Source organism: Microcoleus sp. PH2017_05_CCC_O_A, assembly GCF_020738785.1.
Classification (GTDB): Bacteria; Cyanobacteriota; Cyanobacteriia; order Cyanobacteriales; family Microcoleaceae; genus Microcoleus.
The window spans coordinates 1-57,671 of sequence record NZ_JAEQCB010000072.1; the positions used below are offsets into that span (position 1 = coordinate 1).

General features: G+C 44.5%; 52 protein-coding genes (1 of these 52 running past the window's edge). 27 read left to right on the top strand and 25 right to left on the bottom strand.

Annotation, left to right across the window (positions count from 1 at the left end; genetic code table 11):
• Window positions 1-310 precede the first annotated feature (310 nt).
• The 3 genes from JGK20_RS17455 (at window position 311) to JGK20_RS17465 (ending at window position 3,546) form a co-directional block, all read left to right on the top strand.
• Window positions 311-1,684 carry an O-antigen ligase domain-containing protein gene (locus JGK20_RS17455; RefSeq protein ID WP_293184418.1) on the top strand — a complete coding sequence of 458 codons (1,374 nt, stop codon included), beginning with the start codon at window positions 311-313 and terminating at the stop codon, window positions 1,682-1,684.
• Between the two features lie 432 nt (window positions 1,685-2,116).
• Window positions 2,117-2,878, top strand: a complete 762-nt coding sequence (locus JGK20_RS17460) for a WecB/TagA/CpsF family glycosyltransferase (protein ID WP_293218894.1) — start codon at window positions 2,117-2,119, stop codon at window positions 2,876-2,878.
• Window positions 2,879-3,102: 224 nt separating this feature from the next.
• Window positions 3,103-3,546, top strand: a complete 444-nt coding sequence (locus JGK20_RS17465; protein ID WP_293196150.1) for a DUF4079 domain-containing protein — start codon at window positions 3,103-3,105, stop codon at window positions 3,544-3,546.
• 87 nt (window positions 3,547-3,633) lie between these two features.
• Here the strand turns inward: JGK20_RS17465 and JGK20_RS17470 are convergent, their stop codons facing one another.
• Window positions 3,634-4,533, bottom strand: a complete 900-nt coding sequence (locus tag JGK20_RS17470; RefSeq protein ID WP_293184412.1) for an alpha/beta hydrolase — start codon at window positions 4,531-4,533, stop codon at window positions 3,634-3,636.
• A gap of 503 nt (window positions 4,534-5,036) precedes the next feature.
• On the opposite strand from JGK20_RS17470, the gene JGK20_RS17475 reads away from it, so the two are divergent.
• From JGK20_RS17475 to JGK20_RS17495, 5 genes are all read left to right on the top strand, one after another.
• Window positions 5,037-5,405 carry a FeoA family protein gene (locus tag JGK20_RS17475; protein ID WP_293184410.1) on the top strand — a complete coding sequence of 123 codons (369 nt, stop codon included), beginning with the start codon at window positions 5,037-5,039 and terminating at the stop codon, window positions 5,403-5,405.
• A 400-nt stretch (window positions 5,406-5,805) separates the two neighbouring features.
• On the top strand, window positions 5,806-6,051 hold the full coding sequence (locus JGK20_RS17480) for a FeoA family protein (RefSeq protein ID WP_293184408.1): 246 nt from the start codon (window positions 5,806-5,808) through the stop codon (window positions 6,049-6,051).
• Window positions 6,048-8,387: a Fe(2+) transporter permease subunit FeoB gene (gene feoB, locus JGK20_RS17485; RefSeq protein ID WP_293231539.1), complete on the top strand. Its 2,340-nt coding sequence runs from the start codon at window positions 6,048-6,050 to the stop codon at window positions 8,385-8,387. The genes JGK20_RS17480 and feoB overlap by 4 nt, the downstream gene beginning before the upstream one ends.
• A gap of 166 nt (window positions 8,388-8,553) precedes the next feature.
• Window positions 8,554-8,820, top strand: a complete 267-nt coding sequence (locus JGK20_RS17490) for a FeoC-like transcriptional regulator (protein WP_293231541.1) — start codon at window positions 8,554-8,556, stop codon at window positions 8,818-8,820.
• Window positions 8,821-9,105: 285 nt separating this feature from the next.
• Window positions 9,106-11,319: a cation-translocating P-type ATPase gene (locus JGK20_RS17495; protein WP_293231544.1), complete on the top strand. Its 2,214-nt coding sequence runs from the start codon at window positions 9,106-9,108 to the stop codon at window positions 11,317-11,319.
• Between the two features lie 97 nt (window positions 11,320-11,416).
• Here the strand turns inward: JGK20_RS17495 and JGK20_RS17500 are convergent, their stop codons facing one another.
• The 5 genes from JGK20_RS17500 to ubiG form a co-directional block, all read right to left on the bottom strand.
• Window positions 11,417-13,411 (bottom strand): ATP-binding protein, encoded by a 1,995-nt coding sequence (locus tag JGK20_RS17500; protein WP_293231546.1) that lies wholly within the window; start codon window positions 13,409-13,411, stop codon window positions 11,417-11,419.
• A 339-nt stretch (window positions 13,412-13,750) separates the two neighbouring features.
• Complete coding sequence (locus JGK20_RS17505; RefSeq protein ID WP_293184395.1) at window positions 13,751-14,488, bottom strand: alpha/beta hydrolase; 738 nt, start codon at window positions 14,486-14,488, stop codon at window positions 13,751-13,753.
• A 271-nt stretch (window positions 14,489-14,759) separates the two neighbouring features.
• Window positions 14,760-15,272 carry a flavodoxin FldA gene (gene fldA / locus JGK20_RS17510; RefSeq protein WP_293184392.1) on the bottom strand — a complete coding sequence of 171 codons (513 nt, stop codon included), beginning with the start codon at window positions 15,270-15,272 and terminating at the stop codon, window positions 14,760-14,762.
• 162 nt (window positions 15,273-15,434) lie between these two features.
• The gene (locus JGK20_RS17515; protein WP_293184390.1) at window positions 15,435-15,761 is read right to left on the bottom strand and encodes a cupin domain-containing protein; all 327 of its coding nucleotides are present in this window, start codon (window positions 15,759-15,761) and stop codon (window positions 15,435-15,437) included.
• 349 nt (window positions 15,762-16,110) lie between these two features.
• Complete coding sequence (ubiG, locus tag JGK20_RS17520; RefSeq protein ID WP_293184388.1) at window positions 16,111-16,956, bottom strand: bifunctional 2-polyprenyl-6-hydroxyphenol methylase/3-demethylubiquinol 3-O-methyltransferase UbiG; 846 nt, start codon at window positions 16,954-16,956, stop codon at window positions 16,111-16,113.
• A 93-nt stretch (window positions 16,957-17,049) separates the two neighbouring features.
• Here ubiG and JGK20_RS17525 point away from each other — a divergent pair, with 93 nt between their 5' ends.
• The gene (locus JGK20_RS17525; protein ID WP_293212974.1) at window positions 17,050-17,781 is read left to right on the top strand and encodes a TIGR04283 family arsenosugar biosynthesis glycosyltransferase; all 732 of its coding nucleotides are present in this window, start codon (window positions 17,050-17,052) and stop codon (window positions 17,779-17,781) included.
• A gap of 14 nt (window positions 17,782-17,795) precedes the next feature.
• Here the strand turns inward: JGK20_RS17525 and JGK20_RS17530 are convergent, their stop codons facing one another.
• The 4 genes from JGK20_RS17530 to JGK20_RS17545 form a co-directional block, all read right to left on the bottom strand.
• Window positions 17,796-18,848 carry an acyltransferase gene (locus JGK20_RS17530; protein ID WP_293184384.1) on the bottom strand — a complete coding sequence of 351 codons (1,053 nt, stop codon included), beginning with the start codon at window positions 18,846-18,848 and terminating at the stop codon, window positions 17,796-17,798.
• 343 nt (window positions 18,849-19,191) lie between these two features.
• Window positions 19,192-19,878, bottom strand: a complete 687-nt coding sequence (locus JGK20_RS17535; RefSeq protein ID WP_293206875.1) for a DivIVA domain-containing protein — start codon at window positions 19,876-19,878, stop codon at window positions 19,192-19,194.
• Window positions 19,761-20,339: a pantetheine-phosphate adenylyltransferase gene (gene coaD / locus JGK20_RS17540; protein WP_293184379.1), complete on the bottom strand. Its 579-nt coding sequence runs from the start codon at window positions 20,337-20,339 to the stop codon at window positions 19,761-19,763. Before coaD ends, JGK20_RS17535 begins: the two co-directional genes overlap by 118 nt.
• A 145-nt stretch (window positions 20,340-20,484) precedes the next feature.
• The gene (locus JGK20_RS17545) at window positions 20,485-21,309 is read right to left on the bottom strand and encodes a M15 family metallopeptidase (RefSeq protein WP_293231548.1); all 825 of its coding nucleotides are present in this window, start codon (window positions 21,307-21,309) and stop codon (window positions 20,485-20,487) included.
• Between the two features lie 300 nt (window positions 21,310-21,609).
• Here JGK20_RS17545 and JGK20_RS17550 point away from each other — a divergent pair, with 300 nt between their 5' ends.
• Entirely contained in the window at window positions 21,610-21,750 is a 141-nt protein-coding gene (locus tag JGK20_RS17550; protein ID WP_293190757.1) for a hypothetical protein, read from the top strand.
• A 246-nt stretch (window positions 21,751-21,996) separates the two neighbouring features.
• Here JGK20_RS17550 and JGK20_RS17555 read toward each other — a convergent pair whose 3' ends face one another.
• A complete protein-coding gene (locus tag JGK20_RS17555) occupies window positions 21,997-22,335 on the bottom strand; it encodes a type II toxin-antitoxin system RelE/ParE family toxin (protein WP_293190761.1) in 339 nt (112 codons plus the stop codon).
• 161 nt (window positions 22,336-22,496) lie between these two features.
• Between JGK20_RS17555 and typA the strand changes: the two genes are divergently transcribed.
• Both typA and JGK20_RS17565 read left to right on the top strand, forming a co-directional pair.
• Entirely contained in the window at window positions 22,497-24,275 is a 1,779-nt protein-coding gene (typA, locus tag JGK20_RS17560) for a translational GTPase TypA (protein ID WP_293231581.1), read from the top strand.
• A gap of 106 nt (window positions 24,276-24,381) precedes the next feature.
• A complete protein-coding gene (locus tag JGK20_RS17565) occupies window positions 24,382-24,684 on the top strand; it encodes a hypothetical protein (protein ID WP_293184368.1) in 303 nt (100 codons plus the stop codon).
• Window positions 24,685-24,704: 20 nt separating this feature from the next.
• Here the strand turns inward: JGK20_RS17565 and JGK20_RS17570 are convergent, their stop codons facing one another.
• From JGK20_RS17570 to JGK20_RS17580, 3 genes are all read right to left on the bottom strand, one after another.
• On the bottom strand, window positions 24,705-25,028 hold the full coding sequence (locus tag JGK20_RS17570; RefSeq protein WP_293184365.1) for a hypothetical protein: 324 nt from the start codon (window positions 25,026-25,028) through the stop codon (window positions 24,705-24,707).
• A 149-nt stretch (window positions 25,029-25,177) separates the two neighbouring features.
• Window positions 25,178-26,350, bottom strand: a complete 1,173-nt coding sequence (locus JGK20_RS17575; protein ID WP_293231551.1) for a HEAT repeat domain-containing protein — start codon at window positions 26,348-26,350, stop codon at window positions 25,178-25,180.
• The gene (locus tag JGK20_RS17580) at window positions 26,310-29,339 is read right to left on the bottom strand and encodes a HEAT repeat domain-containing protein (protein WP_293231554.1); all 3,030 of its coding nucleotides are present in this window, start codon (window positions 29,337-29,339) and stop codon (window positions 26,310-26,312) included. The genes JGK20_RS17575 and JGK20_RS17580 overlap by 41 nt, the downstream gene beginning before the upstream one ends.
• A 106-nt stretch (window positions 29,340-29,445) precedes the next feature.
• Here JGK20_RS17580 and JGK20_RS17585 point away from each other — a divergent pair, with 106 nt between their 5' ends.
• From JGK20_RS17585 to JGK20_RS17605, 5 genes are all read left to right on the top strand, one after another.
• The gene (locus tag JGK20_RS17585; RefSeq protein WP_293231556.1) at window positions 29,446-29,661 is read left to right on the top strand and encodes a hypothetical protein; all 216 of its coding nucleotides are present in this window, start codon (window positions 29,446-29,448) and stop codon (window positions 29,659-29,661) included.
• 374 nt (window positions 29,662-30,035) lie between these two features.
• Window positions 30,036-30,911: a ParA family protein gene (locus JGK20_RS17590; RefSeq protein WP_293231559.1), complete on the top strand. Its 876-nt coding sequence runs from the start codon at window positions 30,036-30,038 to the stop codon at window positions 30,909-30,911.
• Window positions 30,908-31,387, top strand: coding sequence for a hypothetical protein (locus JGK20_RS17595; RefSeq protein ID WP_293231562.1), 480 nt, complete (start codon window positions 30,908-30,910; stop codon window positions 31,385-31,387). The genes JGK20_RS17590 and JGK20_RS17595 overlap by 4 nt, the downstream gene beginning before the upstream one ends.
• 4 nt (window positions 31,388-31,391) lie before the next feature.
• Complete coding sequence (locus tag JGK20_RS17600; RefSeq protein WP_293231565.1) at window positions 31,392-32,399, top strand: DPP IV N-terminal domain-containing protein; 1,008 nt, start codon at window positions 31,392-31,394, stop codon at window positions 32,397-32,399.
• A gap of 23 nt (window positions 32,400-32,422) precedes the next feature.
• Complete coding sequence (locus tag JGK20_RS17605) at window positions 32,423-32,602, top strand: hypothetical protein (protein ID WP_293231568.1); 180 nt, start codon at window positions 32,423-32,425, stop codon at window positions 32,600-32,602.
• A gap of 258 nt (window positions 32,603-32,860) precedes the next feature.
• Here JGK20_RS17605 and hpsL read toward each other — a convergent pair whose 3' ends face one another.
• On the bottom strand, window positions 32,861-34,525 hold the full coding sequence (hpsL, locus tag JGK20_RS17610) for a hormogonium polysaccharide biosynthesis protein HpsL (protein ID WP_293184340.1): 1,665 nt from the start codon (window positions 34,523-34,525) through the stop codon (window positions 32,861-32,863).
• A gap of 261 nt (window positions 34,526-34,786) precedes the next feature.
• On the opposite strand from hpsL, the gene JGK20_RS17615 reads away from it, so the two are divergent.
• Window positions 34,787-35,362 (top strand): alpha/beta hydrolase, encoded by a 576-nt coding sequence (locus JGK20_RS17615; protein ID WP_293218884.1) that lies wholly within the window; start codon window positions 34,787-34,789, stop codon window positions 35,360-35,362.
• 562 nt (window positions 35,363-35,924) lie between these two features.
• On the opposite strand, the gene JGK20_RS17620 is transcribed toward JGK20_RS17615, so the two are convergent.
• The 3 genes from JGK20_RS17620 to JGK20_RS17630 form a co-directional block, all read right to left on the bottom strand.
• Window positions 35,925-36,821 carry a CoA-binding protein gene (locus JGK20_RS17620; RefSeq protein WP_293231571.1) on the bottom strand — a complete coding sequence of 299 codons (897 nt, stop codon included), beginning with the start codon at window positions 36,819-36,821 and terminating at the stop codon, window positions 35,925-35,927.
• A gap of 84 nt (window positions 36,822-36,905) precedes the next feature.
• On the bottom strand, window positions 36,906-38,135 hold the full coding sequence (locus JGK20_RS17625) for a succinate--CoA ligase subunit beta (RefSeq protein WP_293208027.1): 1,230 nt from the start codon (window positions 38,133-38,135) through the stop codon (window positions 36,906-36,908).
• Between the two features lie 617 nt (window positions 38,136-38,752).
• Window positions 38,753-40,276 carry a glycosyltransferase family 2 protein gene (locus tag JGK20_RS17630; protein WP_293223578.1) on the bottom strand — a complete coding sequence of 508 codons (1,524 nt, stop codon included), beginning with the start codon at window positions 40,274-40,276 and terminating at the stop codon, window positions 38,753-38,755.
• A 223-nt stretch (window positions 40,277-40,499) separates the two neighbouring features.
• Between JGK20_RS17630 and JGK20_RS17635 the strand changes: the two genes are divergently transcribed.
• From JGK20_RS17635 to JGK20_RS17670, 8 genes are all read left to right on the top strand, one after another.
• The gene (locus tag JGK20_RS17635) at window positions 40,500-40,703 is read left to right on the top strand and encodes a hypothetical protein (RefSeq protein WP_293184326.1); all 204 of its coding nucleotides are present in this window, start codon (window positions 40,500-40,502) and stop codon (window positions 40,701-40,703) included.
• Between the two features lie 100 nt (window positions 40,704-40,803).
• Window positions 40,804-41,178 carry a type IV pilus biogenesis protein EbsA gene (ebsA, locus tag JGK20_RS17640; RefSeq protein ID WP_293184323.1) on the top strand — a complete coding sequence of 125 codons (375 nt, stop codon included), beginning with the start codon at window positions 40,804-40,806 and terminating at the stop codon, window positions 41,176-41,178.
• Window positions 41,179-42,394: 1,216 nt separating this feature from the next.
• Complete coding sequence (locus JGK20_RS17645) at window positions 42,395-43,492, top strand: phosphotransacetylase family protein (RefSeq protein ID WP_293184320.1); 1,098 nt, start codon at window positions 42,395-42,397, stop codon at window positions 43,490-43,492.
• Window positions 43,493-43,806: 314 nt separating this feature from the next.
• Window positions 43,807-44,310: a DNA recombination-mediator protein A gene (locus tag JGK20_RS17650; protein WP_293131869.1), complete on the top strand. Its 504-nt coding sequence runs from the start codon at window positions 43,807-43,809 to the stop codon at window positions 44,308-44,310.
• A 15-nt stretch (window positions 44,311-44,325) separates the two neighbouring features.
• The gene (locus tag JGK20_RS17655; protein WP_293184317.1) at window positions 44,326-44,742 is read left to right on the top strand and encodes an MAPEG family protein; all 417 of its coding nucleotides are present in this window, start codon (window positions 44,326-44,328) and stop codon (window positions 44,740-44,742) included.
• Window positions 44,743-44,964: 222 nt separating this feature from the next.
• Window positions 44,965-45,456 carry a YajQ family cyclic di-GMP-binding protein gene (locus JGK20_RS17660; RefSeq protein ID WP_293184314.1) on the top strand — a complete coding sequence of 164 codons (492 nt, stop codon included), beginning with the start codon at window positions 44,965-44,967 and terminating at the stop codon, window positions 45,454-45,456.
• 4 nt (window positions 45,457-45,460) lie between these two features.
• A complete protein-coding gene (locus tag JGK20_RS17665; RefSeq protein ID WP_293231573.1) occupies window positions 45,461-46,441 on the top strand; it encodes an SGNH/GDSL hydrolase family protein in 981 nt (326 codons plus the stop codon).
• Window positions 46,442-46,458: 17 nt separating this feature from the next.
• A complete protein-coding gene (locus JGK20_RS17670) occupies window positions 46,459-46,623 on the top strand; it encodes a hypothetical protein (protein WP_293223584.1) in 165 nt (54 codons plus the stop codon).
• Window positions 46,624-46,693: 70 nt separating this feature from the next.
• Here the strand turns inward: JGK20_RS17670 and JGK20_RS17675 are convergent, their stop codons facing one another.
• Both JGK20_RS17675 and JGK20_RS17680 read right to left on the bottom strand, forming a co-directional pair.
• Window positions 46,694-48,361 (bottom strand): mucoidy inhibitor MuiA family protein, encoded by a 1,668-nt coding sequence (locus JGK20_RS17675; protein WP_293223587.1) that lies wholly within the window; start codon window positions 48,359-48,361, stop codon window positions 46,694-46,696.
• Between the two features lie 425 nt (window positions 48,362-48,786).
• Window positions 48,787-50,223: an alpha/beta hydrolase gene (locus JGK20_RS17680; protein WP_293184306.1), complete on the bottom strand. Its 1,437-nt coding sequence runs from the start codon at window positions 50,221-50,223 to the stop codon at window positions 48,787-48,789.
• 294 nt (window positions 50,224-50,517) lie between these two features.
• Here JGK20_RS17680 and JGK20_RS17685 point away from each other — a divergent pair, with 294 nt between their 5' ends.
• Window positions 50,518-50,700 (top strand): hypothetical protein, encoded by a 183-nt coding sequence (locus JGK20_RS17685; protein ID WP_293196139.1) that lies wholly within the window; start codon window positions 50,518-50,520, stop codon window positions 50,698-50,700.
• Between the two features lie 204 nt (window positions 50,701-50,904).
• Here JGK20_RS17685 and JGK20_RS17690 read toward each other — a convergent pair whose 3' ends face one another.
• The 5 genes from JGK20_RS17690 to JGK20_RS17710 all read right to left on the bottom strand — a co-directional run.
• Entirely contained in the window at window positions 50,905-51,795 is an 891-nt protein-coding gene (locus JGK20_RS17690; RefSeq protein WP_293184303.1) for a methylenetetrahydrofolate reductase, read from the bottom strand.
• A 186-nt stretch (window positions 51,796-51,981) separates the two neighbouring features.
• Window positions 51,982-52,992: a tryptophan--tRNA ligase gene (trpS, locus tag JGK20_RS17695; protein ID WP_293213251.1), complete on the bottom strand. Its 1,011-nt coding sequence runs from the start codon at window positions 52,990-52,992 to the stop codon at window positions 51,982-51,984.
• A gap of 248 nt (window positions 52,993-53,240) precedes the next feature.
• Window positions 53,241-54,641 (bottom strand): hypothetical protein, encoded by a 1,401-nt coding sequence (locus JGK20_RS17700; protein WP_293231575.1) that lies wholly within the window; start codon window positions 54,639-54,641, stop codon window positions 53,241-53,243.
• Between the two features lie 16 nt (window positions 54,642-54,657).
• Window positions 54,658-54,975: a hypothetical protein gene (locus JGK20_RS17705; protein WP_293231577.1), complete on the bottom strand. Its 318-nt coding sequence runs from the start codon at window positions 54,973-54,975 to the stop codon at window positions 54,658-54,660.
• 227 nt (window positions 54,976-55,202) lie between these two features.
• The coding region annotated (locus JGK20_RS17710) for a CHAT domain-containing protein (protein WP_293231579.1) crosses the window boundary (this coding region is incomplete at its 5' end): on the bottom strand, window positions 55,203-57,671 show 2,469 of its 2,531 nt. Its footprint extends 62 nt past the window's final position.

The window sequence follows — 57,671 nt, forward strand, 5'->3', positions numbered from 1 at the left end:
TCGGATTCGACCTGTTCTGTCAGCCATGACGGAATTGCGATCGTTACATCTCCAGCATTGCACAGCTATGTTGAGAAATGTTCAGCGTAAAAGAATCAGATCTATTTATAGCCTTTCGAGCTTTCATATGAGGTACTCATGGGCATAGGGCATAGGGCATTGGCCTCCGTCATAGGTCTCCGTGGGCATACCTCACCACGCTTGAGAACCGCTTTATCAAGATCGGGTAAAGAGGCGATCGTAGGAGCGAGAATTCAGATCCGGGAAATAAAGTAGTCTTTCTACCACCATTTTACTGCCAAAAAAACCTATGGCTGCATTAATCCCATTGACGATGTTCGGTTTGATCCCGATCGTTCTTTACTTGTTTGTGAGGTTTCCGACTCAGCGGGCGGTAATTATCACTTTTGTGGCAGCGTGGCTATTTTTACCACAAGTTTCTTATCCCATCCCCATATTGCCCGCCTATACCAAAGTTTCCGCATCTTGCTACGCCATTTTGCTGGGTGTTATTATCTACGACACTGAGCGCCTCACCAAATTTAAGCCTGGCTGGCTGGACGTGCCAATCGTAATTTGCTGTTTGTCTCCAATTGTTTCACAACTTACTAATGGCGGTAGCCCAATTTCTCCGACTTTCAACCAAATCGTTACTTGGGGTCTGCCTTATTTTTTTGGACGGTTGTATCTGGGTAGTTTAGACGGGCTGCGACAATTGGCGATCGGGATTTTTGCAGGTGGTTTAGCCTACGTTCCTTTTACTTTATTGGAAGGGGTTAAGGGCCCACTTCTGCACCAAATGGTTTACGGCGTCAACGCCTTTGAGGACTGGGGTCAAGCAAGGCGCATGGGGGGGTGGAGACCTGTAGTATTTATGCAGCACGGTTTGATGGTGGGCGTGTGGATGATGACAGCAGCCTTAATCGGAATTTGGCTCTGGCAAACTGGGACGCTCAAAAAGTTTCAGGGCAAAAACATTAAGACTCTAGCAATTGTATTAACTATCGCTTTTTTCCTCTGCCGTTCTACAGGTGCCTATACTTTATTTTTTATCGCGTTACTCATATTATTTTGTGCCAAGTGGTTTCGCACTTCTTTGCCACTACTATTCGTAATTGGATATATAGCGTTTTATCTGTACGTAGCTGCATCTGGTCAATTCTCGAGCCACGACGTGATGAGCGTAATCAATCCCATATTTGGCGAAGAACGGGCCGCCTCTCTGAAGTTTAGATTTGACATGGAAGAGATATTAGGAGATAAAGCGCGACAAAGATTTATTTTTGGCTGGGGGGATTCGGGCGGAAACCGCGTATACGACGGGTACGGTAAAGATATCTCGGTCACCGATAGCTTGTGGATTATTGCATTTGGCATCAACGGTGCAGTCGGTTTAGTTAGTTTATTTGCTTCATTTTTACTTCCTGTTGTCGTCTTTGCGTTCAAGTATCCCGCCAGAACCTGGTCTCATCCGAAAGTAGCGCCCGCTGCGGCCCTGGGAGTAGCCGTAACTATGTATATGTTTGACTGTGTTTTGAACGCTATGGCTAACCCGATTTTTGCGGTCATTGCTGGAGGAATATCGGGTCTGGCTTTAAAAGCTCCAGAAAGTCTGAAGGCCAAGAAAACCATTTCGCCTTCGCCACCAAGAAGACAGTCGCTGGTTCACCAAAAATCAGGATGATTTTCAAGCTTTGAGCGCGCTCAAAGCTTGAAAATATATTGCATTCTCTAGATACAAAAATTCAAGAATCTACTATGTTTGTATTAAATCTAGTTGGGAAGTTGCAATCTCTTTCTCAGTTGGCTGAAAATTAATGTAATAAAATAAAATATCGACATTAATTGGCAAGGTTTCAAACATTAGCACCGGATTGTGTTTTGATTAAAACTGTGTTGCGAGTTGTAAACCAAATTAGCTTTATACACTTTTTCCTAAAAGCAGCAGATTCTTTACACAATCTTTAAACATTCTGACTGGACAGGTAGGGTGTAGGGCGATATACTAAAAAAAGTATATTCACACCCACGCCCAAGTAGTGAAAACACTCTTGCTGTATTGTGGGTTTATGGTTTGAGTTGTAGTTGAATATCAAGGCTAGATGGGAATAAAAAAATGAAAACAGTTAATTTATTGAATGTAGCGATAGATAACTTTACAATTACAGAGTTGTTTGAAAAACTAGATGACGAAGGTGGTGTCGTATTTACACCCAATGTAGACCACTTAATTAAGTTGCAATATGACCGCGACTTTTATGAAGCTTACAATACATCTAGTTATAGAGTCTGCGACAGTCAAATCTTGATGTATGCCTCAAAATTTTTGGGTACTCCTATCAAGGAAAAGATTTCGGGTTCTGACTTGTTTCCGGCATTTTATATGTATCACAAGGATAACGAGGACGTTAAAATATTTTTGCTAGGAGCGGCTGAAGGAATTGCCAGGAAAGCTCAGGAAAAAATCAATCAAAAAATTGGTAGAGAAATAGTTGTTGAAGCACTTTCTCCTTCTTTTGGATTTGAAAAAAATGAGGAGGAGTGTGAAGCAATAATTGACACTATCAATAAATCAGGAGCTACAGTTCTGGCGATAGGAGTGGGAGCGCCGAAGCAAGAGAAGTGGCTGGTTAAATACAGGAGTAAATTCACACACGTGAAAGTTTTCTTGGCCGTAGGTGCAACCATTGATTTTGAAGCTGGTTGCAAAGCAAGATCTCCGAAATGGATGAGCGAAGTCGGCATCGAATGGGTGTACCGACTGCTAAGCGAACCGAGAAGGTTGTGGAGAAGATATTTGATAGAAGGTCTGCCGTTTTTCCGCTTGATCGTAGAACAAAAATTAGGGTTTTATAAAATGCCTTTTGTTGACAGTTAAACCACGAAGCTAGAAGGGAAGGCGCTTGGGAAACACTCTTATTTACAAATCAATAACGTCAATGAATCTGAGTGTGATATCCGGCGTTTGAATTGAGTCCTGATAGATGGAATCTGTGGAAAGTGCGATCGCACTTTCTGCCAATAATATTCATTTTTGGTTTCAGGTGCAGGTAAAATCGGAAAGAAACCTTTGTTGCAAATCCCTAACTCGGGATTTAAATCATGAATCTGCCTTCTTTCTTGTGGTTGTGGAAAATAGCGGCGTGGTCAATGGGTGTGGCGCTTTTGGCTTACCTGTTGTTGGCCGTTACTGGAACGTGGATGTTTGCCGCCCGCAGCACGAAACAGCCACGCCCAAAATGGCTGCGTCCCTTTCATTTGGGGACTGGTGCGGGGATGGCGACTCTGGTAATTTTACTGCTCTTAATTGGCGTAGTCGGTACGCTCGGATACTATGGCAATTTGGGTCACTCAGCTCATTTACCGGCGGGGTTGGCTGTGGTGGCGTTGGTGTTGGTTTCTGTAGGAAGCGGGCTGCAAATTGGCCCTAAACATCCTTGGGCGCGTCCGCTACACATTGGCACTAATTTGGCTTTGTGTGGGGGATTTGTTATTGTGTTGCTCACAGGATGGACGATTGTACAAAAGTATTTACCGAAAGTTTAACGTTTGATTGTTCGGACTTCAGTCCTCTGATAAGAGATGCGGACTGAAGTCCTCACTACGAACCTGAGATGCGGACTGAAGTCCTCACTACGAACCTGCTACTTTAGCTATGAAATCTAAGATATGTTGAGCGGTAATCTGTGGTTTTTCTAAGTGGGGAACGTGTCCGCAATCCGGTATCCAAATTAGTTGGGAATTTGCGATCGCACTTTTAAATTTTTCTGCATCCGCAGTCCCTAATATTCTATCTTGTTTTCCCCACAAAATCAGCGTCTGCTGCTGAATTTGCGATAGTTTTTGCCCAAAACCGCCGTAACCTCCACTTTTGGTAAATGCAATTAAAGCTTGATTCCAGTTGGGCATTTCTAAGTGCAAAGCCGCGCAGGTTTGTGCGTCAACAGAAGCCAAAGTTTTGTCGAAATAAGCATTGACGCTAATTTTTTGGCGAATTATTGGGTTGCGTAAAAATGAAGTTGCTAGATATCCTAAAGGAGGGATTAAAAATTTTCCTTTATTAGATGTTACCGCAAAACCAGCACTGTCTATTAACACTAATTTTTTGACGGCTTCGGGATGATTGAGAGTGAAATCTATTGCTGCGGCACCTCCCATCGACGCGCCAACTAAGATTACAGGCTGCGAAATAAGGGTTTTCCAGAAATAGTAGAGGTGACTTCCAATCGCTTTTTGACTGAATGGCAAATCCGCGGCTCTTTCTGTAAAGCCAAAACCCAACAAATCAACCGCCCAAGTCTCATTTTTTTCGGCAAGCAGCGGCAACAGGCGGCGGTATTCAAATACGGAACTGTCGAAGCCGTGAATTAACAAAATGGGGGTGTTTCCGCTGCCTTGGCGCGCGTAGGTTGTGGCAATTGGCTGCTGGTTGAGACTCGTTGTAATTGCCTCTACTTGAATGCTTTTAGCTAAGGCAATTGAGGTAGATTCTGTGAGTTGTGCGATCGACTTTGGGAGAAAACTTGCTGGCATAATTCTTGATAAAGTGTGAATCGGTAGGGCCGATGCCTCCGCGATCGCCCCTTCCCCTCAAATATTTAAGTATATATGCTCGATCGCCTCCTACTTGAGGATTTAGGGCGATCGACCTCTGAAACCAGGATCTATATTTAGTCTCGTGGTGTCTCGGCTAAGGCTGAGTTGGTTAACTATATGTTAAAATATTTGAGAATAGTTGCTAATAATTCCTTTTTAATCTACTATGCTTAAGAGCAGTAGATATTGCTTCGTGGGGGTTAAAGCGCACATTGGCATCTAACGCAAGAGAGATTAAAACTACGAACTCGCCAAAAAATCGTCTTTCTGGGCTGGTTGGATGGCTGCGTCCGAAATATTAACAGGGAAAGAGTTCGCTGAAACTGGAAATTTAGCGATGTATACCATTGTGCGCTGCCAGTATTGAGAATTAATCTCAAGTCTGGTGCACAAGCAAGCCAAAGCAAAAAGTTACTAAAATCGATCGACAACCAGAAAAGATGAAAGAAAACACCCAAGAATACAGCCAACAAAACGAACAGCTAAACCCCAGACAGTTTGGGGCTTTTACCTTTTACGGCGAGACACCAGAAGTCTCTCAAACCGCAGAGGATAGCACAGAAATTCAGCCAGACTCAGCTCAAGGTAAATCATTCCCGCTAGCAATGGCAAGCGTTGGCGACAAGCTGCGGATAGTCAAACTCAAAGGTTCAGAAGGCACTGTGCGACGCCTCATCGGCATGGGATTAGTCCCCGGCATAGAAGTTCAAATAGTCAGCAATTCTGGGGGCTCGGTGATTGTGGGAATTGGCGACAACCGCATTGGTTTGGGGGCGGGTATGGCACAAAAAATTATGTGTACGAATTAACGGAATTAGCGGAATTGGAAATTGGGAATTGGGAATTGGGAATTGGGCATTGGGCATTGGACATGAAAAAAAGTTATTAAGCTGTTGCTTATTTAAACTGCAATATTCGGGGCGGTACTGCGAATCCACCCCGCAAGAGTTTGATTATTTCTTGACATACAGTTTAAATGCCACAACAGCTTACCAATGAACAATGACCAATGCACTTAATTACCAATTACCAATTACCAAGAAGAATGGGTTTAAAACCTCCTCGTTTTAGGGGGAAATAAAACAAAATTATTTACTGTTTCAATCCTCTTCCTTTTATGGAGAGGTAGCCCTCAAGCGGTCAACTGTCAACTGTCAACTGTCAACTGTCAACTGTCAACTGAATAACTAGCCATTACAATAGAAAAAAATGAACGATAAAAAACAACTGCGAGATTTAGCTGTTGGCAGCATCGGCCGAGTAGTTGGCTATGAGAAAACAGCCCGCGGTTACAAAAGTAAATTGTTAGCAATGGGATTGACGCCGGGAACAGAATTTACTGTTACCCGCCACGCACCCCTAGGAGATCCCGTAGAAATCCTAGTGCGGGGTTTCAAACTCAGTTTGCGGAAAGATGAAGCCAATATCTTATTTGTACAGGAAGTAGAAGAATGACTAAGCAAATCATTGGATTGGTGGGCAACCCCAACTGTGGAAAAACTACTTTATTTAATGCGTTGACAGGTGCTAACCAGCGAGTCGGTAATTGGCCGGGAGTAACAGTTGAACGCAAAGAGGGAAAATACCCTCACGACGGTTTTGTAATTACTATTGTTGACTTGCCGGGAGTTTATTCTATCGATGCCGAAGATGGAGATACCGGACTCGATGAATTGGTAGCGCGAGATTATTTGCTATCTGGCGAAGCTGATGTGATTGTGAATATTGTTGATGCTTCCAACTTAGAACGAAATTTGTATCTCACAACGCAAATTTTAGAGATGCGCGTGCCGATGATAGTCGCGCTAAACATGATGGATGTTGCCAAGGAACGAGACATCCGAATTAATGTTAGCAAACTCGCAGAACGCCTCGGCTGTATGGTAGTGCCGATGAGTGCTACGTCAAATGACGGGGTGCCTTTGTTGCGCGATGCTGTGAATAAGGCGCTGGTTAAGCCGATCGTACCATCTGCCTGTGTAGCTTATCCGGCTGTCATCGAAGATGCGATCGCCCAACTAATCCCGCATATCCAACAGCATAGCCCCAACCGCAGTATAGATGCCCGCTGGACAGCCCTGAAACTCCTAGAATACCAGGATGAAGTCGCCCCGGAACTCGCCAATACAGAGTTAGAAAAAATAGTCGTCCCGCACCGCCGCCGAGTCCACGAAACCCTCGATGACGACTTAGATATTATCATCGCCGACAGCCGCTACACCTTCATTCGCACCCTCACTCAAGGCGTCGCCGAATCTTCCAGAGAAGTCAAAGCCAATCTTTCCGATAAAATCGACCAAATTGTGCTCAACCGCTGGTTAGGCATTCCCGTATTCTTGATGGTGATGTACTTAATGTTCACCATTTCGATTAACGTTGGGGGAGTGTTTATCGACTTCTTTGACCAATTCTTCGGGACAATTTTTGTAGATGGTTTCGGCGCCCTTTTAGAAACTATCAAAGCCCCTGGATGGTCGATCGGACTGCTGGCAAAAGGTGCTGGTGGCGGGATTCAAACCACATCTACTTTTATCCCCCAAATTGGGATGATGTTTTTGTGTTTATCGGTACTGGAAGACTGCGGCTACATGGCACGGGCAGCTTTTGTGATGGACAGATTAATGCGATTTGTCGGACTTCCCGGCAAATCCTTTGTACCGATGATGATCGGTTTTGGGTGCAATATTCCCGGAATCATGGCGACGCGGACATTAGAAAATAAGCGCGATCGCACGATGACGATTATGATGAATCCATTCATGTCTTGTAGTGCCAGATTAGCAGTTTACGCCCTGTTTTGCGGCGCATTCTTCCAAGTGGGCGGACAGAATATGGTGCTAGGGCTTTACCTGTTAGGGATTTTAGCAGCAGTGCTCACCGGGCTAATCTTAAAAAACACCATCCTGCAAGGAGAAGCTGCACCCTTTGTGATGGAACTGCCGCCCTACCACATTCCTAAGCTCAAAGGCGTGCTGCTGCGGACTTGGGACAGATTGCAAGCTTTTATCAAAAAGGCGGGAATTGCGATCGTCATCATGGTAATTGTACTCGGATTCATGAACTCCGTCGGCACCGATGGTTCCTTCGGCAAAGAAAACAGCAAAGATTCAATTCTGAGTGCAGTTGGCCGCACAGTAACACCCGTCTTTGCTCCGATGGGAGTCACCCAAGAAAACTGGCCCGCTAGCGTCGGTTTACTAACAGGAGTATTTGCCAAAGAAGTAATGGTTGGCACCTTAGATTCCCTCTATACCGAACTAGCCAACGAAGAAAAAGTAGCCAGTGCAGAACCCGACAAACCAGAAGAACCGTTCAGTTTTTGGGGCGGTATCAGCAAAGCATTTCTCACTATTCCAGAGAATCTAACAAAACTTCCAGGCCAACTTTTTGACCCCCTCGGTTTAAGTTCGGCCAATATTACAGACCAAAAAGCAGCAGAAGAGGCTCAAGGTATTTCTGACAGCACCTACGGACAAATGTCTAAACGGTTTGGTTCCAATCAAGCCGCCTTTGCTTATTTACTGTTTGTATTGCTGTATTTTCCTTGCGTCTCCGCAACAGCAGCACTTTACCGCGAAACTAATTTAGGCTGGACAATATTCGCCGGTGCTTGGACTACTGGTTTAGCTTACTGGGCGGCAGTGCTCTATTATCAAGTTGCGACATACGCAGAGCATCCAGAATCTTCACTTATTTGGGTAGTGAGATTGGTAATAGCTATGGCCCTGACACTTGTGGGATTGAAAATGGCTGGTGCAATACGCCCCAAGCGGCGCGAAGCAATCAATTAAATTTATCCGCGTTCATCAGCGTTCATCAGCGGCAGGACTTCAGCATCAAGACCAAAGAAACCGGGTTTTTTACTTAATCTCTGGACTACAGCCAAGGATCATCCTAAAAAACCCGGTTTCTGACCTCGCTTGCGTCAGTCCTATTAACAAAGAAAGGAGAAAAACCATGATTTTAAGCGAAATCCAACAGTTTATTTCCCAAAATAAAAGAGCTTCTCTCGCCGACTTGAAACTTCATTTTCGGATGGACGGCGATGCTTTGCGCGGAATGCTGAACCGCCTCATCCGCAAAGGCCGGATCAGTAAAATGGCAGAAGCAAAAAAGTGTGGTGGATGTCATAGTTGCAGCGACGATGCTACGGAGATTTATGTGTGGGTAAATGCCGATAAATCCGCACCAGTAGAAGAACCAGTTTCTGCAAATTGTCATTAATCTCATGTTCGCTCAATTACCCGGAATCAACAAGGTTCGTAGTGAGGACTTTAGTCCTAAGATGAGGACTAAAGTCCTCACTACAAACAGCAATCACCCTCAGTCGCTCTCCCTCCCTCTTCCTCTTTCTTATCCTCTCTTTCTCTGCGCCATCTGCGGCCTCTGCGGTTAACTAAAAAAAATATTGTTCGCAAATCCAAGAAAATTAGGATACCATTTATTCAGACATCTGAATATATGTTCAATAATGATAATCATTCTAAAATCTTAAAGGAATACTGAATAATGACTCAAATTCCTTCCCTCAAAACGCTACAAACTAAGATTGGCGGAATGGACTGTGGCAACTGCGCCAAAACAGTAGCAGCAGGCTTACAAAAATTGCCCGGACTTACTGACATAAATGTAGTTTTTGCAACAGAAAGTTTGCGGTTAAATTACGATCCTCAACAAGTAACAGAAAAAGCTATTTTCGATCGCATTCAAACTTTAGGCTACACTATCGAACAGCCCTCCGCAGCAGTATCATCGAAGGAGGACTGTTGTTCGGGCGAACACCATCACGAACACCCTCACCAGCATTCTACAGTCCAGAAAACTCAAAAAACCAACCCAACTAACTGGGAATTCTGGCTTCGCAATCGCCGGGGACAAAGTGTCATCTTAGCTGGAATAGGATTAATTCTGGGATTGCTAACTCAGCATTTAGCCCTGACAATTTGGATATCGCGGGCTTTTTACGGTATCGGTATTATTGTAGCTGGATTTCCGATCGCCCGCGCGGGCCTCATGGAGTTGCGATTGCGCCGCGCCGACATGAATTTGTTGATGACAATTTCGGTAATTGGGGCGGTGGCTTTAGGCGATTGGTTTGAAGCGGCGTTAGTTGTATTCCTGTTTAGTCTGGGAACAACTTTGCAAACTTTCACTTTCAGCCGCACTCGCCATGCTATTGCTAGTTTGATGGACATAACACCACCGACTGCAACTGTCAAGCGCGACAATAACGATGAAGTGACGGTGCGGGTTGAGGAAATTCAAATCGGAGAAATTCTGACAATTCGTCCCGGGCAAAGGGTAGCATTAGATGGAGTTGTTGTAGCGGGGAATTCGGTGATCGACCAATCGCCAATTACGGGTGAATCTATCCCCGAAGATAAGGAAACGGGCGATCGCGTTTTTGCCGGAACCTTAAATCAAACGGGCTTTTTGGAAGTCAAAGTTACTCACACTGCGAATGATACCGCGGTTGCGAAAATTGTGCACTTAGTCGAGTCAGCGCAATCGAGCCGCGCCCCAACTCAGCAGTGGGTGGACAAATTTGCAGAGATTTATACTCCTATTGTGATTGCAAGTGCGATCGCGCTTACACTAATTCCGCCCTTAATTTTTGGTCAACCGTTCAGCGTCTGGTGCTACCGCGCCCTGGTAATGTTAGTCATAGCCTGTCCCTGCGCCTTAGTAATTTCCACTCCGGTTTCCATTGTCAGCGCCATCGGTGCAGCCACCAGCCAAGGCGTGTTATTTAAGGGCGGAAACGGCTTAGAAAATGCTGGAAAAATCAAGAGTCTGGCTTTTGATAAAACCGGAACTTTGACTGAAGGTAAACCTGTTGTGCAAAAGGTTTACGACTTGGGAGAATTGAGCGCCAGCACGGTATTGTTAATTGCAGCTTCTTTGGAACAAAAATCGGAACATCCTTTAGCTAAGGCAATTATTACCAAAGCGAAGGAAGCAGGAATCGAGTTAGAAACTCCCGAAAATTTTACGGCTTATCCGGGTAAAGGAATTGCTGCTAATTTTGCAAACAACCTCTATCTTGTCGGAAATCGTCGCTTATTTGCCGACCAAAATATCGAACTGGCAACATCAGCAGTCTCTCTGCTAGATGATATCGAGAAATTAGGGCAAACTCCCGTTTTAGTCGGCAGCAGCCGCGGTTTGTTGGGAGTGATTGCTTTGGCTGACGGCTTGCGACTGGAAGCTGCCGAAGCCCTACATTTGCTCAAACAGATGGGTTTGAACAATCTGGTGATGCTGACGGGCGATCGCACTTTTGTAGCTCAGCAAATAGCCCAACAACTCAACCTATCTGAGTATAAAGCAGAATTGCTACCAGAAAACAAATTGCAACAGATTCAAGAATTGCGAAAATTTGGGGCTGTAGGAATGGTGGGCGACGGCATTAATGATGCCCCCGCTTTAGCAGCCGCCGATATCAGCTTTGCAGTTGGCGGCATTGATATTGCACTAGAAACCGCTGATGTAGTGCTAGTTGGTAGCGACTTAAGAAAACTCGCCTATGCAGTTGATTTGAGCCGCCGTACCGTAAGTGTTATTCAGCAGAATGTAATTTTTTCGTTAGTCACAAAAGCGCTATTTTTGTTATTGGGAACTTTTGGATTTGTCGGGTTAGCAATTGCAGTGCTGGCAGATACTGGAACATCTTTAATTGTCACAGCAAATGGAATGCGACTGTTTCGCTCCAAGTTGAATTAGATAGGTAGGGTGCGCCAGTCGAGATATTTGCGATGAATCAAAAGCTAGTTTCTGACGCACCCTACAGATTAACTAATCTTAAATTCAGAAATCCGTATTAACTACCACACAAACAAGTGGCTTCTCTGATTCGGGATTTAATCGGCAAACAAATCACAAACTCTGCTCCCTCACCTATTTCCGAATTCACTTCTATTTTACCGTGATGCTTCTCGATAATCTGGTAAGAAATCGACAACCCTAAACCAGTCCCTTTACCCACAGGTTTAGTCGTAAAAAATGGGTCAAATAACCGATTAATCGTATCAGGGTCAATTCCATTACCGTTATCTCTAATTCTTATCACCACTTCATTTACTCCTGCCATTTCTGTGATAATTTCAATCTCCTTGTTTCGCAGATTTGGATTGCTCAACAGTGCATCAGCAGCATTGGATGCGATATTCATAAATACCTGGTTTAATTGCGATGGATAGCATTCTACTAAGGGCAATTTTCCGTATTTTTTAATGACTTTAATGGCTGTTTTAATCTTGCTGTTTAAAATTAACAGAGTGCTCTCAATTCCTTCATGAATATCGACTGGTTTCACTTCAGCTTCATCCAACCTAGAGAAGTTCCGTAGCGACAAAACAATTTGCTGAATGCGCTCGGTTCCCATTTTCATAGAAGATAGCAACTTAGATAAATCTTCTGATAAAAAGTCGAGTTCAATTTCTTCTATGCAGTCTTGAATCGGCGCTGTTGCATTCGGATATTCCTGCTGATAAAGTGTGAGAAGTTTGAGCAAATCTGTGGTGTATTGATTGGCGTGACAGAGGTTGCCATAAATAAAGTTAACTGGGTTGTTTATTTCGTGCGCGATACCAGCCATCATCAATCCCAAACTGGACATTTTTTCGGCTTGAATTAGTTGAGATTGGGCATTTTTTAAATCGTGAAGCGTTTGTCTCAGTTGGTGCAATTGTAGATTGAGTTTACCATCCCGCTTTTCTACTTGTTCTATCATACAGTTGAAAGCTTCTGCAAGTTGACCTAATTCATAGCCGGAAGGAATGGGTACTTTATCAGAAAAATATTCATTGCTTGCCATCCAATTCACATTTTGAGTTAAATCAAGGATTGGTTTTCCGATGATTCGGCTAACTACACCACCAACAATCGCGGCTAGAATTACTCCTGCCCAAAAGAAACTATCAAGCCTGTTAGATAAGGTTAATTGCGTCTGCTGCATTGTTGCCATTGGGCTAAACACTGCTAGATTTATGCTGTCGCCTATGTCTGACATTTCTACCGTTTTCATGATGTAAGATTGGCGCTCAATATCGATTTTCGTGGTCGATGTGTGTAGTGCAGGTACTTGCCAAGATTTTGAGCGAATTTCGGGAAAATTAGTAGCAATTAATTCACCGGATTTGAAGATGGCAAAGTAATTTATATTGTTAGTATCAATGTTGATTTGCTGCAATTGTTCGTCTGTCACTAAGTAACCGACGAGTACAGCACCAATTATCGTATTATTGTTTCTAATTGGTGCAAATCCTACTAGCAATGCTTGCGGTTTGCCATCAATACTGACGAAATTTGACTTTTCTAAGCCTTTAAGTGCTGAATTTATCGCTGCGCTATTGATCAAGTTCTTGCCTGTGAGCCACTCTTCTCGCAACTCTGCTACCATTTCGCCGCGCGCGTCTACTACCTTGACTAAATCCAATTTAAAAGTGGTTTGTAGAGATAATATATCTTGACGCAAGATGTCTGTGTCTTTTTGTTCTACTGCACGAATAACTTCTGGTTCTTCTGATAATAATTTGGCTTGTTTTGTCAATTGAGTCGATCGACCTTTGAAGTCTCGCACGGCTAAAGCTGCTTGATTTTCAACTTGATCGCGCACTCCTTTTTCGAGAGTGTTGGCAAATCCAATTTTGACTGTGTGTATCACTAACAACAATAGAGTGACGGATACACCTAGAAATGGCACAATAATTTTGAGGCTTAGCGGTACTCGAAAACGGCGGGCTTTTGGTTGAGCTGTTGTCGGGTTCGTAGGCGCAAGCCGGGGCGTAGCCATCGCACTTTTTGAATTTTTCACAAGTAGTTATTGAAAATAAGACTCATTAATATATGATAATACATTAACCAATACTCCGGACAGTTCTTGGAACGATACTACAAGCTTTACAGGCTAAGGATCATGAAAAAGTCGAATTAAATGCAAGTCAGGGGTGGACATGACTGTATTGATTAACCATAAATTGTAATTTATATCAAATCCGGTAGCATAGGAATTATTAACCGAAATTAGGAGACGGCACTGCCGTCTCCCTACAATTAATCGGGGTAGGGACACGGCACTGCCGTCTCCTCTATATCATTCCGGTGTAAGCGGAATTGATATTATTTATTTATATCAATAGTGGCGATCGATCATCTAGAACTTCAAGTCTAAAATCGGTTGGCGACTATGTATAGATAGCCAAAAATTCAGTATTTTTTCCCCGACTTCTTCCGGATAGAAGTGATGAAAAAAATGCCGCCCGTCTGGACATTCCCAAAAGCGATCGCCTTTTTTGAGAAATTTTGACCAGCGGCGCATGACAATAGGAGATACCACAAAATCCGTTTTGCTACTACATATCAACAAAGGTACTTCTACACCTTTATCGCTAGAATTAATCACCCTAAATAAAGAGTGAGGACAGGGAGAACAGGCTAAGTCATCCTCAAAATATGGTATAAATTTTTGATTGATACTTTGATTTTGGAATCCCAGCATATCGCCAACCATTTGACTTAAAACTTGTTTGCCACTCCAGGGAAAAGCTGAAAGATGCGTGTAGTAATGTGCTTGCCAATTAATCGCAGATGGCACACCCACACCTAAAAGTCCCAAAGAACTTACTTTGTGAGGATAGCGACGGGCATACATTAAACCAACTAATCCACTGGTACTGTGGCCTAGGAGGTGAATTGGGCGATCGCGCATTGTTAAAAAGTCGTGCAAAAGCTCAACAGCCATATCCAAAGAACAACCTTCGTCTTCAGTTTGTTCATATTCCCATATTTGCACGGGGACAGAATGATTTAAATAGGCAAGTAGAGAGCGATCGAACCAATGTAAACTCGGACTTACACTTAACCAAAGTACGTCATCTGAACTGAATTTCATCAATTTTAAGTTAGATATAAAGTTATTGAGAACTTAGTAGACATAACGTTGAAATGTAGCGTGGGCATTGCCCACTTACCCTGAATAAATATGTAGATGGAGATAGCAAGTCTGGATGTTTTGGCACAAACAAAACTTATTTCTTTGAACCGCAGAGGACGCAGAGGACGCAAGAGATGCTCATAGGTTAGCTGGTTGTGGGGCGGGTTCAGAGTATCCGCCCCAAAAATACAGGTATTTTGCAGTTTACCAAACTGCCCTACCGTTAATCCTATATCCCAAATTCTTTTTTGAGTTGAGATACCCAAGCTTTGACGCGCGCTTCCGTCATTTCAGATTGGTTGTCTTCATCAATAGCAAGACCCAAAAACTTGCCATCAACCACGGCCTTAGATTCATTAAAATCATAGCCATCTGTCGGCCAATAGCCAACAGTTTCACCGCCCTGTTCCGATATTTTTTCAGCCAAAATCCCCATTGCATCCATGAAATTATCCGGGTAACCTTCTTGGTCGCCAGTTCCCAAATAAGCTACTTTTTTGCCGCTAAAATCAATATTTTCAATTTCAGGTAAAAAACCTTCCCAGTCGCTTTGTAGTTCGCCGATATTCCAAGTCGGACAAGCGATAATCAGACATTCGTATTCGGCGAAATCATCATTTTCAGCGCGACCGATGTCATGCAAAGTTACGATATCGCCGCCAAATTCATCTCGAATAATTTCAGCTACAGACTCGGTTTTGCCAGTTGTAGTTCCGTAGAAAAGACCAATTGCTTTTGACATTTTTACTCCGAATGTGAAATTTGATAGTGCTTGAGATTTCTGATTTTTGAGTCAGAACTTGGCATTTCTTGCCTGCAATTCAGACAAAACCAGTAAACGCGATTGTGGTTAATCTGAGAAATTAGGGAGTCAAGGCAGCAAGGACACTGTTTTTTCATCTACTTAAAGTTGAAAATTCATCAACCAAGCTGAATCACTCATATCGGGGTCTGGTTCGCAGTCAATTAGTAACAAATTCAGTGTCGTTGTTACTTTTAGACTGCGCGGGATGCCGGCGGGTACAAACACAAATACTCCCGGTGTTAAAGTGACTGTTCGATCGCACACCGTGAGAGTTCCTACTCCTTCTAAGATGGCTATGGTGACATCTTTGGAGCGATCGAGGTCGGGTATTTCGGAATTTTGACCCAAACTCATCAGTTTTTGGCTGTCGGCAGGTTGCCCCTCGCTGATTCGCGAGGCTGACGCGGAAACTATTGCTGCTGTCACGGTGATTGACCTCCAGGTACTGTTAACTTCCGGTACTTATTGCAATTTATATTCAATAAGCTACCATGCAATTCCTGTAAAATATCAATAATTTAATATTAAGATTTGTAACAGAAAGCTGGCTATATGGGCTATAGTGGAAGAGAATACAGCCTTAAATTTAGACAGAGCGGTGGTTTTGGGCGATGTAGCGGGAATGGGCGATCGGTAAAATTACAAAATAATTGCAAATAATATGCAATTGTGCCTAAAAAAAATGGGGCGGGTTGTAGAGGGATTTGGTCGATCGCACAAATCTCTCTACAACCCGCCCCCTAATCACAACAGTCAACTATCAACAATTAACCGACTAATTCTTCGCCCCTACCCCAACATACATAATCGATCTATCCTCATTAATTTTGATTTTAAACAACCCAGACTTTTTGTAATCCACATAGTTAGCGATATTAGAGATTAGCACTTGAGAAACTTGTTGGAAACTTGCCGGAGAAGGAAATAGTTGCTTTCCACTTGTAAGATTTTCCCAAAAACCGTGCATCTCGCCTAAAACAGCCCCCATTTCTCCAAACATATCAAAACCTTTAATTTCAATCTTGTCGAAACCCGTATCCCGCATTACCGCAGACAGTTCCTCCGGGGTAATAAACTTTTCCCAATCGTGAACGCCTCGTTTAATTTCCTGCAAGGTATTTTCCATCAGTCCAATCATCACAATTTGCGAGGAAAAAGTTCGGTTGATTGTATCGAAAAAGAACACTCCCCCGGGCTTAAGAATTCTGTGAACCTCTGACACAACTTGTTTGTAATCGGCAACGTGTTCTAAAACATCCACGCAGATTACTACATCGAAGGTATTGTCCGTGTAGGGCATATTTTCGGCAAAGCCTTGTCTGTAGTCTATCTCGAAACCGCTAGTAACTGCGTGATTCTGGGCTGCTACAATACATTTGTGCGATCGATCTATTCCCGAAACCACAGCGCCCCTCTCGGCCATAAACTCGCAGGAAAAACCGCCGCCGCACCCAACATCTAAGGTTTTCAGCCCTCGCCAATTGGTCGCGTGTCTGTCGAAAAACTCAAATCTGGGTTTGTTTAGATGGTAGAGAGCATAGATTTTAGCATTTTCGTCCCACCAATTATCAGCATTTTCATCGTAAAATTCTAAATCGTTTTTTACTTCTGTTTTCTGCACGATTTTTTTAGTCCTGATTAGTGGAAGCTCTAGCAGCAGTTGTCAATCGCCACAGTTTTTTATTATAATAGTTTTGGCATAAAATTCAATCTGATGGATCGCGTTTCTATTATCATCCCAACCCTGAATGAAGCGACTTGTCTAGAACGTACCCTCCGCCAACTCAGCATTCTCAATCCTCCGGCTTGGGAGGTTTTGGTGGTAGACGGCGGCAGTCAAGATGAAACAGTGGCGATCGCCCTTACTTCCACAACCCGTGTTATTTTTAGCAGTATGCCGGGCCGTTCCGTGCAAATGAATTTAGGTGCCAAAACCGCCACAGGCGAAATTTTGTGCTTCCTCCACGCCGATACTCTAGTTCCCGACGACATCGTAACAGTCATCCAAAACACATTATCCGATGCCGAAATTGTCGGGGGCGGGTTTATCTCCCTGATGGCTGGTTCGCAGCACACAAGATGGGGTGTTTCGCTGCACAATTACCTTAAAACTTACTACGCGCCGCTGTTATTTCGACCTCATTTGTTTGTTAAAGGATTGCGCCTGCTGTTTGGGGATCAAGTTATTTTTTGCCGGCGTACAGATTTTTGGGAATGTGATGGTTTCGATGCCACGCTGCCAATTATGGAGGAGGCGGATTTGTGTTTAAAGTTAGTGCGACGTGGTAAAATTAAGTTGGTTAATCGAATAGTGCAAAGTAGCGATCGCCGAGTGGCGCATTGGGGCGAATTGAAAGCAACTGCCATCTATCTTGCGATCGGTTTTTTGTGGGGGTTTGGCGTTTCAGCGAAGTATCTCAAGCAGTTTTATGAAGACATTCGCTGAAACACAAAATCTGATTAAATTCCCAGAATGTACTGGCTGTATTTTTTGGGCAAAACTTTCTGCAACAGGTAAATAATCGCCAAACAACCGCACAAAGTGCCTGTCACTAAAAAGCTGAGCTTCAGTAGCGGATGTACGGGATCGATAAATTTATAAAACACTAACAATACATATTGCACGACAGTTGAATCCAGCAGATATATCGGGAATGAATACGCAGCCAAGAGTTTGACTAACCCCGAAACTCTACTGGGAAGTGCGATATTTTTAGAAAATGCGAGGATCGACAAGACGAACAAAATTGCGTATCCTTGGGCAGATAGTTTAAAAAACGAGCGGAAAAACCATCCCTCCGCCGTAACTCCGCTGAGCAGGTAATATTCCCAAATGCTTGCTAGATAAAAGAGGACTGTTGCTCCTAAAACTAGCATTTTTCTGCGTTCGAGAACTGGTTGAATTTTGTCATAGGCTGCGCCCAAAAATAGACCTGTTGAAAATGGTAAAATCCAACTGAAAATCCAGCGCTCCATCAAAGGTAGAGGTATTGATATGTATTTGAGAGCGCTCAAGTAAAAGAATATGGTAAAAATTGTTTGAATTGTTAAACCCAATCCCAAAACTTTGATGGGTTCTAAAAATCGTGATTTCACTAGCAGCCACCACCAACCGTAGCATTGAATAATTACAACGATGAAATAATAGGGAGGCATCACGGAGCCTGTCAGAATATTTCTGAGCAATGACAGTAAATCTATTTTTTGGAGTGAGTTCCAATTATTTAAGATGTACAAAGTTACTGACCAAAACAGGTAGGGTGGTATAATTCTTGACAGTCTTTTTTTGACTACCTGTCCGGGATTATTTTGATTGTCGAGTTTGTTAGTGAGGAAAAAACCGCTGAGGAGTAAAAAAGCTGGTACGCAGAACAGTTGAAATGTATCGATGGAGACAAACAAAATTCGGCGATCGCGAAATGCCGCAAACCCAGCATGAGTAATCACAACACTGACTATGGCTAAAGCTCGGATCGAGTCAAATTCCGCAAACCGATTAGAAGCTTTTTGCATGATAAAAAGTAGATTGCAAAAATTATGGTCAAATCAGAATTTTTCTGCCTGATGGATTTTCACCATAGCAAAAAATGGTATATTTGCTCCTATCTTCACAAAAATTATCAATATTCAAACAAGTCTTGCTATAGCAGTGGACAGTTGACAGTGGACAGTTGACAGTTGCACAGTACGGGAATCAAAGCATTTATGCTTAACGGGTATCGGCTCTATTCATGAGGTTATTTATCTGCTCCCCGCCCAGTAAGGATGCTGGGCCATTTCCCTGCCACTCGATCGCGCGATCGCCCGTAAATTCACAAAATTATCGGTAAGTCACACTTTGATTAAAGCAAGTTAACTAACCCTTGTTGTGATGGATGTGCGACGCAGAAACACTATCCAACTGATCTCGCCCATTGCGGATCACGCGCAGCATATCGCTCAGCTTGTGCTCAATATTATCGAGCACTTGGTCAGCATAATCGTCGGCGCCATTTTGAATTTCCTCGCATTCAGCGATCGCCCTGGTTCTCATTTCTTCCAGTTCCTCTTGAGCCTGGTAGCGAATTTGTTCCACTTCCGCCAGCGTCGCCTGCTGAATTGCTTCGCAGTCGAGCAAAACTTGCTGTCGCAACTGATCTGCTTCTATCTTCGCCTGCTGGAGCAGGCCCATATCGTTTAAAAGTTCTGCTGCTCGCTGTTCTGCTGCTTCTATCACTTCTTGAGCGTAGAGTTGGGCTTCTTGGAGCAGTTCGTCTTTGTGTCGGATGACCGTTTCGGCTTCCCCAAAGGCGATCGGCAAATTTAGCCTCACCAAGTCTAATTGATCGAGCAACTGTTCTTCATCCACCAGAGTGCGTCTGGTCATGGGAATGCGCGGGCTGTCGAGAACAATTTCCTCAAGCCGGTTCAATTCCCGCTGGATGTCTACTCCTGCGGTTCTGGTCTCGTCTCCGAAGGCGGCGGTGTTCTGAGGTGATTCGTTCTCAGTGCTGCGTCCGGTAGTGTCGGGTTCGATGCGATTTGGTTCCTGTTGGCGTAACATTTGTAAATATCTAGAGCGACGTGTTTCGGAACAAGATGATCTACGGAGCCACCAAACTTGGCGATTTCTTTAACTACACTACTACTTAAAAAGCTGTACTCGTTAGAAGTTGCCAAAAAAACTGTTTCAATTTCGCCCAGAAGGGTTTTATTGGTGTGGGCCATCTGGAGTTCCATTTCAAAATCCGTTAATACCCGGAGTCCCCGCAGCAGCACTTTGGCTTGTCGAATCTTAGCATAGTTTACTGTCAAACCCTCAAAACTGTCTACTTCTACGTTTGGCAGGTGTTTGGTAGAGCGCAGGATCTGCTCAATCCGTTCTTCTACGGTGAACAGAGGGGTTTTGCTGGGATTTTTGACTACGGTAACAATTATGCGATCGAACAGTTTAGATCCCCGCTCGATAATATCTGCGTGACCGAAGGTAATGGGGTCAAAGCTGCCTGGATAGATTGCAATCACTTGTTTGGCGGGGGAGGGGGAGAGGGGGGGAGGGGGAGAGGGGGAGATGTGGAAAACCTTCCTTTTTCCTTCTGACTGTCAACTGTCAACTGTCAACTGTCAACTGTCAACTGCCAACTGTCAACTGTCAACTGTCAACTGTCTTCTACTTTTTGAGGGAATGAGCTTTGTAGAAAGTTTCGAGGCTTTGCCTGTCGCCCACAAACCGCCAGTGCCAAGGCTCGTAACTGACGCCTTGGCGATTGTTTTTGGGGAAGGACATTTCAAAGCTGAAAGCGGTGGCATTGGCTTCTAGCCATTTGAATGCTTGGGTATTTTCAAAGCTGGGACTGAGGTTGGTATCCGGGGCGGAACCGTCACCAAGGTCGATCGCATAACCGGTATGATGTTCGCTATAACCTGGAGGAGCGCTGACTTCGGCTCGCTTGCTGGCATTTTGCCTGCGTTCAGCTTTTACATCAAAAAATACGTGTTGTTGGTCGTCTACGGATCGAAAGCCTGATATGGGAGCAAAATAGATTCCTGATGCGGCGGCAGCGTTGGCCATTTCCTGATATTTTGCTGCTGCTGAAGTGCGGAGTTTGATGCTACCGTCGGAGGTGACATTTACCAAGTCGGCGGCTGGTGCTTCTGGGTAAGGCAAGTGTCCCAGCAGGTTGTCTGGGGTGGCGGCTTTTGAGTTGGTAGCTGGACTCGGGGCAGTTCCAGGGGCCAAAGTCGCTGCTGCTGGGTTTTTTTGAGTTGGCTGTGCCCGACTGGTGGCTGGGAAAAAGTTAAAGTTGAGGTGCAGCCAGATGCTGACGCCAAAGGCGACTGCGGCCAATCCTACCAGTTTCCAAATCAGTCCTTTTTTCTTGGACTGACTCCCTCCTGCTTCTAGATATGGGTGGTCTCGTACTGCTTCTGGAATTTCGTCAGCGGCAAGCTCGGAGGCTTGCGGGGGTTTTCTCGACAGACTAGCGTTATCCAAGCCAGCTCCACTCCTGCACTTCAATAAGGCTCAACGTTACAAATTGTATATCTATCTGGGCGATCGAGCAGCTACAGTTGCCGTTGAGAATATACATACATACGATCTCTTCCTGACTCCGCCCTGTCCCATCCGCCAACTCTCGAATCTTTTACTTGCGATCGCGGGTGCGATGTCGCACTTGTTGACGCTGGTGGTGTTGGTTTATTTTAAGTGTAATTTGTTACTGTTTCACAAAATCTCACAATATTATCTGCGATCGACACATCAAACATCCGCGCCAATTCTAGCAGAGCGCCGATGTCAGCCATTGATCTGCTGGGCGATCTGCCCGATCGATCTGACGTAACGCTGAATTTTTATCTGGTTTGTACTTCCATAAAGTCGATCGCACTTGCTCGTAAATTATCCTACGGGCGATCGCCCAAAATCAAACCTTAGCAACCTCCACCAACACAACATCACTAACAGAACCTTTCTCTTCCCGTTCATCCTCGGCAACCGCAACAGATAACTTCAATCCCAGAGTATTCAGCCAATTAGCCAAANACCTCTTTCAAAGCTGATGGGAAAATCCCAACATCCAAATCTCCCTCTTCTTGCTCATTCAAAAACAGCGCGAGGTAGCCCGCTGCATATACTGGATCTTTGAGCTGTTCAATCAGAAACGGATGGTAAGGTACACTTTTAACCATTGTCTTGACTCCTGTATTTAATCCAATATTTCTTTGCTTTACGAATATCTTCGTCCTGAGTGCTTTTATCCCCTCCACACAGGAGAAGCACTATAGTTGTTTCTACTTGTCCAAAATAGACCCGGTAGCCTGGACCAAAATTAATTTTCAATTCCAAGACTCCTTCTCCCACTGGGCGGTAGTCTCCAAAATTACCTGTACTGACTCGCTTCAATCTCACATTAATCTTGAGTTTAGCTTGAGAATCCCGCAGAGCATAAAACCACTCATCGAAAGGAATCTGACCGTCTGACTTGACGTAACGCTGAATGTCTCTGGGTTGTACTTCCATAAGTGCGATCGCAACTACTCGCTGATCATCATAAAGGCGATCGCCCAAAATCAAACCTTAGCAACCTCCACCAACTCAACAGCACTAACAGAACCTTAACCCTGATTCTAGCGACGATCGCACCCCAATCTTGCAGCCGCCCGATCGCCCCTTGACTTCACATTCGCAACGTCGCCATCATTGCTCACGTCGATCACGGCAAAACCACCCTTGTGGACGCTCTTCTCAGACAGTCCGGGGTCTTCCGCGAAGGGGAAGAAATCCCAGATTGCGTCATGGACTCCAATGATATCGAGCGCGAGCGTGGCATCACCATCCTTTCCAAAAATACCGCCGTCCGATACAAAGAAACCCTGATCAACATCGTCGATACCCCCGGACACGCCGACTTCGGTGGCGAAGTCGAACGAGTTCTCGGCATGGTAGACGGTTGTTTGCTGATCGTAGACGCCAATGAAGGCCCGATGCCGCAAACCCGGTTCGTGCTCAAAAAAGCCCTGGAAAAAGGACTGCGCCCGATCGTATTTGTCAACAAGATCGATCGCGATCGAGCCGACCCCCACAAAGCCGTCGATAAAGTTTTGGATCTGTTCCTCGAACTAGGCGCTGACGACGATCAGTGCGAATTTCCCTACCTCTTCGGTTCCGGCTTAAGCGGTTACGCCAAAAAACACCTCGAAGACGAAGGGCTAGATATGAAGCCCCTGTTTGAAGAAATCCTCGACCACGTACCACCCCCAGTAGGCGACCCCAACAAGCCGCTGCAACTGCAAGTAACCACCTTAGATTACTCCGAATACGTCGGTCGCATCGTCATCGGCCGCATCCACAACGGCACGATTAGAATCGGTCAACAAGCAGTCTTAATCACCGAAAGCGGCGCGCTTGTCAAATCAAAAATCAGCAAATTGATGGGCTTTGAAGGCCTGAAGCGGATTGATATCGCAGAATCTTCTGCTGGTAATCTTGTCGCCGTTGCTGGTTTTGCTGATGCCTATATTGGCGAGACAATTACCTGTCCCAACGACCCGCAAGCGCTGCCTTTAATCAAGGTAGACGAACCAACTTTGCAGATGACTTTCTCCGTGAACGATTCGCCGTTCTGCGGTCAAGAAGGTAGTTTGGTAACATCGCGTCAAATTCGCGATCGGCTAATGCGAGAACTCCAAACCAACGTCGCCTTGCGCGTCGAAGAAACCGAATCTCCCGACAAATTCCTTGTATCCGGCCGTGGCGAACTCCACCTCGGAATCCTGATCGAAAATATGCGTCGCGAAGGATACGAATTCCAAGTATCTCAACCACAAGTAATCTTCCGTGAAGTCGGCGGTCGTCCCTGCGAACCCTTTGAATGTTTGGTATTAGACGTACCCGAAGAAGCAGTCGGCGGCTGCATCGAACGCCTCGGTCAGCGCAAAGCAGAAATGCAAGATATGCACGTCAGCAGCACCGGCCGCACCCAAATCGAATTTTCAGTCCCCGCACGCGGTTTGATTGGATTCCGAGGCGAGTTTATGCGCTTGACTCGCGGCGCCGGAATTATGAACCACAGCTTCCTCGACTATCGCCCCCTCGGTGGAGAAATTATCTCCCGTCGCAACGGAGTATTGATTTCCTTTGAAGAAGGAACTGCAACTACTTATTCACTGAAAAATGCTGAAGACCGTGGCGTATTTTTCATTACCCCTGGAACCAAGGTTTACAGAGGGATGATTATCGGAGAAAACAACCGAGATGACGACATGGAGCTGAATATTTGCAAGTCAAAGCAGTTGACAAACCACCGCGCCTCTGGCGGTGAAGAATTGGCGCAATTGCAAGCGCCAGTCGATATGAGTTTGGAACGCGCTTTGGAGTATATCGGCCAAGAAGAATTGGTGGAAGTAACACCAAAATCAATTCGCTTGCGGAAGGTGTCTAAGAAGTTGGTCAAACGCTAAAAAAATTAAGGGCTGGCAATTTTGCCAGCCCTTAGTGTCAACTTCAAACTACTGTATTTAAAGGCAATATTAAGCATTTTAACGCAATCAAAAATAGGTAAAAACGATGTCAACGGTTTATCGTTTAAAAGCCAGCGAACTCGATCTTAATTTTTTAGAACAAATCAAAGCGACTTTTGGAAATAAAGAGATTGAAATAATTGTCTCAGAATGCGATGAAACCGAATATCTTTTGAAATCGGAAGTCAATAAAAACAAACTGTTAAAAGCTATTGAAAATATTAAAGACAGGCAAAATTTAGTTGAAGTCGATAAAACTTTAATGCAAGTTATGGCAGAAATTTCCGATCGGGCCCAGCAGCGAGGCTTAACACCAGAAATTTTACAAGAGGTTTTAGCAGATAATTAAGATTAGTGTCTATAATTAGTTTAATTGTTTGTTTTTCTGGCATGAATTTCGCTTCTAACTGCTTCTACTTCTTGGGCGATCGTTTCCAAAGAAAGTTCATCGGTTCTAAAGGACTCCAAAAGAACTGCTAATTTACTGTGTTGTCTCTTCAAAATTTTAAAGATTCGATCACGACTGACTGTTTCAGTATTTTCGCCTTCTTTGATAGCATTTTCCATGCCTATATCTTCTAGGGCTTCTGTTAAAATTTCCGAAAATACTTTTTTGTGTTCTTTTACTAACTCAAAAATAGCTGCTTTGAGCAATTCTTTAAGCTTAGTTTCGTCTTGAGTAATTTCAGACATAGCTTTTTTTGTGCTATTTTTTTTAAGGTTTTAATTATATCACAAAACGGGGCAAATTTAGCCAACTTTAGTTCGCGGGTGGCCAGAAACCGGGTTTTTTCAAGAATTATTCGCTGCGCTTCGTAGAAGTGGCCAAAAACCCGGTTTCTTTAAGACTCTAAATCAACTCTTTTGAGCCAATTTACGACACTTTGAAGTAAATCGGAGTCATGGGGCGAGAAGGTTTGCAGGGGTGGATGTGGCGAGTCGGTGACGAGACAGATAGTACCGTCGAAGCGGGTAAGCGCATCGAGGAAAGTAGGGCTCAAACCTTGGGCGGCGGGGGATGTGGGGTCTTGGTAGAAGATGAGGATGGGGTGTTTGTCGCTGTGGCGGCGGAGTTGATTCCAGTAGGATTTGAGTTGGGGGAGGGTTTCGGGTTCGCCGTTGGGGCGTTGGGGACAGTTTTGGTCGAGGAATTGTTCGTAGATTTCGAGGGCGGGGTTATGGGTGTCGATGAATTTGCTGGTGTCGATGCAAATTAGCTGTAGGGAATCGATTAATTGTGTTTCTACAAGTCTGGCTTCAAGGATGTTGGGTAAATCTGCTAAATTGAGGCTTTGGGTGAAGGGGGTAGAACCGACTCCTGTTGTTTCTGGGACTTCTGGATGGGGTGTGGTGAGTTGATGGTGCCATGCTTGATAGAAAGTTGGGTAAGGCAGATTTTGGGCGCAGTTCCAGATGATTTTAAAGCTGTTTTCGTAGAGGTCAAAATTGGTTTCACGGGTTTTATCACACAGAAAGTGTTGCAAAGCAGAGACAACTGAAGGCATCTGGTCATTTTCCACAATTTTATTCAAAATGTCAGCGACTATTCCACGGGTATCCTCACCATTAGTTGTGGAGATAATTTTGATTAAATCAGCAATCGCCTCTGGGTTTCCTGGGTCAAGTTTATCCAAACTTTCTGCGACTATCAAACGGGTATCCTCATCATTAGTTGTTGACATAATTCTGACTAAAGCAGCGATAGCCTCTGGGTTGCCAGGGTCAATTTTACCCAAAATTTCAGCGACTCTCCAACGGGTAGACGCATCATTAGCCGCCGAGAGAATTCCGATTAAAGCAGCGATCGCCTCTGGGTTTCCTGGGTCACTTTTACCCAAAATTTCAGCAATTTTCCAACGGGTATCCTCATCATTAGTTGTTGACATAATTTCGATTAAAGCAGCGATCGCCTCTGGGTTTCCTGGGTCACTTTTACCCAAAATTTCAGCAATTTTCCAACGGATATCCTCAGCATTAGTAGTTGATAGAAGTTTGATTAAAGAAGCGAGTGGCAATTTTACCCAAACTTTCAGCGACGATCCAACGAGTATAATTATCATTGGTTGTTGAGATCATCCCAATTAAAGCAGCGATAGCTTTCGAGTTTCCTGTCGCAATTTCACCCAAAATCTCTGGGACTATATGACGGATATGCCAATCATTAGCCGCTGAAACAATTTTAATTAAAGCAGCGATAGCTTCTGGGTTTCCTGTCGCAATTCTACCCAAAACGTCAACGATTCTACGACGGATATCTTCATCATTAGTCGCTGATAGAATTTTGATTAAAGCAGCGATAGCTTCCGGGTTTCCTATCGCAATTTCACCCAAACTTCCTGCGACTATCCGACGGGTATGCCAATCATTAGTCGCTGAGAAAAGTGCGATTAAAGCATCGATAGCCTCTGGGTTCCCTTTGGCAATTTCACCCAAACTCCTAGCGACACTCTGACGGATATCCTCATTAGTAGTTGCTGACAGAATTGGGATTAAAGCAGCGATCGCGTCTGGGTTGCCTGAGTCGATTCGACCCAAACTGTCAGCCACACCCCAACGGGTAGACTCATTAGTCGTTGAGAGAAGTTGGATTAAAGCAGCGATCGCCTCTGGATTGCCTGGGTTAATTTTACCCAAACTAGAAGCGACTGTCTTACGAATATCATCATCAGTAGTCGCTGAGATAATTCTGATTAAAGCAGAGATCGCCTCTGGGTTGCCTACCGCAATTTTACCCAAAATCTCAGCGACTATCCGAAGGGTATTGTTATGTTCAGTATTTTTCAGTAAATGAATGAGTTGGTTGACAGCTATACTATGGTTAGTCTGTAACAGTGCTGCTCTTGCTCCCTCTGCAATTGGCTCTAAAAATGTCTGCCATTCTTGTTTTTCAATGTTGAAATAACCACATCCCCACTTAATGATTGTTGGTACTATTTCATCAGCCCGCGAACAATCTTTAAACTCACCTATCCCCGCAGCAGCTAGAAAAAAGGCTTGATATCCATAAAAATCATTGCACTTATCCTTAAACTCTACCAGTGCCTCAATAAACTCTTCCTTCTGCTTCCGATTCACACCCTCCAGCCCCAACCACAGCAAAATCACCTGCTTCCACTGCGCTTCAAAAATCCGATATTCCTTCCCCACCACCGAAAAATTAACATGATTCCGAGGTAAAAAATAATCCCAATCATCCACCGCCAACGCCGCAAAATACTCCTGAAACGTCGCATGATAAAACGCATAAACAGATTCTTCCGGTTCATCAAAATCGATACCAACCCGATTCAACCATCCCAGAGATAACGCCAATGATAATAAAGAAGTTTCATCGCTTCGATCTCCCAAATACTGACTCACTAACTGATAGGACAAGCGAAAACGACTCGATTTGCCATCAATTGCTGCTTTTGCTAATTCTCCTAACCCTTCATGTAAAAGTTTCTGACACTCTTTCTCAGTTTTGCCACATAGCTTTTCATATATTTCGATAATCTGCTCTTTCCAGCGATAGAAATACTTAATAAAACTGGCATATAATTTTGCCTGAGTATCCGGTAAAGTTCCCTGTCTCAAACTCCAAATTTGACACAACATCCACAACCGCAACGGATTTTGAATCAACTCCTTCAGACGGGAATTCTCCGACTCTGCTAATTCCGCCTCCAAACTCTCCCCCGTCGCAGCATCCCCCATCCCCGCAAACCAACGGCGAATATACTCCGTCACTTGTTGGGCATTAAACTCCAAATTGCGAAACACATCAAACCCCGAAAAAGCATTTTTATCCGCCTCCCAAACATTCACCCGACAAGTCACTACCACCCGCGCCGCCTGCACCCATGTCCTTAATAAGTCTTTCCCCAACTGCTGCATTCCTTGAGTGTGCGTCATTTCATCCACACCATCCAGCAACAACCAAACCCGACTCATTTGTGGTTCTAAATCGCGGCGCGTCACTCCTCCTGGACACCCATACAACCACACTTTTTCCAAATGCTCACAGATACTTTGCGCACCTAATTCAGCTAAATCTATCCAAATCGGCAATCCCAAATCTTTCTCTAAAATCCAATCCGCAATCTTCTGCAACCGCGTGGTTTTCCCCGCACCCGGTTCGCCAATAATCGCAATTTTTCGCCCTTGACTGATGTCGCTTTTCCCTTGTCGCAACACATCCTCAAAAAAGCGTTCTTCAGCAATGGGAATGAGTTTTTCTGTTTCCTTTTCCTTTTCTTCCTGCTGATTCCTTGGCTGAGGTTTGGGTTTTTGGCGTTCGACAATCGCTAAGGGAACATAAACCGCATCCAGTTGCGGCGTCATCCCGCAGGCGTTGGTAAAGGGGTTGGTGGTGAGTTGCTGTTGGGCGAGGTTTTGGCGGCAGATTTCTTGCCAGTTTATGGGTGCTTCTTTAGGTTTAGGAGTTTCATGGGATATCTCGACTGTGAGAGATCCAATTATATCTTTCCACTTTTCCTCAATTACTTCTAAATTTTTTTTAGGCTTAGTTTGATGATCCAGTTTGAGGTGAAATTTCCAAAATCCTTGATTTCTTGGACTGTCTTTGAGTTCAAGTATACCTAAGTCTTTCAGACAGTCGAAAACATCTTGGATTGCCTCTCCTCTTTTCTGGGCGTTATCGACATTCTTTTCATCCTTGGGTTGAGAAAGTTCTAACACCTTTCCGAAACATTCCACCAACGTCCATAAATCATCTTTAGTGATGCCTTTGTCAACGGTTTGGGTTCTGTTGTTGCGTTTTTGCTGAATTTTCCCCGATACCAGCAACTCATTTTCCTTTACCCATTCCACGTTGAAGGTAGCTTTCAGCTTATCCCCCGGCACGGCAATTTCCCCATCCGCGAGGGCGAGTAACGCCTCAACCAGTGTTAAGACGTTGTTTTTTGTGGTGGCGTTTTTCCCGTATTTTCGTGCCATCGCTACCTTTTGAGTAAAATTCATCGTCGCTTGGGCGAGTTTGCCCAAACCAGTTGGTTTGCCCAAGCGCTTAACCCCGATTATACAAGGGTTTCAGAATTTTTGCTTTTTGCTTGCTTGGGTAAAAGCCCAAAAAAACAATTTACCTCATAAGCACAAAACGAGGTGAATTATGGCTACCCAGGAAGACAGAATCAAACAACGCGAAGCATTGGAAGATATCCATGATAACTTTGTGCAACCGCATATCGATCAGTTGATTGAAGTCAGCACGCAGTCTTTACCGAATATTGATGTTGCGCTTCCTGGGTTTTGCTATGTGTCGGGATGGTTGGTTTTGGTTGTATTGTATTGTTTTTGGATGCGCTACCGAATGTCATCAAAATAGTAAGTTGAGGTTATTTAGTTGTTTGATGATTCGGCGGTTGAAACCGCGTCTACAAAAACGAAGTCTGCCTCCGCAGACTAAGAGGTAAACGGTGTATTTAAAACAGGTTTGGTATAGTTTAGCATTTTGCCAAGAGTTACAATGTCTCTGGAAAGGTATGAGGCAGCATTGGCAAACACCCAAAATGATTGGGAGAAAGTTGATTAACCTCATATATTATAGGAGTCAACAATGGCATAGATATTCAGTACCAACATAGGAGGAACTATTCGATATTTCATGTCAATTGACATATCGGGCTGCGATCGCACGCTGAACTAAGTCACACAATATGTTTTAATTTATATTTGAGCAAAATCTAGACAAAGCCAGCCATGAGTCCAAAATCCATAGCCGTGATCAACTTCAAAGGCGGTGTCGGGAAAACCACCGTCACTTGGAGCCTGGGAAACATTATATCCCAAAGCACAGACCTAGAAGTCCTTATGTTAGACTTAGACCCGCAGATGTCGCTCACAGAGGCGATCGGGCTTAACGAAAATACGGGTCATTTAGACGACAAATTTGGCAAGTGGTACGAAAAATCTCTCAAACACAGACTCACAATTTACGACGCTTTAGAAGTCTTTAAAAAAGCCGGACACAACTTTAAGTTTCCCGTTGGTTTCGACACCATTTATCAGGTTGACGAACAATTGCATTTTGTTCCTTCAGTCGAAGAATTGTATTGGTTGGATCTAGATGGATTTGAAGGGAAAAATGTTAAAGACTTTATCCGCCAATTCATCGGTAAAATAGCCAACTCTGCTAATCTCCCAAAATACGACTTGATGCTTTTTGACTGTTCACCTTCCTTCAGTCTCCTCACCTATAGCGTACTCTCATGCTGCGACTTAATATTAATTCCAGTCAATCCAGATTATTTTGGTTCTCGGGGATTGAGTTTAGTTTTGAACTCGCTCCAAAAACGGATTGAACCTTACCCGTTTCCCAAAATTGCGGTATTTATGAATAAAGCTAAAATCTATGGAGGATTGCTGACAAATGAAGTTCAGTTTTATATGAGAGAAGTCAAGAGACTTTGCGCTGAAATATCAAAAGATAATAACATAGAAGTCAGATTTTTAGAATCGACAATTCGGGAAAGTGTCGGTCTAAAACGAGCGATTAATGAGGGAGAACTACCACGAGAATTAGTTAGAGAATTTGAACAACTATGGCGTGAGTGTGAGGAGTATCTAAAGAAATGATTAGAAAAGATATTTCTGCTGCTGAGCAAGAAAGCGGGGGGTTAGTTGATGAAATTGGCGAACTTAAGGAAATCTTGCGTGAGGTCTCTAAAAAATTAACCAGGATTGAGACTCAAGTCAAGCGGGGAGTGCTTTCTGGTAGGTCAAAAACTTCTGAGTCAGCTACTATTGCTAATGTTAGTAAATCTGCTAATTTATCGATCGGAAATGTTCTCGAAGCTTATGAAGAATTGCGTTTACAAGCTAAGAATGGTAATGAAGAAGAGGTGAGTCAAAAATTATTGGCTATGAGTGCAACTGACTTGAACTTGATGTGTTGCGAGTTAGGGATGCCGCCCACCAGCAAGAATCCGTCCCGTAAAAAAATGTTTGAGCTAATTATTGGTAGAATTAAACAGAGTTTGAGGCTGTCGCGACATATCGATCGGAGCTATCTTTTTTGCTTTCCACTCTCCATTGTCAAGAGGATCAACTAACAAAATGCGTTTGCATAAATTATTGCGACTTAGCTCGATCGTCCTGATCTCCCTAACACTCTCGATCGCCTTATTTTTGGGTCTTCAGTCCCCTCCGACAGCCGCAGCCCAAAAACCAAGCATACTGGCGTTTGTGGCTCTCCAGAGGCGCGGCAGTGAGGTGAAAAACAGTTTATTTTTGGTCAATCCTAACGGTTCCTCCCGCCGCGAACTTGCGCCAAATATAGATGTTGGCTATGCCCTAGTTTGGTCTCCCAACGGTCAGCGGCTGGCTTTTGTTGGCGGAGACAGAGACATCTATACAGTCAATGCCGATAGTTCCGGGTTAACTAAACAGTTTGCTGGGGAGTCTTGCAAAGCAGCTAGTTTTGAAATAGCTTGGTTTTCTAACAGCCAAAAATTTGTTTTTGCCCGTTCTTGCGACGGTTTTACCTCTGATAGTTCTGGCAGTCAATCACTTTATATAAGCGACAATTCGGGGATTAAAGGAACTAAATTAGTTCGGAATTGGGAAGTAGGAGGAGAGCCGCCTAAAACAGAAATTGCCTCGGCATTCTACCTTGCTCCTGACGGCCAGCAGGTAGCATTTGTCAAGGATAAAAATATCTACAAAATGAATACTGATGGTTCGGGAATGACCCAACTCACTAAAAGTCCCGGCGAATATACATCGGGCGGAAGTGAACTTGTTTGGTCTCCAGACAGCACAAAAATTGCTTTCTGGTTTGGCACCTATCCCCAACAGCAAATTTACACAATTAATGCTGACGTAACCAACCTCAAAAATTTGACGAATAACCCGCAAAATCAAGTATACAATGTCAAGCTGTTTTGGTCGCCTGACAGCAGCCGCATTGCCTACTATCAGGGGAAAGCGGGCGATGTCGGCGGCGAACAGCAGGATATTTGGGCGATCGACATTAACAGCGGAACCGCCAAAAATCTCACCCAAAAACCCCAAAACTACGATGCACTTTCCTGGTCGCCCGATGGCAGGAAACTTCCCAGCTAAATCAACTAGCTCCCCGCCTAGGAATGTCTGGAATTTCTGAATTAGCTTGGTCTTATGACAGTCAGCAAATTGCTTTTACTTTGAATGAGAATACAGGTAACAAAAGTAATTTGTATGTAATTAATCGCGACGGTTCGGGATTAAATAAATTGACCAGCGACAAGGATTTAAATGCTGGGAGTCCTGTTTGGAAACCACAGTAAAATTACAATTTATATCATGTCCGTTGAAACTACAACACTACAAATTTTTCTGGGCTTACACAAGTCGCATAACATTGGGGTTAATTCTTAGGTATGTAGTTGCGCTTCAGCGCTCTTGTTGATTCTCGAAAATAGCGCCCAAGCGCAACAACGTACCTTTGCATAACATTGGGGTTAATTCTTAGGTATGTAGTTGCGCTTGGGCGCTCTTGTTAATTCTCGAAAATAGCGCTAAAGCGCAACAACGTACCTTTTTTGTCAAATTGGAGCCGATGCAATAATTTTTTTCTCCTTAAATTGCTGGTGAACTTCCAATTCATGTCCCTCAAGTTCCTGGTGTTTCTCATCCTGCACCTGTTTGTCAATTTTGGGCAACTTTAAAATCGCCCCAGCCAAAACCCAGTAATACACACACACTGGATCTACATCCAGCGGATAGTATTGAGGATAGATGCTAATAAATCCCACAAACACCCAAAAACTAGCTCCGTAACTCCGCAAACTTTTGTCCTTGACAGAACGGTAAGCTCTAAAAGTTAGAAAAGCCAAGTGTAAAAGCATGATTTGAACAGCAATCATTCCCGGATAACCGAGTTCGTACATCAACTTAGGTTGGAAAGTTTCAATTAGCTGTGTAGCACCAAAGATCCGCGTTGAATTAGTCGCTCGTCCCACACCTCTACCAAGAGGTCTGTCAATGATAAAATTGTTGCTCTGCTCGAACTGATTAAAAATAAACTGTTGGGGCGGTGCAGCGTTCCAGCGGTTAACAAAACTATCCCACCGCTGTTCGATTATTCCTGGGTTAATTGCTGCACCGACAAAGAGCAGAATTGCCAGTCCTGCACCGATGGGAATAAATCGTTTTAAGTTAACTAATTGACCTGTAAGAATTAGCAGGATGGCTGTGGCAACTGGAACCATAACTAACGCAGCTCTTTGACCCGAAATAACTGCATTTGCAAATACTAAGGCCATGCCAAATAAACTGATAACTCTCCACCAGAATGAAGGATCGCAAAAGGCAGAGGCAAAGGTTAAAAAAGCATTAGAAATTAGAAACCACGCCCACTGCCAAGGTGCGACAAAAGTTCCCGGCAAGCGGATAAACTTGACTTCTGGACTGAATACCAAAGAACCGCCGACAAAACATCTAGCTTGCAGAGTTGCTTTATATAATTCTTCTCCAATCATGCCTCGGGTACCCGCACATTTTCCGCTTTGCAGCAAGAGGTACTGAATCAAACCGAGAATGCAGCAAACGATCGCCAAAACTACGTGCATTCTACCAAAAAACACCAAATCCTTCTTAGTGCGGAGCAGATAATAGGTACAAGCAATCAGCGGTATGTAACCTATCAATACTTTTAAGCCGAGAATTCCTTGTAGAATTGGTTTGTCGCCCTTCATCGGGTTTAGCTGCATCTCCCCGTTGACAAAAATTAAAGTCAGCATTGCCATCATCAACAGGATGCTGAAGGTAGAAAGCATTTGTTTGGGAATGAACAGAGGCAACTGTTTCTTTTTGCAGCTTTGAATGAGGGCGATGAGGGCTGGTATGTAGAAGGCGTCTTTGGCTACTTGAAATGCAGCATTCCCGCCACCAATTGCGTAGGTAACTGTACCGCTTAAAGGCAGGTAAATAAAAAAAGCCCAGAAAGCTGGACGGGGGTATTTGTAGGAAAGTAGCAAAATGGCTATGGCGGCGCCTCCGGCAATAGCAATCTTAGCGCGAACCACGAACAACAGGATGATGCTGACAGCAACACTGATTAAGCAGCTTATGACGATCGCCTGCGCTAATTCATTGCGCTTTTGTGAAGTTTTGCGTTTTTGTGCCGCTATTTCTTTTTTGCTGGACGTTGTTGTTTTTTCGCTGGGCTTTTGTTTGGACTTCTTAGATTTGCGCTTGGTTTTAAACATAACTGATAAAAGGCACTTATGTAGAAGGCAGAAGGCACTCACAGGTAGAAGGCAAAATGTATATCAGAAAAAATATTGCGGTAGATGTGGTTACTTATTCTTAACGTCCTAAATGCGGAAAAATTGGGGTCAAGATGCTGGGTGCGAGGCGGGCAAAACTTACACTCGCGACCTTGTAGAATATAACTGCTGCATCTATAATATACAAATCTCGAAAGCATAATTTTAATCGATCGCTCAAATCGATCGCAGAAACTGGATATGAAGTTAAACAAATTGGTATCGATCGGCATTGCCCTAGTTTTAGGAGCAAGCGCGAGCATATTATCTAGCAGCAGTAGAGCATTCGGGGCCGAAAAAGTTGTCCTGACATTTGGCCCGATCCGCCAAGCCGTCAATATCAGCGACTTAGAAGACTTTGCTAAAGATGGCACGACGACGCCAACCCTCAAACAAATTATCGGGTTCTCCAAAATGGATCCAAAAACATTGCAGGGGTTGATCGGTTTACAAATCGGTTTAAAGCCAGCTAATCTCGCCCGGATAGTTTACAGCACCCCAGGCGAAAAAATTACTGATGAAATTGGTCAAGCAATTCGGACTCAGCGCCGCACAGAAGGTGGCAAAGCCATGCGGGCTGCGCTGATTCTGGCAGCCGGCGACGATGGTAAGGTGTCGCTGTTGGAAATCTTGAAAAAGTATCCTCTCCCGGAGGTTTACGTAGATGTTGCCAGCATTGCTGCGACTGTTGGGAAAATTCAGGGTTTGGCTGGAAATATGGGCACCCTACTGCAAGATTCCAAGGGCGAGACAAAGGGCACAACTCAGACAAAATAGCACTGAAAGTTCGATCGCACAGGTTTGTAGTGAGGACTAAAGTCCTCAGACTTTTTTGGCGGACTAAAGTCCGAACGATCAAACTAAGGAATGAAAATTAAATAATACCATTTATCTAAAATTGTGCAACACTCTTCGACCCCCCCTAGCCCCCCCGCTGCTTTGCGGGGGGGACAAGAATACTGTTGCATTCTTTTTTTAAATTGGTATAACTTACAGTTTTTATTGTTCTTGTGGGATGGGCGTCCCGCCCGTCCCGAAAAGACGGGCGGGACGCCCATCCCACAAACTTGTGTAAGTTATTAAAAAACTCCGAACGATCAAACTAAGGAATGAAAATTAAATAACTTACAGTTTTTATTGTTCTTGTGGGATGGGCGTCCCGCCCGTCCCGAAAAGACGGGCGGGACGCCCATCCCACAAATTTGTGTAAGTTATTAAATTTTCGTTCCTAAGAAGCGCGGACTAAACTCCGAACGATCAAACTAAGAAGCGCGGACTAAAGTCCTTACTACAAACCAAAAAACGCGGACTAAAGTCCTTACTACAAACCAAGAAGCAATTAATTTTTCTTGAGCAACTTCTTGAGCAACTTGGGAACCTCCGAAGGCCGAGCAGCTACGGGTATTTCCGCCTCTTCAAAGGCAGCCATTTTGTTCTCTACCGTAACACCAAAGGCTTTCTGGGCAGCAGCCCGAGAACTGATCAGGATGCCGGCATGGCCCAAGGACGGGCCCTTGGGAACGTAGCGGCCTGCCAAATAAGCAACCACAGGTTTGTCGATCGCCGAAGCGATGTAAGAAGCAGCAGCTTGTTCGCTCCAACCGCCAACTTCCCCAATTAAAACCATCGCCTCCGTACTGTCATCTTCGTCCAAAAGTTGCAGCCACTGCATAAAAGAAGAACCCACAATCGCGTCGCAGCCAATACAAACCGCCATCGACTGTCCCAAACCTGCCTCAGTCAGTTCGAGAGCAACTTCGTAAGTCAAAGTGCTGCTGCGGCTGATTACCCCGATCGAACCCGGAGTGTAGAATTCCTTGGGGTGAGTTCCCAGCAGCAGTTTGTCAGGGACAATAATCCCCGGACTGTTGGGCCCGATCACTAAAGTTTCTGTGGCCTCTGCCTTTCTGACTAAGCGCACCATATCCAGAGGAGGCACTCCCTCAGTGACGATCGCGATTTGCCGAATTCCTGCCGCGATCGCTTCTAGAGCCGCATCCAGCACCCAGTAAGCGTCTACCAAAATTACCGTAGTGTCAACATGACCCACTGTCGCCACAGCTTCTTCTACCAAATCAAAAATCGGAATTCCCTCCAACTCCTGCCCTCCTCTACCGGGACTGACACCGGCGACTACATTAGTGCCGTATGCTTTCATCATCAGGGCGGCGCGCGTTGAGGCGGGAGATTCTGTAATGCCCTGTACTAGGACTTTGCTTTCAGGAGTTAAATTCATTTTTTCCTAGTTAAAACTCGATCTTTCAAAAGCAGAAGGCTTTCATATGTTGTCCAGAGTTCTCGTTTTGCCGATCGACTGTCGCTACTTGGCAGATGATACAGCTTGAGCCGCAGCTTCATCTAAAGTGCTAGCTAGCTGCACGGGCAACTGTCCGAAACGCTTTTTAACAGCATCAGCATCGATCTCTACCAGGCGCAGCACAACTTGAATGTGCCGGTTGGCGCGAGCTTTTCGTTCCAAATAGCCCGCTATGGCGGTGATGATTTCCTCGCTCTTGGAAGCACTGTCCAAAATATTTACAAGTATCACCTTAACGCTTTTATCCTGAGCGACCAACTCCAGACCCAACTCGGTGCGATCGCGCAGGGCATTTACTGCATCGTAACGATCTAAAGAACCCAGGTTGACAAAATTAGCCGGTTTTCCTCGTTGGTGAGCTACAGCATCCAGAGTTGCCATTGTCAGGCCCACTCCGTTGCACAAAATCCCGACATTCCCGTCTAGTTCCACTAATTCCAGAGATGCGGAATTCGAGATTGGGGATTGAGGTTTGGAGTCAAACTGATCCGGCGACTGCTGCGACTTTGAGTTGGAATTCCGGCGATCGCCCCCATAGGCATTTCTGCTGTCCCCTCCCAACCCGCTGAAGAGCTTTTTACCCGAGAGTATTACCAAGTCTGGATGCCGCCCCAAGGCATCGTCGTTGGCGCTGACTTTACCGTCTAAAGCCATTAACTCTCCTGTTGGACTGATGCCGAGAGGATTGATTTCCACTAAATCTAAATCCTTTTGGACAAACAACCGATACATTTTCTCGACAATTGTACTCACCGATTGAATCAAATCTCCTTGCAATCCCATTTTCAGCATCAGACGCCTCGCGTAGAAAGGCGAAAATTCCTGATCTACGGCAACTTGCTGCATTTGGTCGATCGACCCTTCGACATCCATACCTCCTTGTCTGGAGCCCAGAAGTACCGGGCGGCGGGCGATCGGGTCTAGGAGTACGGCTAAGTACAATTCTTGGTCAGCGTTGTACTTTGCTTCTGCTAACAGGACTTGCGGATATTCATCCTCGATCGGCAAATTAAAAATTGTTTGAGCCGCAGCAACTGCGTCGATCGTATTTTCCACAAATTTAATGCCACCCGCCCGGCCTCGTCCCCCAGCCCGCACTTGCGACTTCAGTACAACTGGGTAAGGAATTTTCAGCCCTTTGAGGTCGGCGGGTTTGTCAATCCGCTGCGACGGCAAAATCGGAATTGCCATCTGACGAAATAAAGATTTGGCTTGGTACTCTAACAAATCCATTTTTAATAACGGGTGACGGGTATTTGGCAACAAGCAATTCGTCGTTTTTGGCAATTCATTATTAATAGATAATAATTGGCTTTATGTCAAGTTAAAAATTAAAAGTTATGGTTTTTATCTCTTTTGATTCTCAACTTTGTATATTGCCGATTACTTATGTAGTATTCCTGGCATATCACTTGTTACCAGAAAGATTCGCGGACGTTGTTGGGAAGAAGGCCCTATACGTCTGGGTGGTTTATAAGCTGTCAATTATACCTCATCTTTTTGAGAAAGGCTATATCACTTATTACGCTATTTTGTACTTTTTGTTTTGCGATCGACAATTGCAAGATTTGACTAGCTTGGGCGGGACAGAGTAGGGAGATGGTTAGTAGTTGTTTTTTCTTCGGAGTTTTGGCAATACTGTTTCCAGATATTTCTGGGAGCTAATTATCAATTGATTACAAGTAAATTAATCTAATCAAGCATCAAATACGACTTGCTTTTAAGCTTGTCATGTGTATTTTCTCCCTTTTCCTCAATAACTAATAACTCCTTCCCAATAACTAATGACTCCTTCCCAATAAATAATGACTAATGACTTCTTCCTTCTGCCAACTGTCAACTGTCAACTGTCAACTGTCAACTGTCAACTTAGCAGTGCCTTGATGAACAGTTTTAACCCATTTCAGCCGCTTGGGACGCACCGAAATCCGAGCCGTCACAATCCCTACCAGCAGCCAGTGCAACATATACACAGTACCCCGCAGCGTTTGCAGCAAGGTGACAAAAACTCTTTTAATGTCAAATTTAGTCTCTTTGCGAGTGCGCCGCAAACCGACAAACATTCCCACCACGGACAAAGTAAGAGTCATCACAGTTATCGGACTGGCGATCGGCATCCGGCGCAGCGCAATTGACATCAAAAAGTCAGGCAGCGCTACTGTCGGCAAGAAATATTGAGATACCCAAAATCCAAATAAATCCCAAGTTTTCCCAGTTCCCATCCGGTTCCGCAAAATTAGCTGCCAGTAGTCAAGATAACGCTGATAGCCACCTTCTGCCCACCGATTGCGCTGGTGCCACAGGGCGCGAGCGTTGGTAACTCCTTCTTCTGACACGGCTGGGAAAGCCAGAAATTCAATGTCCCACTGGTCTAGGTGGAGCCTCACGGTCAAATCCAGGTCGTCGGTAATGGTTTCCTCGTTCCAGCCGCCACAGCGTTCTAAGGCAGTGCGGCGCATGAATTGGCCGTTACCGCGCAATTCTCCAATGCCGCCGATCGCAATCCGCTGCTGTTGGAAAAAACTATCGAGAGCCATTTCTGCTTCTTGGCCGCGAGTCCACACATTTACTGCTGCATTGGCGATCGCCTTTCTGACTTGCACCGCCCCTACCTTTTGTCTCTCGAACACCGGCAGCACCCGGCGCAGCAAATCCGGCGTTACCGTCGCGTCGGCGTCAAATATTCCCACAAATTCCCCGCGAGTCAGCGGCAAAACTTCATTCAGGGCTCCCGACTTGCCACCGCTGGCATTTGCTCCTCTGCTAAATACTTTGAGCTGCGGGTACTGTTTGGTTAGCTGTTCCAATACTAGCGCCGTGCCGTCGCTGCTGCGATCGTCGATCGCCCAAACTTCGTAACGGTCGATCGGGTAATCTAGATTGCAGATTGATTGTACGAATCGGGCAATCACCGCTTCCTCATTTTTCGCTGCCACCAGCAGCGACACGTAGGGCCAATCCTCTCGATTTTCATCGGCCAGAGGCGGCAGTGCGGGCTTGGGCTGGGCAAACAACACTCGAAATGCTTGCATCCACAGCAGTCCCGTCAAACCCCACACTACCCACGCACCCCAAGAAATCAAGTGTAGGGCGATCGTGCCACCCCAAATCGCAGTCAGCAACGCGGCGGCTTTTCCCCGCCGTCCCCGGTACAGATTTTGAGGAAAAGAGGGAGATCCCGGCACAGACACCGCCACCGGGAGCTCTGATGAAGTTTCCGCGTCAAACACCCTGTCGCCAATGTCTGGGATGCCAAATATTTTGCCGAGCTTGGAGTTCGAGGTCAAACTCTTGAGCTCTTCTTGAGCTAGATCGGGGATGTCCAACTTAAGCTCGCTGCGAGTGTCGTTTTCCGGCCAAGAACTCTCCTGCATAAGTTACTTGATTCAACCACCAATAGTTTTTGATTTTAGAGATAAGTATCCACTGTACCAGTTTCTGGGCTTTTGTCGAAAGCTGACCAAGAATTGATTGATGGTACCCGCCACGTGATTTATCCGTGGAATCAATCCCAAATCGAAAATCGAAAATCCTCTTTTCCCCCGAATTTATCCGTGGGGTGGCCTCTAAAATCTAAAATCTAAAATCTAAAATCGATTGACCGGAGCTCGTTTGTGCGCGATCGCCCAAGAGTACGGCACTGCTAAACTGGAATTGCATAGAGTATTGGGGATGATTCATCCAAAAACGGATACCAGCCAGCGACTTAAGTCATTCGCCACGCCAAATTTTAGACTCCTGTTCAAACTCGCCACTTCAGCAGATTCATCTGTTCTTGTAAATCTAAAATCTAAAATCTAAAATCCCCAAATCCAAAATAGACTGAGTTTTGCTTGCGATCGACCAGGAATATCTGCTAGTTTTTGCAGATGATCTCAACCCACTGTCAGGATGCGGAAATATGTCTCTTCCTCAACTGAAACCAGCCGACGACAAAGAAGTGAAAGTCTACGCGCCTTTCTATCAAGAGCCCAGGCGCAAGTTCTTGCCCCACGCTATTGGCCTCTACAAGCTCAAAAGCTTGGAGGGGGCAAGAAAAATTGACGGCGGCGAAGATATACCCTTTGTCGCTAGTTGGAATATCTCGTCGCTGCCGATGGATTTGACCCGCTGTCGGGTGTTGTTTGACGGTAATGCTGAACTCAGCTACGAAGTGACTATGCAAAGTTCTGAGTTTGTCAGTTGTTTAATTGAGGTACTCCTAACTTTTCAGCGGACTCGTACCGTCGATTTTTCTAAAACGTTTTACCGCAAGCTGATGCGTATGGATGACTAATTTTCACCGCACCCGCGCTCCCAAAAGTTTGTAATTGATTGCGGCCCTAAAATGCGCGCTAATAATGTAATGCCATCGGGACGGCGAGATTATATTATTGGTGCGCTATTTCTATTTTGAGGAGTTACGCGCTTGCGACAAGAGTGAAACTCGGTTTCTACGAGATTTTGTGTTTAGGATCGCGAATTAAATAACTTACAATTTTAATTGTTATGGTGGGATGGGCGGGACGCCCATCCCACTTTCAAGAGTGGAAGTTATTTAATTTTCATTCCTTAGTAACGAGAAATCTACGAATAAACCGAGTTTCTCGCCTCCCATGCGCAAGCCTTGTATTTCAGAAGGCGCAATACTATAGCCCAATACTGTTCACTTAAGACAGATCCCCCCTAACCCCCCTTCCCAAGGGGAGTAGGGGGTGGGACAAGAAAGCTCTTAAAGTCCCCCTTCTTAAGGGGGATTTAGGGGGATATCCGGGGCATAAAAAGTGTTAAGTGAACCGTATTGTACTATAGCCTTGCTCAACAACAGCGATCGACGCTTGAATTTTTCGTAATTGGTAACTTAGGAATGAGAATTAAATAACTTACAATTTTTATTATTCTTGTGGAATGGGCGTCCCGCCCGTCCTTTCTGAACGGGCGGGACGCCCATTCCACAAATATGTGTAAATTATTTAATTTGCGCTCCTTAGTCCTGGACGTAGGTGTTGGCAGAAACCGGGCTTTTTTACGAAAATACTAGCCCAAAAAACTCACATTTTGTGAAAAACCCAGTTTCTTGAGGTTTGTTTGTAAGCCATGTAATTAAGGATCCCGTGTACCTTACGGAAATTAAGAATCGCTATAACTGAGTTATTGCATCATTAGACAAGAGTGCAAAAATTGCTTTCCTATATTGAAAGGCCTCTGCGTCTATTATATACGTTGCATCTGCCTTGATCGATAGGTTTATTTATCACTCAAATATTTATTATAAAATATTATTTTTAAATGCTGTTGACAAATAGTTCTTAACAACCGAAAATCGAAAAAACATGAAAATAAAGATGTAAAAAAAGCTAACAAAAGGGTGGCGAACAAATGAATAAAAGTTCCCCTCAAAAAAACGCTCTGCACAAAAGTGACAAAATCGAGTATAATCATATTGCGAAATTGACTCGCAGTGCGAAAATACTGTTGAATAAACTAAATTTATTTAAATAGACAGGTGCAAATTGAGGAGAGAAGGCGTACCCAAATTGACTAAATATTTGCTGATCGGTTCGACAAAAGCTTACAGCGGCAAGTCCGCGATCGCCCTGGGGATGGCGCTGGCACTCCGGGAACAAGGAATGGCAATCGCCTACGGCAAACCGCTGGGAACCTGTTTCAGCTCGGAGGGAGCTGGAGTGGCGGAGGAAGATGTGCGGTTCGCGGTAGAGACGCTTAAACTCTCAGAAAGTCAGATGCCGTCAACACTGCTGTATTTGGACGAAGAGACGGTTCACAAGCGTTTGCGCCAAGAAGACAAGACAGATTACCGCCAGTCTCTGGCGCAATATTTGCAAAATCCCAGCGGAGACTTGGTGCTGTTAGAAGGCCCTGCTAATTTGGAGGAAGGCAGTCTGTTTGACTTGTCTTTGTCTCAAATCGCTGATGCCATTGATGCCTCTGTGCTGCTGGTAGTGCGCCCGATCGATCTTTATATAGACGATTTGCTGTCAGCGAAGCGGCGCTTGGGCTCGCGCTTGATAGGCGTCGTGCTCAACGATGTTCCCTCCGACAAACTTGAATCCGTAACTGCGACTGTGCGCCCTTTTCTGGAAGCTAGCGGTATTCCAGTTTTGGGAATGCTGCCGAGAAGCGCTTTGCTGCGGAGTGTCAGCGTCAAAGAATTAGTCCACCAATTGAAAGCTGATGTTCTCTGCCGTCGAGACCGCTTGGATTTGATGGTGGAAACCTTGACAATTGGTGCGATGAATGTTAGCTCAGCTATGAAGTATTTCCGCAAAGCCAGAAATATGGCGGTAGTCACCGGGGGCGATCGCACGGACATTCAGCTCGCGGCTCTGGAAAGCTCGACTCAGTGCTTAATTCTCACAGGCCACTTGCCTCCTTCTCCCTTGGTAATCGGCAGAGCAGAAGAAATGGAAATTCCAGTTTTATCTGTTGATTTGGATACCTTAACCACGGTGGAAATTATCGACAGCACCTTTGGCAGCGTGCGCCTGCACGAACGCATCAAGGTGGAATGCGTTACTCAGCTAATGGCAGAACACTTTGACCTTAAGGCCATGATGGCATCATTGGGTTTGGGCGATCGAGTTCATTAACAAGGCCACCGGATCTGAAGGTATTCGGCAGCGGGAACTGGGCGAACAACATATTCGGCAGAGGCAAGAAGGCAGAGAGGATTTTTGGTTTAAAAAATAAAAACTCAAAATTCTTAAATCCTCAATTTTTATTGAATCGTACCTTCTGCTCTGGCTGCCGAATGCTTTTAGACATTCTGCCTTCTGGGTTCCTCAAATCTCCCGCTCCTCTAGTCAGATACCGTTAATCAGCAATTCTTAACTTCTTTTTGGTGGCAATTGCTAGTTAGTCTGCTAGAATCCACAACGTAGTTTTATTTAATTTAATAAATTCTTTGAGTCAATCAATTGAGCTACCCAGAGTTGATGATTTTTTACAAGAACTTGCGGCGATCCAGCAAACAAGCTCCAAGCGGGTTGCTCTTTTGGGTTCTCGCCACGTTCCTATTACCCACCAGCAGCTAATTGAGATGCTGAGCTACGCCTTAGTTCTGGGAGGCAACCAGCTCATCACATCCGGGGCTACAGGCACCAATTCAGCCGCAATTCGGGGGGCAATGCGAGCAGATCCTAATCTGCTGACGGTGATTTTGCCGCAAAGCATGAGCCGCCAGCCTCGGGAGTCCCGCGAGCAGCTCGAACAAGTCATACATTTGGTAGAAAATCCCAAAAATGACAGCTTGTCTCTCCCGGAAGCCAGCGCCATGTGCAATCAGGAGATTATTTCTCGCTGTCAGCAACTGATCTGTTTTGCTTTTCACGAAAGCCACACTTTGCTGAAAACTTGCCAGGATGCGGAGGAACAGCGCAAAGTTGTTACTCTGTTCTATTTTGATTGAAATGCGAGGTGGATAATGCTGTTGGGATTGCCTGTGTCGGTTATTCTGCTTGATTCTGTTGCTGCTGCTGCTGCGCTGGTTTACGCACCGTTTTTGGTGGTTGCCCTTGCTCGGTTGCAGCTAGGCTATGACCAAGCAGCACCTCGCGCTATGTTTGATAGGTTGCCCGGTTACGCTCAGCGGGCAACTTGGGCTCACCAAAATTCGTTTGAGACGTTTATGCTGTTTTCAGCGGCGGCTTTGATGGCTTTTGTGACAGGAATAGATTCGGAGGCGGCGGGCTGGGCTGGAATCGCTTTTCCTGTAGCCCGATTGTTGTTTTCGGTTTTCTATATTCTGAATGTGCCTCTGGGGCGATCGCTCATGTTTGCGATTAGTTCTACTTGCACTTTCTCTTTATTCTATTTCAGTTTGATGGCTGTTAATGGGTAATTGTCAGTTGTCAGTTGTTAGTTGTTAGTTGTTAGTTGTTAGTTGTTAGTTGTTAGTTGTCATTAGTTGAGAGACGCTTAATTAATGACTAATTACCAACTACGAACTACTAACTACCAACCACCCATTCCCCATTCCCCATTCCCCATTCCCCATTCCCCAATGCCCTGCGCGGGCCAATGACCTGCGCGGGCCAATTACCAATTTACCAATTACTAATTTATGGCTGCTAATTATTCATTTGATATTGTCAGCGAGTTCGACAGGCAAGAATTAGTTAACGCCGTTGACCAAACAGTGCGGGAAATTCAAAGCCGCTACGACTTGAAAGATACCAAAACCACCGTGGAATTGGGCGCAGAATCGATTACTGTCAATACGGACAGCGAATTTACTCTCGATGCCATTCACACTGTTTTGCAAACAAAAGCCGCTAAGCGGAATTTATCTCTGAAAATTTTTGATTACGGCAAAATTGAAGCTGCTAGTGGTACTAGAGTACGCCAAGAAATCAAACTCAAAAAAGGGATTGATCAGGAAATTGCCAAAAAAATCACTAAATTAATTCGAGATGAATTTAAAAAAATTCAAGGCTCGATTCAAGGTGATGCAGTCCGCGTTTCTGCCAAGGATAAGGATGATTTGCAGTTGGTAATTCAACGCTTGAAGCAAGAAGATTATCCGATGGCTTTGCAGTTTACCAATTACAGGTAGGTTTGTGAAAGCTAGGTATTGGATGCCCGGTTGTGCGATCGCATCTTTGAGCGCGATAGAACTTGCGTTGCGCTTGCTGGGATTCGGAAATCCTGCTTTGCTGCAAGCTGATGCTGAGGTTGGGTATATATTTGCACCAAATCAACTTGTATATCGTTTTGGCAATAGACTTCAGTACAATCAATTTTCTCAACGGTCTGAACAAATCGATTCAGCCAAGCCTGAAGGTACTATCAGAATTTTGATGACAGGAGACTCGGTTCTCAATGGCAATAATAGCACGGATCAGGCAGAAACTATTACAGAATTGTTGGCAGCGCGTTTGTTGGGCATCAAAAAGCAGGTTCAGGTGCTAAATGCTTCTGCGGGATCTTGGGGAATTGGCAATCAATTGGGATATATTCGGAAGTTTGGCACTTTTGAAAGCGATGCTGTGATTTTGCAAATTGGTACTCACGATTTGCTACAACCTTCAAGTACCAGCGCGGGACTCAAAAATAACCCCCTGATGCCGAATCGCCAACCGTTATTGGCAATTCAAGAAGTGTTTGACAGATACGTTATGCCCCGATTTTCCAGTGTTTTTGTGCCGAATTCCCCTGTGGGGGGTGTGCCGGTGCCGGAAACGCAACGGTTTAGGGAAAATATGCAGCGATTTGAGCAAATAGTGGCTTTGGTGCGAGAGTCGAATATTCCGTTGTTTGTGTTGTATACTTGCGATCGCTCCGATTTACTGCCGGTACCGAATCAGCCGAGGTTTAAATCCCAGTTTGTCGATCGGCTAAAAGCTTTGAAAATTCCACTCATAGACACTCACGCAGCCTGGTCAAAATTGCCGAAAACCACGGTAGAAAGTTATTTTCGGGATGGCGTACACCCCACAGCCCCAGCTTATGAATCAATCGCAGATTTATTGTTTCAGCAGTTGTGTACTGAGAAAAAATTAGCTGCTTGCTCATTAACCAATACCAATTCTGAAAAATAGTGCTACAGCAATCCTAAATGATTCACAAAATTTGTAGGGGTAGTGCCGAGAAAGCCTACCCCATATCTATCGGGCGATCGGGCGTGGGATTGCCCTTACAAGACTATGGAAGAGTGTTGCATCATTTTTTTAAATTAGTATTAATCTCAGCCGTTTCCGTACAAATGCTCGCTTTTAACTGATATTTAGCAATATTTTGCATAATTGATATAAGCTGTAGCTGGCGCTACAGCTTGAGAGTGTAAATCCTAATTAAATATCTAAACCGATGACTGTTAACTCGGGAGGATGTTCGACCACAAACTGGTAATATAACTCTTGCTTGGCTTGCGGTGGCATAGAGATTATCCATTCCAAGAGTCCCATTTCACCTGCTACTATCTTCGGATTAGTCTGAGTCAACCGCACTTTTATTTGCTCCTTTCGAGTGACTGGAAGTTGCTCTTTTAGTGTCAACTTAGCAGGCACTTGGTGCAAGTTGGTCAAAATTAACCGATAGGCGTAAGTCGTGCGCCGCTGATTGCCGATCAGTTTTTTATCGACTTGTCTTTCCACTAATTCTCGCTCTATTTTTAAGCCTTCATCTATTCCTAAATTAAGCTTAAATTCTTCGCCAGGGGAAACATTTTCTAACTGCACATTACCGACAAAAGTATTGTCGCGAAAGATATTGGCTTTACCGGGCAGCAGAGTTGCACCTGTCGTCGGATTGGTGACAATTGCTTGCAAATAAGCGAAACTGACTAAATGAGGAATGGCGATGTATTCAGGTTTAGAGGGATAATTATCGCTGAAAATAGTGACTTTGTGCGGTGTGCCGTCGCTGGGAATATTGGTATTTCCTCCGACTTGAAATGAAACGGTGCTGCCTTCTTTAGATACTCTTGCTGTCGCCGTTTGAGCTGCTATAGGTTCTGGTGCGGGAGCAGCACTTCGCATAGCCATCATTGCAAATTGTGGCTCGTTTTCCATCTCTAATTCTATACAATAATCTGTTCCCATTTCTGCATCTTCAGTCTGTACGCGTCGTGCTTTCATAAATTCTGCGGTTGGAGCAGGTTTTGGGCGAACAATATCGATAAACCAGGGTTGAAGTTTTGGTGGCAAAGTTCCCATTCCGGGTTTTGCTGTGGATAAAGTCAGCGCTACTCCCGTCCAATCTTCGCCTGTGTTTTGGTTGACTTCGGCTAGGTAATTGAGATTGATTTGGTTGTTGGTAGTATTGACTCGCAAGTCGTACAGGGGAGTCCAACGGGCTCGCGTTACTACATAGGAAACTTCTAGTTCAAAATTGCCGCTGCCGCTGGGTTCGATCGCCACAATGATGTTAAAACTTTGCTGGGAATAGGGAGTTTGTACTTGGCGCAACTGCTGGCGCAATGCTTCTATTTGCTTGTCTAAGTCTCGCTGCTGTCTTTCGTGTTGGGCGATCGCACTTATGTACTTTTTATAATTACTGCCTAAAAAATTGAGCAATTCGCCGGCTTCGTTCAAACCGATCTGCTGCTTGGAAATGCTGCTAGCAAAGGAACTGACGCTTTTTTCGCTCAAATTTTCAACAAAGTTGAGTTGAATTTTTCGGGAGGCGATTTGGTCTTTTATGGCGCGTTTTTGGGTTTCTAACTCTTGGATTTGTGCGGTTAATTCGGCGATGCGATCGCCCGTAGGTTCGCTGTGAAAGAGAGTTTCGGTGTGCACTCCCAGCAATCGCACGGCGACTGTACCTGCACCGGTAGCCCTGACTGACTCGGTTTCGAGGGTTGTGGGGAGAGAGGCTACAGTTAATTCGCACTCGTTTCCCGTCAGGGCTACTGTGCCACGGCGGGTTATCAAAGCGCGATCGGTGTACACAGTAACTTCTGAAATTTGCGATTCTACTATTTTGATATTATCGCGATCGAGCAAATTTGAATCAGTCATTGCTACTAATGCCTTTACGAAACTCTTTTAATGGTTCCAATGGCAGCGCCAACAAAATGTAGCGCTTCCATAAAGATAAGTCTAACTCAGGCAGCAATTCGCTGCTAGCAATTCCCTCATCAGTAGAAACGCCCCAATAAATAGAAATATGTAACGAAAAGTAAACTTAACTAAAACCCTTTTCCGTTCTCCCTTCGGCCATCTGCCTTGTTTCCACGATAAATTTTCCTGTCTACTTACCTATAGCCTTTCTCAAAAAGGTGAGGTATGACTGACAGGTTATATAACGACTGAAACGTATAGGGCTCTCTTCCCAACAACGTACCTCATATTTTTGAGAATCGCTATATACCAATAGCAGTCCCGCTATATTTTTGGTAAGAACCAGATTAAAGTTAGAGCATCGCTTTCTTGCTCTACAAACCTTACTTTGGCTTCTCTACAAAAGTTAAAATAGAATTTTCTTTCGCTCTGTTTATTGGCATTGGTTCGCGATTCAGACGAATCTCAATAAGAGTAGTTGTAAAAGGACAGAAAAATTTAACTTTTGCATTTAGAAGATGATCTAAGTTCAATTCTGCATCCCATCTTCCATCTGACTGTTGTGGCTCGCCCTCTAGAGTAATTTTTCCACTTCCACAACCGTAATACGCCACAAGGCTAGTTCCAGATGAAACAATCAACTTCATACATAATTCAGAAAGGCTTTCCGGCTTCAGTTTACTTAAATTGACATGAAAACATCGCAAACTTTTGTCCTTAGTGTAGGTATGAACATCTAAATATGACTTGTCATCTAACCAAAATTCTTTGCCCTCTTTATCCTTCATCAAAAACTGAACATTCCAATCTGTAACTGGATCGAGACGCTCATCTACAACACGAATAATAAACTGTTGCCATTCTTCCCATTGCTCTCCTTTTGTATTTTTCATGCTCTCCATATGAGCTTGAGCCTTAGCTGTCCAGCTACCAAAACTGTCTTTATCAGAAACATCTAAAGCTTGTAGAACCAACTCAATAAAGTCTGGATTTTTTCTAGGATTATGCACAATTGTATTGTGATTGTGACCATCAATTAGCACCAGTGGAATATCAATCTGGTGTTCTGGATGTTCGTCTGGTTTGCCTCGTTCTTCTACAGGCTTGTCTTTATTTTGAGATGGATCTTGCGTCAAATCAAGAATTAATTTGCGGCTGTTAAGAGCGCAACCTGCCCATCTCACAGTACCATCAGATCCAGCAGTATTAGCTAATCCCCTCAATCCGTCATATCCCTGATTGCCACAGAAAATAAACACATAAGGCGTCTTGTTATCTTCGCCATAGTAGGGCTCATTTTTGGGTTTATTTTGGGCAGAGCCAATTAAGTCAAGATGAGCAAGATCCCAAGTGAAACGACTACCTAATTCAAGATTATCCAAAATCAGATTTCCAGCTTCGAGAAAATCAGGCCCAAGTATTTTATGTCCGGTTATAACCGAACCCAACCAACTTCTTCCTTTATGGGCTAAAGGAGAGCCAAAAGTTGCTGGTGCTAATCCAATCAAGTGTTTGAGGCGACTCCGACGATTGACATTAGCAGCATAGGCGTAAGTAGTTAACCAAGCGCGAATAACTAGCATTCCAGTTGAATGAACAATGGCATCAAATTCATCATCTTCAATATAGGAGCGAAGCACTCGGTCAAATGCTTCAGCAATATCTTTGATGGTTATCTCATTAGTAAGAGATTTATAGCTAGCTGTATGGAGGACTATAATCTCTCTGTTTTTGTAGTGAGTTTCAAGAATTTTTTCCCACTCACTAAAAGCCGTTGAATTAGCTGAGTAACCGTGTATGAGAACTATGGGGCGCGGCATAACTTAAGTCCTTAATTTGAACGTAGTTTCGACGATTATATATTAGTAGGTGAGCAACTAAGCCTTTTGGGTTAATTGTTTAATCATTCATTGTCTTTTGTACTTTTTTACAAGTTACTATTCAGAGATTTCCTAAATCAATTTGTGATTTTTTCCATAAAGAAGCTTTTTTTTTGATTGATGTACCAAATAAACAAAGCCTGAATATCTCAATCCCTTTGTTTCCAAGCATCTACAACTGTTGTAGCGATCGCACCGAGCGATCGCCCAGTCGCATTTTCGAGTGACACTCATTTGAGTGACACTCATTTGAGTGGCACTCCTAGAATTTCAGTGCTGCAAACGGGATTCTGTGAGTTGAGAGTGAGAAATGCGATCGGCTTTGTTGCAAGTAAATGGCTGGTACTACGGGTTTATTATTGTGGTGCGACTTCTGGCGGAGGGCTGCATCTGGTTTTTAAAGAGGGCGAACCGTGACCGGATATAAGTTATTAGTTATAATCTCATATTGACGGAGGTCGTGCGGGGAGCATCTCAGTTTTGCAAGAAGCATTTTTTATCTTCCGTGCTGTCCCCGCTCGCGTGTAGAAGCACGCGGGGACAGCGCTGTAAATGCAAAACTGAGATGCTCCCGAACCATGACTGTCCTGTGGATTTTAAAATGCTAGCAGTAACTCAATTTTAGCTCAGCGGCTCGATACCAGCCAAATCCAATATTTGCGGAATCAAATCTTCTCGCTTGACGGCCATCATGTGCACTCCTTGACACAATTGCCGCGCTAGTTTGACTTGTTCGGCTGCAATTCTTATGCCTTCCTGCAAGGGTTGTGGGGAGTTTGCCAAACGGTCGATCGTCTCTTGCGGTATGTGAACTCCCGGTACGTATTTTTTTATAAATTCAGCATTTTTAGCTGATTTAAACAAAAAGATTCCTGCTAAAATTGGTTTGTTGCAGCCAGCAGCAATTTGCTGCATAAACTTATCTAAAACGTCAAAATCTGTAATTAATTGGCTCTGAAAAAACTGGGCTCCAGCTTCGACTTTTTTCTCAAATCGGCTTTGTAAACCCGACCAACTGGGGCATTGCGGATCGACAGCGGCACCGACAAATAAATCGGTAACTCCGTCTGTTAAAGCTTTGTCATTCCAGTCAAGGCCGCCGTTCATTTTTTGAATGACTTGTAGCAGCCGCACTGATTCTAAATCGAATACACTTTTGGCCTTTGGATGGTCGCCTGCTTTGACTGGATCGCCGGTGAGTGCCAAGATATTATGGATGCCTAAGGCGTGCGCTCCCATGAGATCGGCTTGCAGGCCTATTTGATTGCGATCGCGACAAGCAACTTGACAAATCGGCTCAATTCCCCGCTGCAATAGAATTGCGGAAACGGCTAGGGGACACATTCGCAGAACTGCGCGGCTTCCGTCTGTGATGTTAATGGCGTGCACTCTGTTTTTCAGAAGTTCAGCCATTGCCAAGGTGTGCGCCATATCGCCACCTTTGGGCGGGGCAACTTCGGCGGTAATTATGAATTCTCCGGGAGTTGTACAGGCTGTGCGAAAACGGTTCATAGTTAGTTGACAGTTGACAGTTGACAGTTGACAGTTGGCAGTTGACAGTTGTTAGTTGTTATTTGTTAGTTGTTATTTGTTATTTGTTATTTGTTATTTGTTGTTTTTGAAGTTTTGCAATAACCAATAACCAGTAACCAATAACTAATAACCCATAACCAATAACCAATAACTAATAACTACTGACTAATTAGGTAGAGAATAACCAAAAGCAGTTTTAACCTTATTCAAAGTTTGGTTGGCAATAGTTTCTGCTTGTTCTCTTCCTTGACGGAGTACAGATTCTAAATATCCCGGTTCGTCCATTATTTCTTTGTATTTATCCTGAATAGGTTTGAGGGCATTAATTGTCGTCTCTGTCAACAATGGTTTGAAATCTCCCCAACCCATATTTTCACATTCCGCTGCTACTTCTTCCTTCGATTTGCCGGAAAGCAGGAGATAAAGTGTTAGCAAATTTCTCGCTTCTGGGCGATCGCGATCGTCGAAAGTTAAGCCCCGCACGGCATCGGTTTTGCAGCGCTTGATTTTTTTGCTAATTGTATCTGGCGAATCCAACAAATTAATTCTACTTTGTTCTGAAGGGTCAGATTTTGACATTTTACGCGTACCATCTGTCAAACTCATTACCCTCGCGCCCTCAGTCCGAATTAACGGTTCGGGCAGTTTCAAAATGGGTTTTTCTGGTGTACCGAATTGGTGGTTTAATCTGATGACAATATCGCGGGTGAGTTCCAAATGCTGTTTTTGGTCTTCTCCCACAGGCACTTTGTCGGCATCGTAAAGCAAGATGTCGGCTGCCATCAACACGGGATAATTTAGCAAGCCGGCGTTGACATTTTCGCCTTGTTTAACTGCTTTTTCTTTAAACTGAATCATATCTTCGAGCCAGTTAATCGGCGTAATGCAGTTGAGCAGCCATGCTAGTTCTGCGTGAGCCGAGACGTGGGATTGGATGAAAATAGTACAATATTCTAAATCGATGCCGCAAGCTAAATAGAGAGCGGCGAGTGTGTAACTGTCGGAGGCTAGGGTTGCTGGATTGTGCGGTGCCGTAATTGCGTGCAAATCGACTACGCACAAGTAATTTTCGTACTGGCTTTGACCTTCTACCCAGTTGCGAATGGCACCGAGATAGTTACCGAGGTGAAGATTGCCTGTTGGCTGAACTCCTGAAAGAACGCGCTGTTTGCCCATGAGGAAAGAATAGAATTGAAGTCACATTCTCTATATTGACACGTTATTTGGATCTCAGATGCTTTTTGTTGAAATTTATAAAAAATTTGGGGAAGATGACTCGGCGGTTGAAACCGCGTCTACACAAACGAAGTCCGCCTTCGCGGACTGAAGAATTAACGGGGTATTTAAGGTGGATTGTTTTTAGAAATAGGTTTAAATTCCAGTCTTAAAGAGTTCGCTGTCAACTGTCAACTATCAACGATCAACTATTTTTTCGGTTTAGTGCGCCACCAAGTGATGCCGGCTGCGAAAAGGGCGATCGCAAAACTCAAGGCAAAGGAAAATACAAAGGGATGCCACTGCATTAACACTGGGATTTGATGGTTTTGAACTGTCTGGAATACTTGGTCAGTGCCACTTGATGCTGCGATACCTCCGGCTGCTAAACCGACGCCGATCGCCTGTACTGTACTCTCTAGGCGATCGTCCCGATTTTTCTCTCCTAGTTCGCTCTTGCGGAGTTCGATTTGGTTTGTGCGATCGCTCCTGGCTTGTTCTATTTCTACTATGCCGCGAATTGAGGCGATCGCCTGTTCGATTAAGTTTGTGCCGTGGCGGAAATATCCTAAATCTCCTGCAATTTGCGATCGCATATAAGGAGCCGTTTTTCTACTGAAATTATTTAATATTGATAGTTCTTCCTTATCGATTCCTAGTATATCACAAATTTTAGACAAAATGTCAGTGTAATTGTTAAGATTTAGGTCAATTGTATTGTCATAATCTTCGAGTTTCCGCAGCAGGCGAGTATAAGTTATGCCTTTGCTGAAGAGTTGCTTTAACTGTTCCTGAAATTCCAGCAATTGGGAGGGAGTTAATACAGTTCCTCGCGCAAATTGAGCCTGCAATACCTCCATATTTTTCTCAATGATGCGGTATTCGCGATCGAGTTCGCTGTAAATCAGGCGGCTGTCTTGAAAAACTTTGATGATTTTATTGCGGTAAAATAGTAGGTCAAATATTTCTTCCTGGCAAGTGTTAAAATCCTTGTCAGTTTGTTCGTCAGCAAGCAGCCAGACAAGCAAATGGCGGTAATTTGCTATATCGGCAATTGAACCGTATTCAAAAATTGGGCTGCCGAATAATTTCCCGGAACGGTAGAATGGAGGTAGTGAATTGCCTTGGAATAAAGCATCGCGGCATTTATCGGCGAGGGGTTTGAGGGAATCTAAATTATCTGACGAGTTTTCAGGAAGCCATGCAGTGATTAGGAGAGTTTGACCTAAAAAGTTGTCATCACCATCGATAAGTAAGGTTTGATTTGGGTTGAATTTCTCGATTATATCAACACCTACATTATCAGCCGTGCCATCTTCCGGGCAACCGATGTTTAACCAGAAAGCATAGCTATCTTGAATTTGTAGCGGTTGGGCCAAACCTTCTATAGGTGGATTGCTAGTAAATTCAAGGGCGACATTTGGCAGCAAATCGTTGCGGTAGCTGTGGGAATTTTGCGGGAAAACTAGATTAGGCGTTACCGTTTCATCAGTGAAGTTTGCGAGAATATTGTCGCAGTGTTTCCACAGAGGATTATTGCTGCCCTTACTGTTTCTTTGCAGTTGGAAAGCGTATAAATAAACATTGGGGGCAGAAATTTTCTCACTCATGTTATTGGCGCAGTGGCTAGGATTTAGGAATGTGTTTTTTGAGATTTTCGAGTAATTCTGGATAGCGGTTTGATAGCCTTGGTTCTTGCTGTTCTTTTTTGGTGGGTTTTGGGCCTGGCTTTCTCTCAAATTTATTGATTTCATCTGTTATTTTAGGATAGTTTGCACACCAGTAACCAATGGCATCGGCTACTTCCTTGTTGGATGAATCCGCCATCTGGAATATCGTGTTGCTGAGATTTGCTAAAGCGTCAACCGCCCCGACTTTTTCAAATACTTCGGGTTTGGTTTCAAAGACTGCTAGGAAACCTGAAATAAATTCTTCGTCTGTCATTGTTAATTCCTCCGTTGATTGTATTGTAGTTAGCCGGGGCGGGTTTTTGGGATTTACGGTGTGGTTTCACAGATAGTCGCGAACCCGCCCCTACAGCAATTATATCTGTTTTATACAAGATTAAATTCCCAATTTCAACAATTTTGTAGGGGCGGGTTCGCCGAAATTTATGACTCTAAACCAACCAACTAATAAACCCGCCCCACCCCATGAAAAGACAGTTTATATTATTGTCCAACAGCACAGAAAGCCGCCCAGTATACGGGAGACTCATAAGGTTGATAATCCTGTTTGTAACCGCGCCTGTATTTGCCTTGAATTTTCTGTTTGTGTTCGCGACTCAGCAACTGCGACGCTTCCACCCATTCTAGCAAACTTTTAACAGTCAAACTCCGCAGCCACAACTGAGATTCGCGCAAAGCAATCGCCACAGGGGGGCGACTTTCTGAACCCAAAAGTTCATAAAATTTTATCATTAAAATCGCCGTAGATACGTCATTGACAGCCCACAAAGTGCTGAGTACACTCGTCGCCCCGGCATAGAAAAAACCGCTAGTCAATCCGATATACTCATCTGTGCTATTCCTGGCATCGGTTAACCCAGTTTCGCAGGCAGAAAGGGCTACTAAACGGCACTTACTTAACTGCAAATCAAAGATTTCTGTCAGAGTCAGGCATTCTGTGATGTCGAAGGTTTCGCCTCGGCGGGAACGAATATAACGGTTTTCGTCAGAGGGAACCCCAGGCTGGGCGGGCACGGGGGCACCGCCCCTACCAAGGGGGAGAGTTTCATTACTTAGCAAGGGGGGATTAAGGGGGGTTACTTTTGCGCCGGCTAGGATTAATGCGGATTTTTCGGGATTGAGAAAGTCGAAGAAGCCGTGACAGGAAAAGTGGGCGATGTCGGCATTTTGCAAGCTGGCAATTTGTTGTTGCAATCCTGCTTTGCTGGCGTTTTGCCGACTCAATATTTGGGCGGGATTGAAGGATTTGGCAATGGCTTCGACTTCGATGTCGGTGAAGTCTAAGTCTTCTGTGGGGTTTTGGATGGCAAAAAATTTGCTGGGTGATGAGTCTTCCACAGTCAGATTTTCCCGCTGAGATAATTGCAAAAGTTGGCAACTGGGTGTGTATCTCACGCCGCCTGGGAAAAGTTCGAGAAGACATCCAGTTTCTACGGTTTTGTCGGCTTTTTGTCGGCTGCTGGTGAGGGCGTGTAGGGGGAATAGGTGCAAGTATCGGAAGGGAACTAAGATTAATTTTTGGCAGTTTTCGGGGAGGCGAGAAATTATTTCGTCGATGTGCAGAATCTCGGCTAATTTTTCCAGGCGGCTGTCTAGTTGGTTTTTCCAGTTGTCGTATTTTTCCTCGTCTTTGATGTCGTCGAGATATTCCTGTTGTAACTCTTCTAATGCTTGCAAGTCTTCATCGGAAGATTGCCAGATATCCGGTTGAGGAGAGTCGCGGGTGATAATGAAAACTTTAAAGCCGTTGTAGGTAATGTACCATTCTAAAATTGCTTCATTTTCAGCTAACAGGCTGCGAATTTCTGCAAAACTAATCCGCTGTACTTGGCTGGGGAGGCTGCGGGCTTTGTGAAACAATTCTACGAGGTTTCGGGTTTTACTGCGTTCGATGTATTCTAGGGCGGCGGTGGAGTTTTCCATTTCTAGGCAAACTTCTACCATTGACTGATAAAGTTTATTCCATTCTTCAGCTAATTTCTGTCTGTCAGCTTCGCCGCCGATAATGATTTCACTCCGCATTAATTCGACTGTCTCGATGGCAGAGTTAAAGGTATTGTAGGCTTCTGGGAGTTGGGAATTCTCTTGGTAGGCAACTCCGAGATTATATGAGGTGTTAGCATTATCTATAGGAAATGCGTCGCGGGTGTGAATTTCCAAGGATGCCTCAAAAGCTGCGATCGCCAATTCTAGATTCTGGGCTTTTTCCCCTCTGATTCTGTCTTGGTACGCACTCGCCAAATTATTTTTACACGTTGCCCACTCAAAGGGAAATGCGTCGCGAGTCCAAACTTCCAAGGATGCCTCAAAAGCTGCGATCGCCAATTCCAGATTCTGGGCTTTTTCCCCTCTGATTCTGTATTGGTACGCACTCGCCAAATTATTTTGACACGCTGCCCATTCAAACGGAAATGCGTCGCGGGTGCAAATTTTCAATGATGCCTCAAAAGCTGCGATCGCCAATTCCAGATTCTGGGCTTTTTCCCCTCTGATTCTGTATAGGTACGCAGTCGCCAAATTATTTTGACTCCTTGCCCATTCAAACGGAAATGCGTCGCGGGTGCGAATTTTCAATGATGCCTCACAAGCTGCGATCGCCAATTCCAGATTCTCGGCTTTTTCCCCTCTGATTCTGTTTCGGTACGCAGTCGCCAAATTATTTTTACACGTTGCCCACTCAAAGGGAAATGCGTCGCGGGTGTAAACTTCCAAGGATGCCTCAAAAGCTGCGATCGCCAATTCCAGATTCTGGGCTTTTTCCCCTCTGATTCTGTCTTGGTACGCACTCGCCAAATTATTTTGACTCCTTGCCCAGTCTTCGGGAAATGCGTCGCGAGTCCAAACTTCCAAGGATGCCTCAAAAGCTGCGATCGCCAATTCCAGATTCTCGGCTTTTTTCCCTCTGATTCTGTAGCGGTACGCACTCGCCAAATTATTTTGACTCCTTGCCCA

Excerpts from the sequence above, each read along its gene's own strand:
- JGK20_RS17495 (WP_293231544.1), top strand. The coding sequence starts at position 9,106 with ATGACTCAAATTCCTTCCCTCAAAACGCTACAAACTAAGATTGGCGGA.
- JGK20_RS17595 (WP_293231562.1), top strand. The coding sequence starts at position 30,908 with ATGATTAGAAAAGATATTTCTGCTGCTGAGCAAGAAAGCGGGGGGTTA.
- JGK20_RS17670 (WP_293223584.1), top strand. The coding sequence starts at position 46,459 with ATGATTCACAAAATTTGTAGGGGTAGTGCCGAGAAAGCCTACCCCATA.
- JGK20_RS17605 (WP_293231568.1), top strand. The coding sequence starts at position 32,423 with ATGTCTGGAATTTCTGAATTAGCTTGGTCTTATGACAGTCAGCAAATT.
- JGK20_RS17550 (WP_293190757.1), top strand. The coding sequence starts at position 21,610 with ATGTCAGCCATTGATCTGCTGGGCGATCTGCCCGATCGATCTGACGTA.
- JGK20_RS17690 (WP_293184303.1), bottom strand. The coding sequence starts at position 51,795 with ATGAACCGTTTTCGCACAGCCTGTACAACTCCCGGAGAATTCATAATT.
- fldA (WP_293184392.1), bottom strand. The coding sequence starts at position 15,272 with ATGTCAAAAGCAATTGGTCTTTTCTACGGAACTACAACTGGCAAAACC.
- JGK20_RS17460 (WP_293218894.1), top strand. The coding sequence starts at position 2,117 with ATGAAAACAGTTAATTTATTGAATGTAGCGATAGATAACTTTACAATT.
- JGK20_RS17660 (WP_293184314.1), top strand. The coding sequence starts at position 44,965 with ATGGCTGCTAATTATTCATTTGATATTGTCAGCGAGTTCGACAGGCAA.
- JGK20_RS17675 (WP_293223587.1), bottom strand. The coding sequence starts at position 48,361 with ATGACTGATTCAAATTTGCTCGATCGCGATAATATCAAAATAGTAGAA.
- JGK20_RS17680 (WP_293184306.1), bottom strand. The coding sequence starts at position 50,223 with ATGCCGCGCCCCATAGTTCTCATACACGGTTACTCAGCTAATTCAACG.
- JGK20_RS17585 (WP_293231556.1), top strand. The coding sequence starts at position 29,446 with ATGGCTACCCAGGAAGACAGAATCAAACAACGCGAAGCATTGGAAGAT.
- JGK20_RS17600 (WP_293231565.1), top strand. The coding sequence starts at position 31,392 with ATGCGTTTGCATAAATTATTGCGACTTAGCTCGATCGTCCTGATCTCC.
- JGK20_RS17475 (WP_293184410.1), top strand. The coding sequence starts at position 5,037 with ATGAAAGAAAACACCCAAGAATACAGCCAACAAAACGAACAGCTAAAC.
- JGK20_RS17490 (WP_293231541.1), top strand. The coding sequence starts at position 8,554 with ATGATTTTAAGCGAAATCCAACAGTTTATTTCCCAAAATAAAAGAGCT.
- ebsA (WP_293184323.1), top strand. The coding sequence starts at position 40,804 with ATGTCTCTTCCTCAACTGAAACCAGCCGACGACAAAGAAGTGAAAGTC.
- JGK20_RS17535 (WP_293206875.1), bottom strand. The coding sequence starts at position 19,878 with ATGTTACGCCAACAGGAACCAAATCGCATCGAACCCGACACTACCGGA.
- JGK20_RS17625 (WP_293208027.1), bottom strand. The coding sequence starts at position 38,135 with ATGGATTTGTTAGAGTACCAAGCCAAATCTTTATTTCGTCAGATGGCA.
- JGK20_RS17705 (WP_293231577.1), bottom strand. The coding sequence starts at position 54,975 with ATGACAGACGAAGAATTTATTTCAGGTTTCCTAGCAGTCTTTGAAACC.
- JGK20_RS17465 (WP_293196150.1), top strand. The coding sequence starts at position 3,103 with ATGAATCTGCCTTCTTTCTTGTGGTTGTGGAAAATAGCGGCGTGGTCA.
- trpS (WP_293213251.1), bottom strand. The coding sequence starts at position 52,992 with ATGGGCAAACAGCGCGTTCTTTCAGGAGTTCAGCCAACAGGCAATCTT.
- JGK20_RS17570 (WP_293184365.1), bottom strand. The coding sequence starts at position 25,028 with ATGTCTGAAATTACTCAAGACGAAACTAAGCTTAAAGAATTGCTCAAA.
- JGK20_RS17505 (WP_293184395.1), bottom strand. The coding sequence starts at position 14,488 with ATGAAATTCAGTTCAGATGACGTACTTTGGTTAAGTGTAAGTCCGAGT.
- JGK20_RS17615 (WP_293218884.1), top strand. The coding sequence starts at position 34,787 with ATGAAGTTAAACAAATTGGTATCGATCGGCATTGCCCTAGTTTTAGGA.
- JGK20_RS17565 (WP_293184368.1), top strand. The coding sequence starts at position 24,382 with ATGTCAACGGTTTATCGTTTAAAAGCCAGCGAACTCGATCTTAATTTT.
- JGK20_RS17655 (WP_293184317.1), top strand. The coding sequence starts at position 44,326 with ATGCTGTTGGGATTGCCTGTGTCGGTTATTCTGCTTGATTCTGTTGCT.
- JGK20_RS17590 (WP_293231559.1), top strand. The coding sequence starts at position 30,036 with ATGAGTCCAAAATCCATAGCCGTGATCAACTTCAAAGGCGGTGTCGGG.
- JGK20_RS17620 (WP_293231571.1), bottom strand. The coding sequence starts at position 36,821 with ATGAATTTAACTCCTGAAAGCAAAGTCCTAGTACAGGGCATTACAGAA.
- JGK20_RS17455 (WP_293184418.1), top strand. The coding sequence starts at position 311 with ATGGCTGCATTAATCCCATTGACGATGTTCGGTTTGATCCCGATCGTT.
- JGK20_RS17700 (WP_293231575.1), bottom strand. The coding sequence starts at position 54,641 with ATGAGTGAGAAAATTTCTGCCCCCAATGTTTATTTATACGCTTTCCAA.
- feoB (WP_293231539.1), top strand. The coding sequence starts at position 6,048 with ATGACTAAGCAAATCATTGGATTGGTGGGCAACCCCAACTGTGGAAAA.
- JGK20_RS17530 (WP_293184384.1), bottom strand. The coding sequence starts at position 18,848 with ATGCAAAAAGCTTCTAATCGGTTTGCGGAATTTGACTCGATCCGAGCT.
- hpsL (WP_293184340.1), bottom strand. The coding sequence starts at position 34,525 with ATGTTTAAAACCAAGCGCAAATCTAAGAAGTCCAAACAAAAGCCCAGC.
- JGK20_RS17525 (WP_293212974.1), top strand. The coding sequence starts at position 17,050 with ATGGATCGCGTTTCTATTATCATCCCAACCCTGAATGAAGCGACTTGT.
- JGK20_RS17480 (WP_293184408.1), top strand. The coding sequence starts at position 5,806 with ATGAACGATAAAAAACAACTGCGAGATTTAGCTGTTGGCAGCATCGGC.
- JGK20_RS17470 (WP_293184412.1), bottom strand. The coding sequence starts at position 4,533 with ATGCCAGCAAGTTTTCTCCCAAAGTCGATCGCACAACTCACAGAATCT.
- JGK20_RS17555 (WP_293190761.1), bottom strand. The coding sequence starts at position 22,335 with ATGGAAGTACAACCCAGAGACATTCAGCGTTACGTCAAGTCAGACGGT.
- JGK20_RS17630 (WP_293223578.1), bottom strand. The coding sequence starts at position 40,276 with ATGCAGGAGAGTTCTTGGCCGGAAAACGACACTCGCAGCGAGCTTAAG.